At 65.8% G+C, this 55,583-nt stretch carries 55 protein-coding genes (2 of these 55 only partly in view); 30 read left to right on the top strand and 25 right to left on the bottom strand.

The genetic code is table 11. The annotated features are described in order from the left end of the window. Positions 1-768: the 5' portion of an AraC family transcriptional regulator gene (locus tag ASC68_RS03175; protein WP_248310482.1), read on the bottom strand. It extends 87 nt beyond the left edge of the window; 768 of the gene's 855 nt are visible here — the first part of the coding sequence; it begins with the start codon at positions 766-768; its stop codon lies off the left edge, out of view. Positions 769-796: 28 nt separating this feature from the next. Here ASC68_RS03175 and ASC68_RS03180 point away from each other — a divergent pair, with 28 nt between their 5' ends. Then, entirely contained in the window at positions 797-1,204 is a 408-nt protein-coding gene (locus ASC68_RS03180; protein ID WP_055874618.1) for a DUF2000 family protein, read from the top strand. Between the two features lie 60 nt (positions 1,205-1,264). Here ASC68_RS03180 and ASC68_RS03185 read toward each other — a convergent pair whose 3' ends face one another. The 5 genes from ASC68_RS03185 to ASC68_RS03205 form a co-directional block, all read right to left on the bottom strand. Then, positions 1,265-4,375: a TIM-barrel domain-containing protein gene (locus tag ASC68_RS03185; protein ID WP_055874622.1), complete on the bottom strand. Its 3,111-nt coding sequence runs from the start codon at positions 4,373-4,375 to the stop codon at positions 1,265-1,267. 229 nt (positions 4,376-4,604) lie between these two features. Further along, positions 4,605-5,837, bottom strand: coding sequence for a sugar ABC transporter substrate-binding protein (locus ASC68_RS03190; protein WP_055874627.1), 1,233 nt, complete (start codon positions 5,835-5,837; stop codon positions 4,605-4,607). 44 nt (positions 5,838-5,881) lie between these two features. Beyond that, positions 5,882-6,694, bottom strand: a complete 813-nt coding sequence (locus ASC68_RS03195) for a carbohydrate ABC transporter permease (RefSeq protein WP_197421027.1) — start codon at positions 6,692-6,694, stop codon at positions 5,882-5,884. A gap of 157 nt (positions 6,695-6,851) precedes the next feature. Continuing rightward, positions 6,852-7,736 carry a sugar ABC transporter permease gene (locus tag ASC68_RS03200; RefSeq protein WP_055874634.1) on the bottom strand — a complete coding sequence of 295 codons (885 nt, stop codon included), beginning with the start codon at positions 7,734-7,736 and terminating at the stop codon, positions 6,852-6,854. Then, complete coding sequence (locus ASC68_RS03205; RefSeq protein WP_055874637.1) at positions 7,733-8,755, bottom strand: LacI family DNA-binding transcriptional regulator; 1,023 nt, start codon at positions 8,753-8,755, stop codon at positions 7,733-7,735. The genes ASC68_RS03200 and ASC68_RS03205 overlap by 4 nt, the downstream gene beginning before the upstream one ends. Positions 8,756-9,187: 432 nt before the next feature. Here ASC68_RS03205 and ASC68_RS03210 point away from each other — a divergent pair, with 432 nt between their 5' ends. Both ASC68_RS03210 and ASC68_RS03215 read left to right on the top strand, forming a co-directional pair. Further along, entirely contained in the window at positions 9,188-9,871 is a 684-nt protein-coding gene (locus ASC68_RS03210) for a response regulator transcription factor (protein ID WP_055047030.1), read from the top strand. Positions 9,872-10,034: 163 nt separating this feature from the next. Next, a complete protein-coding gene (locus tag ASC68_RS03215) occupies positions 10,035-10,490 on the top strand; it encodes a cyclic nucleotide-binding domain-containing protein (RefSeq protein WP_055874641.1) in 456 nt (151 codons plus the stop codon). Positions 10,491-10,652: 162 nt separating this feature from the next. Here ASC68_RS03215 and ASC68_RS03220 read toward each other — a convergent pair whose 3' ends face one another. From ASC68_RS03220 to ASC68_RS03245, 6 genes are all read right to left on the bottom strand, one after another. Then, on the bottom strand, positions 10,653-11,042 hold the full coding sequence (locus tag ASC68_RS03220) for a RidA family protein (protein WP_055874644.1): 390 nt from the start codon (positions 11,040-11,042) through the stop codon (positions 10,653-10,655). Between the two features lie 23 nt (positions 11,043-11,065). Then, positions 11,066-11,884 carry an exodeoxyribonuclease III gene (xth, locus tag ASC68_RS03225; RefSeq protein ID WP_055874647.1) on the bottom strand — a complete coding sequence of 273 codons (819 nt, stop codon included), beginning with the start codon at positions 11,882-11,884 and terminating at the stop codon, positions 11,066-11,068. 82 nt (positions 11,885-11,966) lie between these two features. Further along, positions 11,967-12,596: an outer-membrane lipoprotein carrier protein LolA gene (locus ASC68_RS03230; RefSeq protein ID WP_055874649.1), complete on the bottom strand. Its 630-nt coding sequence runs from the start codon at positions 12,594-12,596 to the stop codon at positions 11,967-11,969. 128 nt (positions 12,597-12,724) lie between these two features. After that, on the bottom strand, positions 12,725-13,069 hold the full coding sequence (locus tag ASC68_RS03235; protein WP_055874653.1) for a metalloregulator ArsR/SmtB family transcription factor: 345 nt from the start codon (positions 13,067-13,069) through the stop codon (positions 12,725-12,727). Beyond that, a complete protein-coding gene (locus ASC68_RS03240) occupies positions 13,069-13,716 on the bottom strand; it encodes an SRPBCC family protein (RefSeq protein WP_055874656.1) in 648 nt (215 codons plus the stop codon). The genes ASC68_RS03235 and ASC68_RS03240 overlap by 1 nt, the downstream gene beginning before the upstream one ends. A gap of 243 nt (positions 13,717-13,959) precedes the next feature. Then, positions 13,960-16,548 carry a DNA translocase FtsK gene (locus ASC68_RS03245; protein ID WP_055875956.1) on the bottom strand — a complete coding sequence of 863 codons (2,589 nt, stop codon included), beginning with the start codon at positions 16,546-16,548 and terminating at the stop codon, positions 13,960-13,962. A 610-nt stretch (positions 16,549-17,158) separates the two neighbouring features. Between ASC68_RS03245 and ASC68_RS03250 the strand changes: the two genes are divergently transcribed. From ASC68_RS03250 to ASC68_RS03275, 6 genes are read left to right on the top strand one after another with little or no spacing between them, the layout of a single operon-like run. After that, complete coding sequence (locus tag ASC68_RS03250) at positions 17,159-17,824, top strand: TetR/AcrR family transcriptional regulator (protein ID WP_055874658.1); 666 nt, start codon at positions 17,159-17,161, stop codon at positions 17,822-17,824. Next, positions 17,809-18,294 (top strand): hypothetical protein, encoded by a 486-nt coding sequence (locus ASC68_RS03255; RefSeq protein ID WP_055874661.1) that lies wholly within the window; start codon positions 17,809-17,811, stop codon positions 18,292-18,294. The genes ASC68_RS03250 and ASC68_RS03255 overlap by 16 nt, the downstream gene beginning before the upstream one ends. Next, the gene (locus ASC68_RS03260; RefSeq protein ID WP_055874664.1) at positions 18,294-19,241 is read left to right on the top strand and encodes an HlyD family efflux transporter periplasmic adaptor subunit; all 948 of its coding nucleotides are present in this window, start codon (positions 18,294-18,296) and stop codon (positions 19,239-19,241) included. Before ASC68_RS03255 ends, ASC68_RS03260 begins: the two co-directional genes overlap by 1 nt. After that, entirely contained in the window at positions 19,238-20,206 is a 969-nt protein-coding gene (locus tag ASC68_RS03265) for an ABC transporter ATP-binding protein (RefSeq protein ID WP_055874667.1), read from the top strand. Before ASC68_RS03260 ends, ASC68_RS03265 begins: the two co-directional genes overlap by 4 nt. Further along, entirely contained in the window at positions 20,203-21,336 is a 1,134-nt protein-coding gene (locus tag ASC68_RS03270) for an ABC transporter permease (RefSeq protein ID WP_055874670.1), read from the top strand. The genes ASC68_RS03265 and ASC68_RS03270 overlap by 4 nt, the downstream gene beginning before the upstream one ends. Positions 21,337-21,387: 51 nt before the next feature. Next, positions 21,388-22,365, top strand: coding sequence for a zinc-binding dehydrogenase (locus tag ASC68_RS03275; RefSeq protein ID WP_055874672.1), 978 nt, complete (start codon positions 21,388-21,390; stop codon positions 22,363-22,365). Between the two features lie 9 nt (positions 22,366-22,374). Here ASC68_RS03275 and ASC68_RS29100 read toward each other — a convergent pair whose 3' ends face one another. Both ASC68_RS29100 and ASC68_RS03290 read right to left on the bottom strand, forming a co-directional pair. Beyond that, entirely contained in the window at positions 22,375-23,337 is a 963-nt protein-coding gene (locus ASC68_RS29100; protein ID WP_248310483.1) for a cupin domain-containing protein, read from the bottom strand. A gap of 63 nt (positions 23,338-23,400) precedes the next feature. After that, on the bottom strand, positions 23,401-24,744 hold the full coding sequence (locus ASC68_RS03290) for an NAD(P)H-dependent oxidoreductase (protein ID WP_055874675.1): 1,344 nt from the start codon (positions 24,742-24,744) through the stop codon (positions 23,401-23,403). Positions 24,745-24,788: 44 nt separating this feature from the next. Here ASC68_RS03290 and ASC68_RS03295 point away from each other — a divergent pair, with 44 nt between their 5' ends. The 5 genes from ASC68_RS03295 (at position 24,789) to ASC68_RS03315 (ending at position 29,428) form a co-directional block, all read left to right on the top strand. Further along, positions 24,789-25,805: a 3-hydroxyisobutyryl-CoA hydrolase gene (locus ASC68_RS03295; protein WP_055874678.1), complete on the top strand. Its 1,017-nt coding sequence runs from the start codon at positions 24,789-24,791 to the stop codon at positions 25,803-25,805. Between the two features lie 88 nt (positions 25,806-25,893). After that, on the top strand, positions 25,894-26,184 hold the full coding sequence (locus ASC68_RS03300) for an STAS domain-containing protein (protein ID WP_055874681.1): 291 nt from the start codon (positions 25,894-25,896) through the stop codon (positions 26,182-26,184). Between the two features lie 3 nt (positions 26,185-26,187). Then, positions 26,188-26,547 (top strand): response regulator, encoded by a 360-nt coding sequence (locus ASC68_RS03305; RefSeq protein ID WP_055874686.1) that lies wholly within the window; start codon positions 26,188-26,190, stop codon positions 26,545-26,547. Positions 26,548-26,603: 56 nt separating this feature from the next. Beyond that, positions 26,604-28,880, top strand: coding sequence for a chemotaxis protein CheA (locus tag ASC68_RS03310; RefSeq protein ID WP_055874689.1), 2,277 nt, complete (start codon positions 26,604-26,606; stop codon positions 28,878-28,880). Positions 28,881-28,942: 62 nt separating this feature from the next. Then, the gene (locus ASC68_RS03315; RefSeq protein ID WP_055874692.1) at positions 28,943-29,428 is read left to right on the top strand and encodes a chemotaxis protein CheW; all 486 of its coding nucleotides are present in this window, start codon (positions 28,943-28,945) and stop codon (positions 29,426-29,428) included. 154 nt (positions 29,429-29,582) lie between these two features. Here the strand turns inward: ASC68_RS03315 and ASC68_RS03320 are convergent, their stop codons facing one another. From ASC68_RS03320 to ASC68_RS03330, 3 genes are read right to left on the bottom strand one after another with little or no spacing between them, the layout of a single operon-like run. Next, positions 29,583-32,921 carry an error-prone DNA polymerase gene (locus tag ASC68_RS03320; RefSeq protein WP_055874695.1) on the bottom strand — a complete coding sequence of 1,113 codons (3,339 nt, stop codon included), beginning with the start codon at positions 32,919-32,921 and terminating at the stop codon, positions 29,583-29,585. After that, the gene (locus ASC68_RS03325) at positions 32,918-34,633 is read right to left on the bottom strand and encodes a DNA polymerase Y family protein (RefSeq protein ID WP_156387222.1); all 1,716 of its coding nucleotides are present in this window, start codon (positions 34,631-34,633) and stop codon (positions 32,918-32,920) included. Before ASC68_RS03325 ends, ASC68_RS03320 begins: the two co-directional genes overlap by 4 nt. Next, the gene (locus ASC68_RS03330; RefSeq protein ID WP_055874700.1) at positions 34,518-35,375 is read right to left on the bottom strand and encodes a hypothetical protein; all 858 of its coding nucleotides are present in this window, start codon (positions 35,373-35,375) and stop codon (positions 34,518-34,520) included. Before ASC68_RS03330 ends, ASC68_RS03325 begins: the two co-directional genes overlap by 116 nt. Positions 35,376-35,651: 276 nt before the next feature. On the opposite strand from ASC68_RS03330, the gene ASC68_RS03335 reads away from it, so the two are divergent. Together ASC68_RS03335 and ASC68_RS03340 are read left to right on the top strand one after the other, a co-directional pair. Beyond that, a complete protein-coding gene (locus ASC68_RS03335) occupies positions 35,652-36,083 on the top strand; it encodes a TerB family tellurite resistance protein (RefSeq protein ID WP_055874702.1) in 432 nt (143 codons plus the stop codon). Between the two features lie 7 nt (positions 36,084-36,090). Next, positions 36,091-36,408 (top strand): heavy metal-binding domain-containing protein, encoded by a 318-nt coding sequence (locus tag ASC68_RS03340; RefSeq protein WP_055875960.1) that lies wholly within the window; start codon positions 36,091-36,093, stop codon positions 36,406-36,408. Between the two features lie 266 nt (positions 36,409-36,674). Here ASC68_RS03340 and ASC68_RS03345 read toward each other — a convergent pair whose 3' ends face one another. After that, a complete protein-coding gene (locus ASC68_RS03345; protein ID WP_055874705.1) occupies positions 36,675-37,244 on the bottom strand; it encodes a hypothetical protein in 570 nt (189 codons plus the stop codon). Positions 37,245-37,451: 207 nt separating this feature from the next. On the opposite strand from ASC68_RS03345, the gene ppa reads away from it, so the two are divergent. From ppa to ASC68_RS03360, 3 genes are all read left to right on the top strand, one after another. After that, complete coding sequence (ppa, locus tag ASC68_RS03350; RefSeq protein WP_055874708.1) at positions 37,452-37,985, top strand: inorganic diphosphatase; 534 nt, start codon at positions 37,452-37,454, stop codon at positions 37,983-37,985. A 79-nt stretch (positions 37,986-38,064) separates the two neighbouring features. Then, positions 38,065-39,441: a serine hydrolase gene (locus ASC68_RS03355; RefSeq protein WP_055874712.1), complete on the top strand. Its 1,377-nt coding sequence runs from the start codon at positions 38,065-38,067 to the stop codon at positions 39,439-39,441. A gap of 153 nt (positions 39,442-39,594) precedes the next feature. Next, the gene (locus tag ASC68_RS03360; RefSeq protein ID WP_055874715.1) at positions 39,595-40,215 is read left to right on the top strand and encodes a chloramphenicol phosphotransferase; all 621 of its coding nucleotides are present in this window, start codon (positions 39,595-39,597) and stop codon (positions 40,213-40,215) included. Positions 40,216-40,348: 133 nt separating this feature from the next. Here the strand turns inward: ASC68_RS03360 and ASC68_RS03365 are convergent, their stop codons facing one another. After that, complete coding sequence (locus tag ASC68_RS03365) at positions 40,349-41,182, bottom strand: SMP-30/gluconolactonase/LRE family protein (protein ID WP_055874718.1); 834 nt, start codon at positions 41,180-41,182, stop codon at positions 40,349-40,351. Positions 41,183-41,318: 136 nt separating this feature from the next. Continuing rightward, a complete protein-coding gene (locus ASC68_RS03370) occupies positions 41,319-42,803 on the bottom strand; it encodes an MDR family MFS transporter (RefSeq protein ID WP_055874721.1) in 1,485 nt (494 codons plus the stop codon). Positions 42,804-43,310: 507 nt separating this feature from the next. Between ASC68_RS03370 and ASC68_RS03375 the strand changes: the two genes are divergently transcribed. The 4 genes from ASC68_RS03375 (at position 43,311) to ASC68_RS03390 (ending at position 45,426) form a co-directional block, all read left to right on the top strand. After that, positions 43,311-43,733, top strand: a complete 423-nt coding sequence (locus tag ASC68_RS03375) for a DUF5602 domain-containing protein (RefSeq protein ID WP_055875962.1) — start codon at positions 43,311-43,313, stop codon at positions 43,731-43,733. Further along, on the top strand, positions 43,730-44,260 hold the full coding sequence (locus ASC68_RS03380) for a plastocyanin/azurin family copper-binding protein (protein ID WP_055874724.1): 531 nt from the start codon (positions 43,730-43,732) through the stop codon (positions 44,258-44,260). The genes ASC68_RS03375 and ASC68_RS03380 overlap by 4 nt, the downstream gene beginning before the upstream one ends. Before the next feature lie 13 nt (positions 44,261-44,273). After that, positions 44,274-44,969, top strand: a complete 696-nt coding sequence (locus ASC68_RS03385) for an RNA polymerase sigma factor (RefSeq protein ID WP_055874728.1) — start codon at positions 44,274-44,276, stop codon at positions 44,967-44,969. Between the two features lie 157 nt (positions 44,970-45,126). Further along, positions 45,127-45,426, top strand: coding sequence for a GIY-YIG nuclease family protein (locus ASC68_RS03390; protein ID WP_055874730.1), 300 nt, complete (start codon positions 45,127-45,129; stop codon positions 45,424-45,426). A gap of 100 nt (positions 45,427-45,526) precedes the next feature. On the opposite strand, the gene ASC68_RS03395 is transcribed toward ASC68_RS03390, so the two are convergent. Next, positions 45,527-46,678 (bottom strand): serine hydrolase, encoded by a 1,152-nt coding sequence (locus tag ASC68_RS03395; protein WP_055874732.1) that lies wholly within the window; start codon positions 46,676-46,678, stop codon positions 45,527-45,529. Positions 46,679-46,819: 141 nt separating this feature from the next. Between ASC68_RS03395 and ASC68_RS03400 the strand changes: the two genes are divergently transcribed. After that, complete coding sequence (locus ASC68_RS03400; RefSeq protein ID WP_055874735.1) at positions 46,820-47,401, top strand: dihydrofolate reductase family protein; 582 nt, start codon at positions 46,820-46,822, stop codon at positions 47,399-47,401. Between the two features lie 143 nt (positions 47,402-47,544). On the opposite strand, the gene dinB is transcribed toward ASC68_RS03400, so the two are convergent. Beyond that, positions 47,545-48,792 carry a DNA polymerase IV gene (dinB, locus tag ASC68_RS03405; RefSeq protein ID WP_055874738.1) on the bottom strand — a complete coding sequence of 416 codons (1,248 nt, stop codon included), beginning with the start codon at positions 48,790-48,792 and terminating at the stop codon, positions 47,545-47,547. A 105-nt stretch (positions 48,793-48,897) separates the two neighbouring features. Here dinB and ASC68_RS03410 point away from each other — a divergent pair, with 105 nt between their 5' ends. Next, positions 48,898-49,863: an NAD(P)-dependent alcohol dehydrogenase gene (locus tag ASC68_RS03410; protein ID WP_055874741.1), complete on the top strand. Its 966-nt coding sequence runs from the start codon at positions 48,898-48,900 to the stop codon at positions 49,861-49,863. 75 nt (positions 49,864-49,938) lie between these two features. Here the strand turns inward: ASC68_RS03410 and ASC68_RS03415 are convergent, their stop codons facing one another. Together ASC68_RS03415 and ASC68_RS03420 are read right to left on the bottom strand one after the other, a co-directional pair. Further along, a complete protein-coding gene (locus tag ASC68_RS03415; RefSeq protein ID WP_055874744.1) occupies positions 49,939-50,679 on the bottom strand; it encodes an aminoglycoside phosphotransferase family protein in 741 nt (246 codons plus the stop codon). Then, a complete protein-coding gene (locus tag ASC68_RS03420) occupies positions 50,679-51,329 on the bottom strand; it encodes an NAD(P)-binding oxidoreductase (RefSeq protein WP_055874747.1) in 651 nt (216 codons plus the stop codon). Before ASC68_RS03420 ends, ASC68_RS03415 begins: the two co-directional genes overlap by 1 nt. Before the next feature lie 79 nt (positions 51,330-51,408). Here ASC68_RS03420 and ASC68_RS03425 point away from each other — a divergent pair, with 79 nt between their 5' ends. The 3 genes from ASC68_RS03425 to ASC68_RS03435 all read left to right on the top strand — a co-directional run bounded on the left by ASC68_RS03425 (position 51,409) and on the right by ASC68_RS03435 (position 53,836). Beyond that, entirely contained in the window at positions 51,409-52,302 is an 894-nt protein-coding gene (locus ASC68_RS03425; protein WP_082527855.1) for a DUF3445 domain-containing protein, read from the top strand. 71 nt (positions 52,303-52,373) lie between these two features. Further along, positions 52,374-53,198, top strand: a complete 825-nt coding sequence (locus ASC68_RS03430) for a polysaccharide deacetylase family protein (RefSeq protein WP_055874752.1) — start codon at positions 52,374-52,376, stop codon at positions 53,196-53,198. Positions 53,199-53,449: 251 nt separating this feature from the next. Then, a complete protein-coding gene (locus tag ASC68_RS03435) occupies positions 53,450-53,836 on the top strand; it encodes a YciI family protein (protein WP_055874755.1) in 387 nt (128 codons plus the stop codon). 14 nt (positions 53,837-53,850) lie between these two features. Here the strand turns inward: ASC68_RS03435 and ASC68_RS03440 are convergent, their stop codons facing one another. Then, positions 53,851-54,834, bottom strand: coding sequence for an acyl-CoA desaturase (locus ASC68_RS03440; protein WP_248310484.1), 984 nt, complete (start codon positions 54,832-54,834; stop codon positions 53,851-53,853). 122 nt (positions 54,835-54,956) lie between these two features. Here ASC68_RS03440 and ASC68_RS03445 point away from each other — a divergent pair, with 122 nt between their 5' ends. Both ASC68_RS03445 and ASC68_RS03450 read left to right on the top strand, forming a co-directional pair. Beyond that, on the top strand, positions 54,957-55,349 hold the full coding sequence (locus ASC68_RS03445; RefSeq protein WP_055875967.1) for a metalloregulator ArsR/SmtB family transcription factor: 393 nt from the start codon (positions 54,957-54,959) through the stop codon (positions 55,347-55,349). 33 nt (positions 55,350-55,382) lie between these two features. Continuing rightward, positions 55,383-55,583: the 5' end (the start) of a DUF3445 domain-containing protein gene (locus ASC68_RS03450; protein WP_349236235.1), read on the top strand. Its footprint extends 474 nt past the window's final position; 201 of the gene's 675 nt are visible here — the first part of the coding sequence; it begins with the start codon at positions 55,383-55,385; the stop codon falls past the right edge of the window.

Raw genomic sequence — 55,583 nt, forward strand, 5'->3', positions numbered from 1 at the left:
GAAGCCAGTCTCGGCGGCGACAGCGGCTATGGACTGGCCTGCCGCAAGCAGGCGTCGGCCCTCGGTGACCCGACGCATGGTCAGGTAGCGGTGCGGACTGGTGCCGAAGCGCGCCCGGAATTGGCGCGAGAGCGTGAAGCGATCGAGGCCGGAGACCGCTTCAAGCTCGTCGGAGCGGATCGGCTGCAGTCCGGCGTGGTTGAGGACCTCCGCCACCCGCGCCAGAGCCACCAGGTCGAGCAGTGATGCTCGCTTCGGCGGCGTATCGGAACGACGCAAGAGGCCCTCGGCGAGCTCGACCACCACCTGGTCGGCCAGCAGTGGCTCGAGGGTGTTGTCCATGTCGCCAAAAGCTTCGAGCAGCGCCGACCGGAGCGCCATGTCGTCGACCACAGGGGCGGCAACGAAGGGCAGGCCGGCGTTCTGCAGTCCGGCCTGCACCAGCGCCGGGTCGAGGTAGAGCATGCGGTAGGTGAGGCCTTGCTCGGTGCCGGCGCCGCCGTCATGGATCTCGTCGGGGTGGAGGATGATGACCTGGCCGGGCAGCGAGGCCCGGACCTCGCCGCGATACCAGAAGCTCTGTACGCCGCGCAGGGTCACGCCGAGCGCATAGGTATCGTGCCGGTGCCGGGCATAGGCATTGCCGAGGAACCGCGCCTCGATCCGCTCCATGCCCGGATAGCCGGGTGCGGCGCGCACGACGTCGGCGGCCGCGCTGCACAAACGTTCAAGACCGATGCCGGTCTCTGCGCCTAGGACCGGCGGCACCTCAGCACCTCTATTCCGGGTTTCCATCATGTTCGACACCAAGATCGCCATCGTATTGCGCGAGGATCTCGCGCCGTGGCAAGCGCTCAACGTTACCGCATTTCTTGCCGCCGGAATTACGGCTCAGCACCCCGAAATCATCGGCGAGCCCTATATCGATGGCGCCGGCAACCGCTTCAGTTCGCTGTCGGTGCAGCCGGTGATCGTTCTCGCGGCGGATGCCGAAGCGATGCGAAGCATCCATCGGCGCGCCCTGGAGCGCGGCATCGTGACCTCGGCCTATATCGAGGAAATGTTCTCGACCGGCCATGATGCGGCCAACCGCGACGTGTTCGCGCGGTTCGCACCGGAGGATGCAAGGGTCGTCGGCATCGGGCTGCGGGCCGACCGCAAGATCGTCGACAAGGTGGCCAAGGGAGCCCGGATGCACCCCTGACGCGGCCCGGCCGCACTCCTATGGCGTCATAAGACCCTCAGGTTGCGGCTGCTGTGTCGATCAAACGGCCTGCAGCTCGAACATCGTCAGCTCAGCACCGGACAACGCGAGGGTCGCCGCGGGCTGGGCGATGCCGTTCAGTTCGAGCCGGGCCGGCGGGTCGGTGAAGGCCAGCTTGATCGGGCGAGAGCCCTTGGAGGTGACGCGCACGACGTCATCGGATACTGCGATTTGGAAGCCGTGGTGCTGGAGCGTGGTTCTGTGCTCGAGGCCGGCGACGAGGAGGACCGAGGTCGCGGCGACATCGATCTCGGAGGGCATCCTGGCGCCGAGGCGGGCTTCGTGCTGGAAGGCCAGGGGCAGGGCGGCGCCTTGGCGGAGGAAGACCGGGATCTCTTCGAGCGGAGCCGCGACCTGGTGGGTTTGCCCGCCGTCATACCAGCGGTTCTGGAACAGGTGCCACCAGCGGCCCTCGGGCAGGTAGACCTCGCGGGCGGTATCGCCCTCCCGAATGATCGGGGCGACCAGCAGGTCGCGGCCAAACATGTATTGATCCCACAGCCCGGCCGCACGGCGATCGGCTTGAAAATCCAGCAGCATGGCCCGCAGCAGCGGCTGCTTTTCGGCGACGCACCAGGCGGCCTCGCGCTGGAGATAAGGCAGCAGCGACATGCGGAGGTTGGCGAAAAAGCGGTAGCCGCTGAGAGCCCGCGCGTCGCCGGAGCGGTCGGCGATGTTCCAGGGGGTGCGGTCCTGGTTGAATTCGGCCTTGCTCTCGGCGTGGTACTGCATGATGGGGGAGAAACACGCCATGGCGGCCGAGCGCACATAAAGCTCGGCGCTCGGTACTTCGCCGGAGAAGCCGCCAAGGTCCCAGCCCCAGAAGATCACCCCCGACATGCCGGCCGAGAGTCCGGCGAGAATCGAACGCTTGAACGCATCCCAGGTCGAGCGTTCATCGCCGGCCCAATGGGCCGGGAAGGTCTGCGCTCCCGTATAGCCGGCGCGCGAAAAGCAGATCCCGCCATTCTGCTGGGCGAACCGGTAATAGGCCGAGATGTAGTCGCGCGGGTAAGCGTTGCGGTGCTCGAGCCCGGTACGGCCGTCGGCGAAGACGAGGTCCTTGCCCCAGACCATCTCGCCACCGTCGGTCTTGAAGCCATCGACGCCGAGCTCGTCGATCAGGTACTGGCGCTTCGAAAACCACCAATCGCGGCCGGCAGGGTTGGTGAAATCCATCAGCAGGCTGTCCTTGAACCAGCCTTCGGGCAGCCGCAGCGACGTGGCGTCGGGATGTTTCACGCCAAACCCTTCGGCGAAGAAATGGCTTTCGTCATTGCGCTTCTGCAGGTGCTTCAGCGCCGGCGACTGCTTGATGATCGGGATTTGCCACAGGATCAGCCGCAGGGCGTTGTCGTGGAGATGCGCCGCGAGGCCCTTGGGGTCGGGCCAGCGGCCCCATGCGGGGAAGCTGAAATCACCATAGGTGAAGGCCTCGGCGCCTGGCTTTTCGGTGTATTGGGCGTCGTTGAAGATGTAGAAGGTCGCTTCGTCCGACCAGGCTTCGATGACGAGGACCGTGGCCGGGATCTCGTGCTCGAGGGTGAGCGCCACCTGCTTTCGCACCTCGGCCTCGCTGTCCCAGTTGTTCGAGGACATCCAAGGGCCGAGCGCCCAGGCGGGAACGGGTTCGGGATCGCCGGTGAGCGCCATGAACTGACTGACCTGCGCGGTGACGGAGCCGGTCAAGAGGTCGATGGCGAGGTGGGCGCCTTCGACCCCGAGCCGGGTTTCCCCTGCTATGCCGAGGTCGAACCAGGAATAGGAATCGGTTGCGAGGTGGAGGCCAAAGCCGGCGTCGGTATAGCCGACCGGCATGGGCATATAGGTCCGTAAGCCCTGTTCCTTGTACTGGTTGTAGACGAACTGATCGACGCGGTTGCCCGCCTGGTTCAGCGCGTTGTAGCGCTCACCGAAACCGTACCAGCCGCAGGGCGGGTGGGTGAGGGTGGCGGAAATCTCACGGATGGTGCCGTCGCGGGCCTCGAGCCAGGAGATATCGGTGAGGGTGACGGCGCCCAGTTGCAGCGGGAGCGCCGTGTCGCCGGCACTTGGGGTGATGTCGATGCGGCCGTCAATGACGGTGACGCGCACCGGGGCGCTGCCCTGCTGCCGGCGCCGAAGCGTCTCGTAGACGAACGGTCCCTGGATGACCTCCGGATGCTCGGTGAAGCGGATACGGTATTCGACCAGCGATCCCTGAGGTGTGCGAGGGAGGATGAACTCCCAGCAATCGCCCTTGAAGCTGCCGGCAATAGCAGTTGCGCCGACAACGAGCTCGAGCGGCTCGTCCGCCGATAGCGGCGAGGCCTGGGCGCGGACGATCACCTCGTCGGTATCGGTGATCAGTTTGGGAAAGCGCTCCTCGAGCAGCGGCTCGTAGCGGTTGCCATTGCCGTCCGGGGCGTGGCGGATGAAGCGGGCCTCGAGCTGGCCGAGGGTCTTGAGGCGCTGGGCGACGATGGGCGCCGGCGTCGCGGCGAGCAGTTTTCGGCTTTTGGCGTAGCTGCCCTGCTCGGCATAGTACCAGGCGAGGAGCTGGCGGTCGGCCGGTGTGGCGCTCGCCAGGCGATCGGGTGCCGTGAGGGCGCGGACCGCGTCGACCAGCACCAGGTCCTCGCAGTCGAACAGGCCGAAGGGCACGGCGGCGAGGAGGACGTCGAACTCGAGCGTTGCCTTGTCGGAGGACGACATCAGCGCGCCGAGGCGCACATGGTTGGCATAGACGTGGTTCTTCACCCGGCCGACGAGGCGCGTGGTGCTCTCGTCGCGCGACAGGTGGTTGGTCTCGCGCAGGGCGGCGGCCCACAGCGCCACGACCCAGGTGTCGGTGAAATGGTTCTGGTTGGGCGAGAGTTCGCGCTCGAGGCGCGCAGTGATGGAGGTGCGCAGTGCCGTGGCCTTGGCGGAGCGCAGCAGCGTCAGGTTGCCGGTGAGGGCGGCGAGGTAGAGGGCGAGCGCGGCTTCGACCGGATCGGTGGGATCGGCGTCGGCGAGGCGCGCGGCGATCTGCGGGGCGACCGGGGCCGGGTCACGCAGCAGCTCGGCATAGAGCTCGAAGAACCAGGGGTGGCGGGTGGCGAGGGCGGGTTCGCGAGCGTCGGTGGTCATGGCTGGTTCCGGTGTGAGTGGCCGAGAGCCCGGGGACTCCCGGCCTTGCCCTTTGGGAGGCAACTGGGTGAAGGAAGGCGTGCCGACTGAGAGAGACGGCCCCCTCCCGGCCTCCCCATGAAGGGGGAGGTGAAGTGGAGTTTGGGGCTCGATCGAGCCACCACACCGGCAGGGCACCTCCCCCTTCATGGGGGAGGATGGGAGGGGGCCGTCTGCCGGCAGTCGGCGCTTACAGCAGCCCCTCGATCGCCGTCTTGGCGTCCTTCAGCGCCTGCTCCGGCGTCTTCTGGCCGAGTTTGGCGGCTTCGAGTTCCTTGCCCACCGCGTCGGTCAGCTGGTTCCAGTTGCCGATCACCGGCGGCACCACCGCGGTGTCGAGCGCCTCAAACACCACTTCGCGGCTTTCGGGGACCGGCTGGTCGAGATAGCCCTGCACCGCCGCGGCGTCGGAGACGGCAGGGAGTTCCCAGCCGGCGGCGATGCGGAGGTCGACGGCGGCCTTACTCGAGGTGAGGAACTTGATCCACTGGTAGGCTTCGGCCGGGTGGGCGCTGTTCGCCGAAACCGCGACGCCATTGGCGAAGAAGTGGTGCGCCTTGCTGGTCTTGCCCGGCTCGAGCGCGATATCCCAGTTGAACTTGGCATTCTCGGTGAAATCGCCGAGCAGCCAGATGCCGGTGCGGAGCATGGCGATCTTGCCGGCCTTGAACAGATCCTCCGAGGACTGGCCGGCCATTTCGACATCGGACGGGGTGACCTTGTAGGTCGACACCTTGTCGATCATCCAGGTGAGCGTCTCGATATTCTCAGGCGAGTCGATAGTGACGGTCTTCTTGTCGGGCGAGAGGATCGAGCCACCATTCTGGGCGATGGTCTTGTAGAATTCCCAGAACTGGATCGGGGCGAAATCGCCCCAGACGCCGGCGCCGGCATTGGTCAGCTTCTGCGCCGCGGCGAGCTCTTCGGTCCAAGTCCAGTCGGCAGTCGGGTAGGCAACGCCAGCGGCGTCGAACAGGTCCTTGTTGTAGAACAGGACGACGTTGGAGAAGCTTTCGACCAGGCCATATTGCTTGCCATCCTGGGCGAAGGCGGCGAGCGCGGTCGGGTTGTAGACCGAGGTCGAAAAGCCGGTATCAGCTGCAATCAGCGGGGTGAGGTCGGCGAGCGCGCCCTTTTCCGCGTAGGTGACGAAATTCTCGAAGTTGAGTTCGAAGGCGTCGGGCGCTTGCTTTGCAGCAACGACGGTCTGCAGCTTGGTGAAATAGGCGTCCCAGGCGGCGGTCTCATAGGTGACCTTGATGCCCGGATGCTCGGCCTCGAACGCGGCGATGGTGGCGTCGAGTTCCTTCAGATAATTCGGCGCCGCCGAGAAGGTCATGTATTTGATGGTCACGTCCTCGGCGAGAGCCGGGGTGATGAGGGCGCTGGCGAGCAGCAGCCCGGTGAACGTTCTACGCAGCATGGTCTTTTCTCCTCCTTGAGACCTTGGTCGTTTCTTTGGGTTCGTTACTTGAGCCCGGTGTGGGACAGGCCCTTGATGATGAAGCGCTGGGCGAAGACGTAGACGGCGATGATCGGCAGCGTGGCGATTACTGCGCCGGCCATCAGCACGTTCCAGTCGGTGGTCCAGCGGCCCTGCAGGGCGCTGAGGCCCAGCGGCAGGGTCATCATGGATTGGTCGGTGGTGATGATCAGCGGCCACAAAAAGCTGTTCCAGCTGGCCATGAAGGCGAACACCGCGAGGGTGGCGAGCGCCGGGCGCGCCAGGTGGATGGCGATGGTGAAGAAGATCCGGATATAGCCGGCGCCATCGATGAAAGCGGCTTCCTCGATCTCCTTGGGCAGCCGCAGGAAGAACTGCCGGAGCAGGAACGTGCCGAAGGCGCCGAAGCTCGAGGGCAGGATCAGCGCCTGGTAGGAATTGGTCCAGCCGAGCCAGTTCATGATGATGAAGAGCGGGGTGAGGGTCACCTGCTGCGGGATCATCAGCGTCGCGAGATAGGCGTAGAACAGCACGGTGCGGCCGCGGAATTCGATGCGCGCGAAGGCGTAGCCCGACATGGCGCAGAACAGCACCATCAGCACGGTCGAGGTGACCGAGACGAAGATCGAGTTGAAGAGGAACTGGCCGACCGGGGCGCTGTCGAACACTTTTGCGTAGTTGTCTGATGTCGCCGGGTCGGGCAGCCAGTTAGGCGGGGTGACGAAGGTGGCGCCGGCGGTCTTCAGCGAGGTGGAGACCATCCAGGCGAAGGGCAGCAGCATGATCACCGCGCCGGCGATGAGGATGGCGTAGGTGGCGACGTCGGGGAGGGTCACGCCTCGGCGCTTCCTCTCGAGCACGGAGTCATTCCCGCGAAAGCGGGAACCTCCGTTTGCGGTGTCTGCCGCACGCTCAGCCAACAGAGGTTCCCGCTTCCGCGGGAATGACCCGGTGGGTGTGGTGAGATCAGTCGTCACCGTGGGGTTCGCCGGCTCAGCCATCGGACCGATCCAGCTTCTTCTGCAACAGGTTCTGCGCGATGGTCACCGCGAAGATCAGGGCGAACAGCACCCAGGAGATGGCGGAGGCGTAGCCCATCTTGTAGTAGCTGAAGGCGTTCTTGTAGATCAGCTCGACCATCACCGAGGTGGCGCCGGCCGGGCCGCCCTGGGTCATGATCCAGACCTGGTCGAACACCTGGAACGACGAGATCAGCGAGATGGTGGTGACGAAGAACGTGGTCGGCGCCAGCATCGGGAAGGTGATCGACCAGAACCGCTGCCAGGGCGTCGCGCCATCGAGCGCGGCGGCTTCGTAGAGCGGCTCGGGAATATCCTGCAGGCCGGCCAGATAGATCACCGTGACGAAGCCGATATCCTTCCACACCGAGGTGAGGATGACGCCGGTCATTGCCCAGGCCGGGTCGAACAGCCAGCCCGGCCCTTTGATGCCGACGGCGCCGAGCGCGAAATTGACCAGCCCGTATTGCGGGTTGAGCAGCCACTTCCAGATCAGCGACACGGCAACCCAGGAGGTCACCACCGGCACGAAGTAAATGGCGCGGAAGACGACGCGGCCACGGATGCGGCGGTTGAGCAGCAAGGCGAGCCCGAGCGCGATGATCACCACCGAGGGCAGGTAGCCGAGGATGAAGGTGAGGGTGTTGCGCAGCGCCCCGAGCACGGCCGGGTCGGCGAGCGCGGTGACGTAGTTGTCGATGCCGACCCAGCTGATCTCGCCGATCAGGTCCCATTCGGAAAAGCTGAGCACCAGCGAGGACAGTACCGGCGCCATCAGGAACACCACCATGCCGGCAAGGCTGGGTAGCAGCAGCACGGCCAGCGCGAGATACTTCGAGCGATCGGCGGCAGGGCTCATCTCGCCCCTCGCTGGCTGACGCTGTCACGCTCGACGATGACGACATCGACAAAACTGTCGCGCGGGGCGTCGGTCTTGTTGAGGATGGCGCTGATCAGCCGGCCGGCGAGTTGGCCCTTGCCGAGGATCGATTGATCGACGGTGGTGAGCGCCGGGTAGACCATGCGCGAGATCGAGAGGTTATCGAAACCCATCACCGAATAGTCCTCGGGGATGCGCTTGCCGAGCCGATGCAGGCCGGCGAGGAGGCCGGCCGCGATCAGGTCGGCGGTGCAGAAGGCGGCGGTGGTGTCGCGGAGCGCCACCAGCCCTGCAGCGGCCTCGGCGCCCCAGTCGAAGGTGACTGAGCCGGAGAGGATGCGGGCCGGATCAAAGCCGATGCCGGCTTCGGCCAATGCCCGCTTGTAGCCGTCGACGCGGTGCTCGATGACGCCGTCGGTGCGGATCACACCGGTCACCAGCGCCACCCCCGAGTGGCCCTTGCCGATCAGGTACTTGGTGGCGCGGTAGGCAGCGGCCTCGTCGTCGACGCCGAGGCGGTAGAAGCTGGGGTCGTCGATATAGCTGTCGATCAACAGGGTCGGCAGGGCGAGTTCGCGCAGCCGCTCGTAGAGCGCTTCACGATAGACGCCGAGCACGATCAGCGCGTCCATGTTCCAGTGCGAGAGGGTGTCGAGCTGGGCGTTGCTCTCGCCCACTCCCGACAGCATCATGTAATAGCCGTTGGCGCGCAGAGCGCTTTCGATGCCGGAGATCATCTCGGCATAAAACGGGTTGTCGAGCAGCAGCTGGTTCTGGTTTTCGGTGAACGGGATGATCACCCCAACCATGCGCGAGGCGTTGGAGACGAGGCTGCGGGCGCTCATGTTGGGGCGGTAGCCCAGCGTCTTCACCGCCGCCATGATGCGCTCGATGGTCTCCTCCGAGGCCTTAGCGCGGCGGCCGTTGATGACGTTGGAAACGGTCATCGGCGAGACGTTCGCGGCGAGCGCAATGTCCTTGATCGTGGCCCGTGCCAAGTCGCAGATCCTCCTCTGAGAGCCGGGTGCAGCTCATCGGTTTTGCGTTAAACCGGCCGGCCCGTGGTTCCGCGCGACGATTCTTGCTTCGATCGATCTGCGTGGGAGCGGCGTAGTTTTACGTTAAACCGACGTAGTGATATGCCCCGATCGTTTGCCTGTCAACCGCACGCCGGTGGTCACGACCGCAGAGCGGGGCGATCACGCTCGCCGGGCCAGCATGTCAGGGGGTTCGGCGCCGACTTGTTGGCTGTCAGCCAATTGTCAGCTTCCCGTCAGCATCGCGTGGCTAAGACTGGCGATCGAGGGTGAAACCAATCTGTGTCAAATCACGTTTCTCATCTCGCGGCGGTCTCACGCCATTTTGATTGGCGGGCCGCAAGGTCCGGCAATAACTCAGCAATTCGAAGCCAATGGCTTGGGGTACCTCACATGAACAGACGGCGCATCCTGATTGTCGACGACGATGCCGACCTGCGTAAGACTTTGATCGATCAGCTGACGCATTATCGCGAGTTCGATCTGGTGGAGGCGGAATCGGCGTCGGATGCGCTGGGCAAGGTCCGCGGCGCCCATGTCGACCTGATGCTGCTCGATGTCGGGCTGCCCGATATGGACGGCCGCGAGGCGGTGAAGATCCTCAGGCGCGAGGGTTTTAAGAGCCCGATCATCATGCTGACCGCGCAGGACAGCGATTCCGACGAGATCCTCGGGCTCGAGTCGGGCGCCAATGACTATGTGACCAAGCCGTTCCGCTTCTCGGTGCTCCTGGCGCGCATCCGCGCCTCGCTGCGCCAGCACGACCAGAGCGAGGACGTGGTGTTCACCATCGGGCCCTACAGCTTCCAGCCGGCGGCCAAGCTGCTCGAGGCGCCTGACGGGGCCAAGGTGCGGCTGACCGACAAGGAAACCTCGATCCTCAAGTATCTCTACCGGCAGGGTCCCAAGACCATCACCCGCGAGATCCTGCTCAAGGAAGTGTGGGGCTACAATAACCGGGTCACCACGCATACGCTGGAAACGCACATCTATCGGCTGCGCCAGAAGATCGAGCGGGACCCATCCAATGCGCGCCTCCTGGTAACGGAAGACGGCGGCTATCGGCTGGTGCCGTAAGGCGTCGAGGCTGCGCGCCAGCCAGTGCATAACTTTTGCCGCGTGGGCCGACGCGGCAAAAGGGATTCCTGACAGCGGCAAGAAATGCTCTATATCGAGGGCCGCGGCACAACCGGGCGCTGAAGCGCCGGGTATGTTGCCGGCGGTCCGGGAATAGGGCGGGATGCAACTCGACGACGCGGCGACGATACTGGGACGTGCGGATTTCTTCGAAATCTGCGACGCCGAGCAGCGGCGATTGCTCGCGTTCGCCTCGGAACGGAAGAAGTTCCGCCCCGGCAGCGTCATCTATGCCTCCGGCGACCAGCCGGAAGGCGCGCATGTGCTGGTCTCGGGCACGGTGTCGAGCACGCAGGATGGCGCCGAGAACAACCCCTACCTGATCCATGATGTCGGTGCGGTACTCGGCGCCATGGCGCTGGTGATCCCCAAGCCGCGGCCGGTGACGATCAAGGCGGTGGATGCGGTGGAGACGCTGTTCGTGCCGCGCACGGCGTTCATGAAGCTGGCGAACCAGTATCCGGACCTGGCCGGCCGGGCCGCCGACCGGATCCGGCGGGAACTGACCAGCTATCTCGGCGCGATCGAAGGCTCCCGCGAGCGCTTCGGCAAGGGGTAGGTGGACAGGCTTGGGCCACCTGCCTCACCCACGGTGTCACCCGGCGAGGCCCATGGGCGCTATGTTCGTGCCCACCCACCACCGAGTTTAGGGGCGCTGCCTCGTGGCAAACTCGCCATGGTCGGTGCCCCGAGCACACAACCGGTGGCTGTTCCACGTGAATCAGTCGGGAATCACCGCGTCGACTTCGATTTCGACCACCCAGTCGGGATCGACGAAGGCGGTGACCTGCATCAGCGTGGTCACCGGACGGATGGTGGCAAAGGCCTCGGCGTGGGCGCGGGCAGCGTCTTTCCACAGCGCGATATCGGTGAGGATGATGCGGGTCCTGGTGACATGCTCTAGGCTGGAGCCGGCATCGGTCAGTGCCTTGGCGATGATCTCGAGGCAGCGCCTGGTCTGGCCGTAGACGTCGCCGATGGCGGCGGTGCCGCCTTCGGGCTTGATCGGAGCGGTGCCGCCGACGGCCACAATGTTGCCGACGCGCACAGCGCGGGAAAAGCCGATCACCGGTTCGAGGTAGGAGCCGGAGCTGACGAGTTTTCGCGACATGGTGGGTTTCCTCTGCTCAGGCTTCACGCGAAGCGGGCGATCACCGGGACGTGGTCGGAGGGTTTGTCGCTCCAGCCGCGCGCCGGCTTGATGATCTCGGCGCCGGCCGTGTGGGCGGCGACGTCGGCGGTGGTCCAGATGTGGTCGAGGCGGCGGCCCTTGTTGGCGGCCTGCCAATCCTTGGCGCGGTAGCTCCACCAGGAATAGAGCTTCTCCTCGGCCGGGAAGTACTTGCGCACCACGTCGACCCAGCCGTGACCGCCGCTCAGCAGTGCGTTGAGCGCTTCGGTCTCGATCGGCGTGTGGCTGACGACGTCGAGCAGTTGCTTGTGGCTCCACACGTCGTGTTCCAGCGGGGCGATGTTGAAGTCGCCGCAGATCAGCTGGCGCTGCTTGAAGTGGTCCTCGCCGAACCAGCTCTTGAGCTCCGAGAGGAAGCCGAGCTTGTGCTTGAACTTGGGGTTGAGTTCGGGATCGGCGAGATCGCCGCCGGCTGGGATGTAGAAATTGTGGACGGTGAGCGGGCCGAACTCAGAGCCCTGGCCGAAATCGACCAGCGCCGAGACGTGACGGCTTTCCTCGATCTCGCAGAAGACGCGCGAGGAAATGTCGGTCAGCGGGTGCTTCGAGACGATGGCGACACCGTGATAGCCCTTCTGGCCATGTACGGCATGGTGCGGGTAGCCGGCTGTGGTGAACTCGTTGCGCGGGAACTGGTCGTTGAGGCATTTGATCTCCTGCAGGCACAGCACGTCGGGGTCGTACTGGCGCAGGAAATCGAGGACGATCGGCAGCCGCAGGCGGACCGAATTGATGTTCCAGGTGGCAAAGCTCGTCGGCATGAAAAAGGCGCCTCAGGAATGGGAGGCGCCTCTTATGCAGAGCGGGGCAGGGGGCGTAAAGCCGGAAACGCCGCGTGATTGCTCAGGCGTCGGGAGGGGCCGCCTTCGAGCGGAAGGTCGGGTCGATATAGAAGTAGGATTTCGGAATGGCGACGTCCTTTTCGACATCATAAAGCGAAAAGGTCAGCTCGGCGCCCGACGGTTCGGTGAGCGTCCACTGCTTCATGTCGAGGCTCTCGGTGTCGAACACCAGTGCGACCCGCACGACGCCTTTGGGGGTATCGTCCTGCAGGGTGATCGAGAAATAGTCGTCGGATTGGGCGACGGCGACGATGTTGGCCTTGAACAGGTCGATCTGCGAATCAAGGAACTGGCGCAGCGGCACCTTGTCCTGCGGATAGGCGTACTGGGTCTTCTCCTTGCGATCGACGACGTAGAAGCCGCGGCCGACCGACACGATCTGCTCGTAGGAGGGGGGATTGTAGCGGAACAGGATCTTGCCCGGCCGCTCGAGGAAGAAGGTGCCCTCGATGCGCTGCCCGCGGGTATCGATCTGCAGAAAGCGGCCGACCATGGTCTTGATCAGCGAGTTGTGCTCGTTGATCCGGGTGATCAGGTCGCGTTCAGCGTCGGTCAGCGTCCGAGCTTCCTGCGCCAGGGCGGGGAAGGCGGCGAGCAGGGCGGCGAAGGCGAGAAAGCTGCGGCGGATCATCTTGATGACGTTCCCTTTGTGGTCTGGAGCCGATCACCGTTTCGTCGAAACGCTGACCGCCTCCAAGTCTTTGATTTGTGGAGCATGCCTCTAGACAGCAATTGCGGCAACAGCGGGAAGGTTCCGGATCACGGCTCCTTGTTGCCCCCTTGGCGATCCTTTTTGCCGCGGGCGATCTCGGTGGCGAGCGAGGCGAGCTTGTGAGTCCAGAAGCCACGGAAGCGGTCGAGCCAGTCGTCGATGTCGCGCAGCGGCGCGGCATCGAGGCTGTAGACGCGGCGGGTGCCTTCGGGACGTACGGTGGCGAAGCCGGATTCGCGCAGCACTTTCAAATGCTGGCTGACCCCAGCCTGGCTGATGCCGAACTCGGCGCCAATGACCTCGACCACCTCGCCCGAGGCATGCTCGCGTTCGGCGAGCAGCTCGAGGATGCGGCGGCGGACCGGGTCGCCGAGAACGTCGAACGCGTGCATCACATCTCCGGGGGCGGGGCCTCGCCGGTGTAGAACTGCCGCGTCGCCTCGGCTGCCGTCAATGCCTGCTCGCGGTTCTCACCGGCGGTGATCGCCGCGGTGCCCCAGCCGTCGCTGGCGCTGCGTATGAACGCCTTGGCTTCGGGCAGGAGGTGCCAGCCTTCCACCGCTTCCTGCGGCAGGTTGGCGGTGGGCTCGGCCAGGTGACGGGCGAGGCCCATGAAGCCGAGGTCCCAGCCGACCCCGACGGCGCCGGGCCCGAACCTGTCCCAGTGCGGATCGATGAAGGCGACGTGCTCGAGTTCGAGCCGGGCGCCGTCGGCGGCGGGCGCGAGCGTGATGGTGATCCAGCTGATGGCGCCGGCGAATTCCCAGGTGGCGGCGATCCGGCGCTGCGGTTCGCATTCGGTGATGGTGCCGCCGGCATTGTTCTCGACCTGGAAGCGGCCGCCGAGCTTCAGCTCGCCGCTGACCGGCGAGAACCAGCGGCGCAGCCGGTCGGGGTTGCTGACGGCATCCCAGAGGTCGGCGACGTCGGTGTCGTAGACGCAGGTGGCGACCACCGCCTTGGCGGGTTTGCCGTCGCGCTCGAGGTTGCGCACCGAGCGGGACATGGCGTTGACGTGGGCGGTAAGATCGAAAGGCATCGTCGCGTCCTCCAGTATCAGGTGACGCTTATATAAGGTGCAACTAATATTATGTCTAGGGGGGCGAGGCGGCCGACCCGCGCGCAGCGATCGTGCCCCACCCACCGGGTGTCATCCCTGCGAAAGCAGGGACCCATCTATCCACCTTCGCGGGCTGTGAGTTGGGTCCCTGCTTTCGCAGGGATGACACCGAGCTTAGGGCGTTGCCTGGCGGCGGAGAGGGGCCTCGAACAGAGGCCCCGCTCAATACCCGTCGGAATTGTTGCCGACGAGGATTTCGCGTTTGCCGGCGTGGTTGGGGGCGGAGATGACGCCTTCCTTTTCCATGCGTTCGATCAGGGTGGCGGCCTTGTTGTAGCCCACCGCCAGGCGGCGCTGGATGTAGGAGGTCGAGACCTTCTTGTCGGTCAGCACGACGTTGACGGCCTTGTCGTAGAGCTCGTCACCCGAGCCGCCATACTCGTCACCGTCACCACCCGACGCGCCGCCTTCATCCATCTCGTCCTCATCGGCGACGATGGCATCGAGATAATCCGGGGCGCCCTGCGACTTCAAGTGGTTGACCACTGCCTCGACTTCGCTGTCGGCGACGAACGGGCCATGCAGGCGCCGGATGCGGCCGCCGCCGGCCATGTAGAGCATGTCGCCGTTGCCGAGCAGCTGCTCGGCGCCCTGCTCGCCCAGGATGGTGCGGCTGTCGATCTTCGAGGTCACCATGAACGAGATACGGGTGGGGAAGTTGGCCTTGATGGTGCCGGTGATGACGTCGACCGACGGGCGCTGCGTGGCAGTGATGACATGGATGCCGGCGGCGCGGGCCATCTGTGCGAGGCGCTGCACCGAGCCTTCGATTTCCTTGCCGGCGACCATCATCAGGTCGGCCATTTCGTCGATGATGATGACGATGAACGGCAGCGGCTCGAGGTTGAACTCTTCGCTCTCGAAGATCGCCTCGCCGGTTTCACGGTCAAAGCCGGTCTGCACGGTGCGGGTGATCACCTCGCCCTTGGCCTTCGATTCGCCAACCCGCTGGTTGAAGCCATCGATGTTGCGCACACCGATCTTGCTCATCTTGCGGTAGCGGTCTTCCATTTCGCGCACCGCCCACTTGAGGGCGACCACGGCCTTGGAGGGATCCGTCACCACCGGGGTGAGGAGGTGCGGGATACCGTCATAGATACTGAGTTCCAGCATCTTGGGGTCGATCATGATCAGGCGGCACTGCTCCGGGGTCATCTGGTAGAGCAGGCTGAGAATGAAGGTGTTGATCCCCACCGACTTGCCCGAGCCGGTGGTGCCGGCGATCAGCAGATGCGGCATGCGGGCGAGGTCGGCGATGATCGGCTCGCCGCCGATGGTCTTGCCCAGGCAGATCGGCAGCTTGCCCTTCATCTTCTCGAAATCGGACGAAGCCAGCATTTCGCGCAGGTAGACGGTCTCGCGCACCTCGTTGGGCAGCTCGATACCGATGGCGTTGCGGCCGGGGACCACGGCGACGCGCACCGAGATGGCGCTCATCGAGCGGGCGATATCGTCGGCCAGCGAGATGACGCGCGACGACTTGATGCCGGGAGCGGGCTCGAGCTCATAGAGGGTGACGACCGGGCCGGGGCGGACATTGATGATGTCGCCTTTGACGCCGAAATCGGCGAGCACGGATTCAAGCTTCCTCGCCATCGCCTCGAGCCGCTCGGGCGCATGCTCGGGGCTGGCGCCCTTATGCTTGGGCGGCGTGAGGAGGTTCAGCTCGGGCAGCTCGAAGCCATGCGGCTCGTCGAGGAACGAGCCCTGGGCTTCGCGGGCGGCGCGCATGCCGGGCTGCGGCCGGGGGGCCGGCGCGGCGACGCGTGGTGACACCACCGGCGCTGCCTGGTGGGCAGCCGGGACGTGCGGCATGGGAGCCGGGCTGCGCGAGGCGGCCATCGGGCCGCGCAGCGGGGTCTGCATCTCCCAGCGCGGCATGTCGGCTTCTTCATCCGGCTCGGGCGGATAGTCGTCGAACGGCGGCTCGTCATGCGCGGCAACGATCGAGCGGCGCTCGACGGTGAGGGCAGGCTCGGCGCGACCGGCAGGGGCCGACGGCGCATGGCCATGGAGGCTCGGCTCGACGGCCTCGCCGCGCCAGGCTTCGGCTTCCGCCTCGGCGGCGCGGCGCTGGGCGATGCCAGCGCGGGCCCGGCGGACGGCGGTGCGGGCCGAGAAGCCCAGATGCACGGCGTAGCCGAGGATCACGTCAAAGATCGAATCGCGCTCGGGCTCGTCGTCATCGACAGGCGCAGCGGCGGCAGCGCCCCTCGTGCCGGCCGGCTTGGCCTTGCCTTTGCCCTTGGGCAGCTCGGGCAGGGTGACCCTACCGAGGCCCATGCCGATCCAGAACAGCGCCAGGGTCGGGGCCGCGATGATGATGGCGAAGAGGATCGCGGTCACCGGCTGCGGCGTGGCGCCGGTGGCGAGAACGGCGAGGTTGGTAAAACTCTGGCCGACGAGGCCGCCGAGCCCGGTGGGCAGCGGCCAGCTCTCCGGCGCGGCAATAAAGGCAAACAGACCGCAGCTCAGGACGCTCGCGGCGACCCAGGCGAGGAGGCGCAGGCCCATGCGCGAGGGGACGCGGTGGCGAATCAAGCCCCAACCCCAGAGCGCAGGCGGCACCAGCAGGGTGAGAATGCCGAGGCCGAAGACCTGGAACGCCATGTCGGCAATGACGGCGCCCGGGAAGCCGAGCCAGTTCCTCGCGGGTTCACCCGAGGCGTAGGAAAGGCTCGGATCATCCACCTGCCAGGTGGCGAGGGACAGCAGCACGATCGCCACCAGCCCCAGGATGATGGCCCCCATCAGGCGGACGGGGATGCGGATCGCTATGGCGGGGGCGGTCTCTCGACGGGCGTCTTCGAGCAGGTGCTGTGCCGGCATCGTCTGGTACACTCTACAAACGGAACGCTGAACCGGCGGCAGACGGCGCGCCGATCGAAGGCTGATCCTAGGCGGTTAGGGTTAACCCGGAACTAACTGGATGGGGGTGGTGCGAGGGCTGACGGCGCGCGGTTTGGCGCTGAGGCTCCGGTCGCCATTCGCCCTCTCGGGTTAGTGGCCGGATCTAACCTCAAGCGGTGGGGGACGCATCTATCAAAGACAGAAAAGGTCCGAAGGGGCCCTCCCCGTTTTCGGGGGCGTTCGGAGAGGGCCGTCGGTTTGGCGGACCAGCCGCGGCCGGTGGCTGAGGAGGTTTCAGCTACCGGCCGCGCTTGGGGGGTCCGCCGCACGGGGACAGATACACCTTAGGGCAGGCGTCGTTTGGCCTGCGTGATGTCAACGTGAGCATCACCGGTTAGTCGAAAGTTGCATCGATCCAACGTCGCCGGAAGGGTCGATCAAGTCTCTTGCAAATGACTGACCAGTCAGTTAGTAGTGTACTGACCGGACAGTCAGTAAGGCTACACGACCGATGAACACCAGTGATCAAGAGCGCGGACCGAAGTTCCGCCGGCGTGCCGAGGCGCGGCCGGACGAGGTGCTGGATGCGGCGCTGGAGCTGTTCATCGAGAAGGGCTTCGCCTCGACCCGGGTCGAGGACATCGCCAAGCGCGCCGGGCTGAGCAAGGGCACGGTTTATCTCTACTTTCCATCCAAGGAAGCGCTGCTCGAAGGGCTGGTGCGGCGGGCCATCCTGCCGATCGCCGATTCGGCGCTGATGACGCTGCATGATTACGAGGGCGATCCGCGCGTCGTGCTCAGCATGGTGCTGACCATGCTGGCCGGACGGTTCGGCGACCCCAAGGTGATGGCGATGCCCAAGCTGATCTTCCGCGAGGCGATGGGCTTTCCGGGCCTTGCCGAAATGTACCGGCGCGAGGTGCTGGACCGGGTGCTGCCGGCGGTCGAAGGGCTGCTGCGGCGCGGCATCGAGCAGGGCTACCTGCGGCAGGTCGACCCCAGCCTCACCATCCGCTCGATCATCGGACCGCTGATGCTGCACGTGGCGATGGCCGAGATCTTCGGCATCACGCCGGAAGGCGGGCTGCACATGGAGAAGCTGGTCGAGAACCACCTCACCATCCTGTTCGACGGGCTGAGCGCTCCGCCGAGCGCCAAGCAATGGTCAACGAGCTGAGCGAGGAAGCGATGAACGCGGTGTGGACGACCTATATCGAAGCCTATCCGGTGCCGGCCCGTCGGCATTGGGCCCAGGTGCTGCTGCTCGGCGACGGCCTGGTGCTCGGGGCGACCGGGCTGGTGCAGGCAGGGTTCGATCTTGCCGGATACTTCTTCAATCTGGGCCCCCTGGCGGCAGCGCTCCACGGCAACCCCGACGCCCTCGCCTATTTCGAGGCGCACGCGCTGGCAGTGCTGGCGGCGGTGCTGCTGATCGCCAACCACCGGACCGCTGGGGCGGGTTGGAACTGGGCGGCCGCGGCCATTCACCTGCTGCTGGGCGGCGCCAACCTGCTGTTCTGGCCAACCTTCGTTGCCTACGACCTGGTGCCGATGGGGATCGTCGCAACATCAGGACATGCGCTGCTTCTTGGGCTCGAACTGGTAGCAGCCGGGGCCCGCTCGGCGCCGGACAAGCGGAGACGATGATGGACGGTTTTCTGGCCTGGTTGTTCGGCCTCATTGCACTGGTGATCCCCGGGTTCGGCGCAACCGAAGCGCCGGGCTATAACGGCTACGTCGAAGCGCGCTACGTCTATGCCTCGTCGAGCACCGCCGGACCGATCGAGACGATTTCGGTGCGCGAGGGCGATGTGGTGCTGGAAGGCGACCTGCTGTTCCGGCTGCGCTCGGAGCAGCAGATCGCGCTGCTCTCGGCCGCCGAGGCGCGGGTCGCAGCGGCCGACGCCGGGCTGAAAAACCTCACCACCGGCAGCCGCGCCGACGAGCTCGATGTCATCCAGGCGAGCCTGCAAAAGGCGCAAGCCGACATGAATCTCGCCAAGGACAGCGCCACGCGCAGCGAAAAGCTGTTCAAGGAAGGCCTGGTGCCGCAATCGAAGCTCGACCAGGACCGGGCGAGCCTCGCCAGCGCCGAAGCGGCGGTGCGCCAGCTCGAGGCGCAGCTGAAGGTGGCCGAGCTGCCGGCGCGCAGCGAGCAGCAGGTGCAGGCGGAAGCCAACCTGGCGGCAGCGCATGCCGATGCCGAAAAGGCCAATGCCGATCTCGCCGACCGCACCATCACCGCGCCGGCAGCGGGGCGGATCGAGCGGGTGTTCTTCGATGCCGGTGAGATCGTCGCGGCGGGGACACCGGTGATCTCGATCCTGCCGGAGGGGGCGCTGAAGGTGAAGTTCTACGTGCCGGAGAAGGCGCGGGCCGGGTTGGCGCTGGGCGACCAGCTGGCGGTGAGTTGCGACGGCTGCCCTGATGGGCTGACCGCGAAGGTCAGCTACTTTGCCTCGGACCCGCAATTCACCCCGCCGGTGATCTATTCGCGCGATGAGCGGCAGCGGCTGAGCTACCTGGTCGAAGCAACGCTGGAGGGCGCGAGCCTCCATCCGGGGCAGCCGGTGACGGTGGAGCGGCGGCCATGAGCGAGCCGCTGGTCATCGATGTGCATGGGCTGACCAAGAATTTCGGGCCGAAGCGGGTGGTCGACCATTTCGACATCCAGGTGCCGAAGGGCGCGATCTACGGCTTTCTCGGACCCAACGGCTCAGGCAAGACCACCACCATTCGCATGCTCTGCGGGCTGCTGACGCCGGATGAGGGTGAGGGGACCTGCCTCGGTTTCGATGTGCGGAAACAAGCCGAGCAGATCAAGGAGCAGGTCGGCTACATGACGCAGAAGTTCTCGTACTACGAGGACCTCTCGATCCGCGAGAACCTCGACTTCGTGGCGCGCATGTACCGGCTCGACCGACGGAAACAACGGGTCGACCAGGCGCTGGCCGATCTCGGGCTCGCCGACCGGCAGAAGCAATTGGCCGGCTCACTGTCGGGCGGCTGGAAGCAGCGGCTGGCGCTGGCGGCGTGCCTGCTGCATGAGCCCAAACTGCTGCTGCTCGATGAACCCACCGCCGGCGTCGACCCCAAGGCACGGCGCGACTTCTGGGACGAGATCCGCCGGCTTTCCGCCATGGGCGTCACCGTGCTGGTCTCGACCCACTACATGGACGAGGCGGTGCAGTGCGATTTCATCACCTATATCGCCTACGGCAAGAAGCTGATCGACGGGCCCTCGGGCAAGATTCCCGAAATGGTGGGGCTCGAGACGTGGCGGGTGGAAGGGCCCGACCTGGCCAAACTCGAGGACCGGCTGCTCAAGGAGCCCGGCGTGGTGCAGGTGGCGCGGTTCGGCACGGTGCTGCATGTCTCGGGGACCGACAAGGCGGCGCTGGAGGCGACGGTCGAGCGCTTGAAGGCCGAGGGTACGCATCGCTGGAGCCTGCAGGTGGCGGGTCTCGAGGAGGCGTTCATCCACCTGATGACCGGGGCGCGGGACAATTTCGCCGGCGACAGCGGCGATGCCGGCAAGCCGGGACAGGTCGCGGCATGAACCTCGGCTTCTCGCTCAAGCGCTTCGGCGCCGTGCTCTACAAGGAATTCATCCAGATGCGGCGCGACCGCATCACCTTCGGCATGATGATCGGGTTGCCGATCATCCAGCTGTTCCTGTTCGGCTTTGCCATCAACGCCGACCCGCGCAACCTGCCGACGCTGGTGGAGATGGGCGATAATGGGCCGTTGAGCCGGGCGGTGATCGCGGGGATGCAGAATTCGTCCTACTTCGCCTTCAAAGGCGCGGTCTCCGGGATCGGCGAGGGCGAAGAGGCGCTGCGCCGGGGTGAAGCCAACTTCGTCGTGGTGATCCCCGAGGATTTTGAGCGCGACGTGGTGCGCGGCAACAAGCCGGAGATTCTGGTGGCAGCCGACGCGTCGGACCCCTCGGCGACCGGCGGGGCAGTGGCGGCGCTGTCGGGGATCGTCAACGTGGCGATCGGCGAGACGCTGACCGGACCCCTGGCGCAGCAGGCGGGGTCGGCGCCGTTCTCGATGGTGGTGCACCGGGAGTATAACCCGGAAGGCAAGACCTCGACCAATATCGTGCCGGGGCTGCTGGCCATCATCCTGTCGATGACCATGGTGATGATCACCGCGGTGGCGATCGTCAAGGAGACCGAGCGCGGCACCATGGAGATGCTGATCGCGACGCCGGTGAAGCCGCTCGAGGTGATGCTGGGCAAGATCCTGCCCTATGTGTTCGTCGGTTATGTGCAGACCGCGGTGTTCCTTGCCGCGGCCAGCCTCGTCTTCGGGGTGCCGTTCGAGGGCAGCGTCTGGGCGTTCTTCCTCGGCTTCAACCTGTTCATCGTGGTGAACCTGGCGCTGGGCTTTTTGATCTCGACGGCGGCCAAGAGCCAGATGCAGGCGATGCAGCTGAGCTTTTTCACCATCCTGCCCTCGATCCTCCTCTCCGGTTTCATGTTCCCGTTCGCCGGCATGCCGGGCTGGGCGCAGTTCATCGGCCAGGCCGTGCCGGCGACGCATTTCCTGCGGGTGGTGCGCAAGGTCATGCTGAAGGGCGGCGAGGTGGCGGATGTGACCGGCGAGCTCTGGGCGCTGGTGGCGATCCTGGTGGTGATCTCGGGGATCGCCATGCTGAGATATCGCCAGACGCTGGACTAGCCGCCCGGCGCCAGGTTGCTTATCTCCGTGGCAGTCAGATGGAGTGATGCGATGAAAGCCGTGGTGTTCGAGGAATTCGGCAGCCCCCGTAAAGTGCTGAAGCTCGAGGAGCGGCCGCTGCCGGAACCCGGGCCGGGGCAGGTGCGGGTAAAGCTCATCCTGTCGCCGATCCACAACCACGACCTGATGATCGTCACCGGGCACTATGGCTACAAGCCGCCGCTGCCGCATGTGCCGGGCACCGAGGCGCTGGGGGTGGTCGACAAGCTGGGCGAAGGCGTAACCAACCTCAAGCTGGGGCAACGGGTCACCGGCGGCGCTAGCGCGGCCTGGGCGGAATACTATCTCGCCGGCGCGCAATCGCTGGTGCCGCTGCCGGACGGGATCGACGATGCGACGGCGTGCCAGCTGGTGTCGATGCCGCTGAGCGCCTGGCGGCTGCTGGGCGAGCTGCAGGTCGAGGCGGGCGAGTGGATCGTGCAGAACGCGGCCAACGGCGCGGTGGGCAAGATCATCGCCAAGCTGGCAGCAGAACGCGGCGTCAAGGTGCTCAATATCGTGCGGCGCGAGGCAGCGGTAGCTGAACTGGCCGCCGAGGGGATCGGCGATGCGGTCTCGAGCGAGCATGAGGACTGGCAGGATCGGGCCAGGGCGATCACCGGCGGCGCGCCGATCCGGCGGGCGCTGGATTCGGTAGCGGGCCGGGCTTCGGACGAGCTGCTGGATCTCGTCGCCGAAGAAGGCTGGCTGATCTCGTTCGGGGCGCTGAGCGGCCGGCCGATGCAGATCAATGCCGATAACCTCTTGTTCAAGCGGGCGGTGGTGAAGGGGTTCTGGGCCGCCAAGCCCTCGAGCTTCCATACGCCCGAGCAGATCCGCGGCGCTATCGTCGAGTTCGTCGGCAAGGCAGCGCGCGGTGAGCTAAAGCTGCCGATCGCCGAGGTGTTTCCGCTCGAGCAGGCAGCGGAAGCCGCCCAGGCCAGCAACGAGAAGGGCCGGCAGGGAAAGATCGCCATTCGCGGCAGCTGAAGCGCCCAGCTAGCCGGTCGGGTCAGACGGAGCGCCTGCCGGCGATGGGCTGTCGGTGACGCCGAGGCCGCTTTCGATGGCGAGGACATCCGCGTCGGAGACCTCGCCGATGGTGCGGAAGTCGATGAACATCTGCTCAAAACCGCCCGGCGTCACCATGGCGAACAGCTCGCCCGGTTCGGTGCCGATATTGACCCATTGATGCGGGATATGCGGTGGCAGGACGATGACCGAGCCAGGCCCGGCGGTCCAGCTGTCGGTGCCGCACCAGAAGCGGAAGCTGCCTGAGATGACGAAGAACAGTTCGGTCTCACGGCTATGGGTGTGCCAGCTCGGACCGGTTCCCGGCGCGATCACCGCGGTCCATGCGCCCATCCGGCCGGCCGTCTCGGCGGAGCGGACCTGCACCCGCACGTCGTCGCCGCGGGCCGTCTTGCCGTTCGGTGGGGTGGTCGGGAACGAGACGATGGCGCGCGGGAACGGCGCCATAGAAGGCTCGCTGCCCAGCGTGAAGCCGAGCGCTGCCGTGTCTTCGTTGGCGATGCCGAGGCGGTGTTCGATGCGGGCGATGTCGGACTGCGTGCCCGGCTTTTCTGCTGCGATCGCAAGAAACAGTTGTTCGCAGCCGCCGGGCGTGACGATCCCGAGCATGCGGCCGGTTTGCTCGCCGATGTTCCACCATTTGTGCGGGACATGCGGCGGCAAGGCGACGACGGTGCCGGTGGGGGCATCGAATTCGTCGCTGCCGCAGATGAAGTGGTAGCTGCTCTCCAGGACCAGGAAGAGCTCGACTTCGCGGGTGTGCATGTGGCCGGCGGGCCCGCGACCCGGCGGGGTAATGGTGTCCCAGACGCCGAGGCTGCCGTCGGTGTCACCCGCTGAAGCATGTATCACCACCGGCGCGCCGAACGGCGTCTGCCCGTAACGCTGGCTGCCGGGAATCGAAACGACTGCACGATCGAATACCGGCATGATGCGCCCTCCTGCCGGACCGGGACGCTAGCACGGAGGTAGAAGTCCGAGAAGCGACGGAGGCTAGGCGGTGAGCCCGAGCATCTGGTCCTGGCGCTGGCGCAGGGCGTAGAGCCGGGTGGTCTGGTCGGGCAGCGCGTTGGCGGTGGTGAGGAGCTGGCCCTTCTTCACCGGGGCAGTGACCTTGCCGCCTTCGAGCAGGCCGACCGGCACGGCATGCTGGCGGCGGGCGTCTTCGACGGTCAGAATGAAGCTGCGGTAGCAGGTTTCGCCGATGGCATCGAAGCTCTCGCCCACCGCCAGATCGCGCTTGGCGACGGCGCACACTTCGGCGACCGGATTGGGCATCGGCACCATGTCGGGCTTGCCGTAGAGCATGATGCGGGCCGCGGTCAGCGGCACTTCCAGCGAGGTCAGGTGGTAGGGGCGGAAGAAGGCATAGTAGGGGCCCTTCCCGACATGCAGATCGTCCATGCGCTCGATGATGCGCGGGTGCTCAGCCTCGACGATGACGAACACGCCCGGCGCCACGCCCTTGCCGATGGTGAAATCGACGACGCCCTTCTTGTCGAGAATGCCGCCATCCGCCTTGGGGATCAGCACCTTGACCATCTCGTCGCGGTCGGCCTTCGGCCCATGCATGCCCGGCACATCGGGGACCAGCCCGGTGGCATTGGCGATGCAGGCCATCTCGACCATGGTCTTACTGCCATCGACGAACTCGACCAGCATGCGCGGGTTCATGTTCCGGCGGAGCGCTTCCTCGCGATAGTCGTCGGGAACCGCGTCGTGATTGAGCGGGTTGTTCTTGCCCTTGCCGGCCGAGACGATCCGATAGCCGAGCGCCGAGGCGAACTCGATCAGCTCCATGCAGCTAGAGGGCTCGTCGCCCGCGCCGACTGAATAGATGACGCCGAGGCGATCGGCCTCGTGCTTCAGGTAGGGGCCGATGGTGACGTCGGCTTCGACGTTCATCATCACGAGGTGCTTGCCGTGCTCCATCGCGGTCAGACAATAGTCCGCCGCGACGCCGGGTTTGCCGGTGGCATCGATCACCACGTCGATCAGCGGGTTTTTGACCAGCGTTTCGGCCGAGGTGACGGCCATCTTGCCGGCCTCGATGGCGGCGGTGACCTTGCTCTCGGTATCGGCTTCCACGGCATGCGTGTCGTCGCCATAGGCAATGGCCATGGCGGCGCGGGCAGTGTGCGGGCGGCGGGTGGCGATGGCCGCCACTTCGATGCCGCGCATCAGCCCGCCCTGGGTCACCAGGTCCGTGCCCATCTCGCCCGAACCGATGACGCCGATACGGATCGGCCTGCCGGAATCGGCCCGCGCCTTGAGGTCGCGCGCGATGCCGGTCAGATGCACATTGGTGAGCGGGGTCGGGGGGTTGATGGCCTTCATGCGCGGTGCTCTACCACTGGCGTCGCCACATGGGAACCTGAGAGATGACCGGCCAGCTCGATGTGATTCGCGAGGCAAACCTGGGGATCATTGCCCTCAACCGGCCCGAGGCGATCAACGCGCTGAACCTCGAGATGATCGACGGCATCACCCGGGCGCTCGAGCAATGGGCCGATGACGACGAGATCCGGCTGGTGCTGTTCGAGGGCCGCGGCCCGCGCGGTTTCTGCTCGGGCGGCGACGTCAGGGCGGTGCGCCAGGCCGTGCTCGAGGGTAAGGCCGAGGAAGCCGACGCCTTCTTTGCCGCCGAGTACCGGATGAACGGCATCATCGCGCGTTATCCCAAGCCTTTGGTGGCGCTGACCCATGGCATCGTGATGGGCGGCGGCATCGGCATTGCCGGGCACTGCGCCTTCCGCTTCACCACCAGCGAGGCGCGTTTCGCCATGCCGGAGGCGGCGATCGGCTTTACCTGCGACGTGGGGGTGAACTTCATCCTCAGTAAGGCGCCGGTGCACCGGGCGCTGACTTTCGCGATGACCGGGGTGCCGGTGGGCGCCGCCGATGCGCTGGCGCTGGGGCTGACCGATTGCGCCATCGACCCGGCGCGGCGCGATGCGGTGCGCGCCGGAATTGCGGCGGCGGCGAGTGCGACGCGGATCGACGCAGCGCTCGGCGCGCTGATGCAGGCCGAGATGGCGCCGGTGGGCGAAGCGGTGTTGTGCGACGCGGCCGACCGGCACGCGGGCCTGGACTGGACGGATGAAGCGGTGATCGTCGGCACTGCCGGGCTCGAGCCGCAACTGGCGCAACTGGCGCTGCGCTCGCCGACCAGCCTCGTCGCCATAGCCGAAAGCCACCACGCGGCGCGGCGGTTCAGCCATATCGGCGCGGTACTGGCCGCAGACCTGCGGCTGGCACGCCTGCTGTGCCGGCTGCCGGATTTCGCCGAGGGGGTGCGGGCAGTGCTGGTCGACAAGGACCAGAAGCCCCTCTGGCGGCCCAACTCGCTGGCAGGCGTCGACCGGTCATCGATCCGGGCAGTGGTGGGCGCTGCCTGACGCGCCGAAAGCGCCTGAATTTAGCACTTCCTAAACCGTTCCATCGGATGCTGGCGCCGGGCAGAAGTCCACGGGGGCAGCCAAGTAGATGGCTCAGGCACGCAGCAAAACTATCGCCTTGCCGGCGATCGTCGATCTCGACGCGCTCGATCCTATTCGTGACGAGCTGGTCGACGCTATCGAATCCGGACCGGTTACGGTCTCGGGGGCAGCGATCGAACGGGTGGCGACCAACGCGCTGTTCATGCTGCTGAGTGCCGCCGAGACCGCCCGTCGCAACAATTTCGCATTTTCGGTCAGCGCGCCCAGCGAGGCGTTCCGGCTGGCTGTTTCGCGGCTGGGGCTTCAGGCCCCGTTCGCCGCGATCATGGAAGGGTAATTCATGCGTGTACTGACGGTTGACGATTCCCGAACCATTCTCGCCATGCTGCACCATACGCTCAGCAATGCGGGCTTCGAGGTGCTGCAGGCCGAAGACGGCCAGAAGGGCCTCGACGTGCTCAAGAACGAGAGCGTCGATGTGGTGATCACCGACATCAACATGCCGGTGATGGACGGGATCGAGTTCATCAAGAACGTCCGCGCCTCGGGCATGCACAACTCGCTGCCGATCCTGATCCTCACCACCGAAACCAGCCAGGACAAGCGCGACCAGGGCCGCGCTGCCGGCGGCACCGGCTGGATCGTCAAGCCGTTCGACCCGGAGAAACTGATCTCGGTGATCCACCGCGTGGTGCACTGAGTTCTTCCGCGCCTCTCTCGCCTTCCCGGCAACCCAGAAGGGTTCGTGACTAGTCCATGAGCGACCTCGACGACTTCAAGGCCACCTATTTCGACGAGTGCTCGGAGCTGCTGCTCGAACTTGAAGAGCAGTTCGCCGCCATCGAAGAGGGCGACCGCTCGAGCGACCGGCTGAACGCGGTGTTCCGCGCCATCCACTCGATCAAGGGTGGCGGTGGAGCGTTTGGTTTCCAGGGGCTGGTGGGGTTCGCGCATGCCTATGAGACGCTGCTCGACCATGTCCGTGACGGACGGGTGGAGCTCAGCGAACCGGTGGCGGCGCTCTGCATCCGCGCCAACGACATCGTCGCCGATTTCGTCGCGGCGGCCAAGGATGGCACCGAGCTCGAAGCCGGCTACGGCGCCGAGGAAAAGCACCAGTTCGACGCGCTGACCTCGGGCGACCCGGATATGGCCGGCGAGCCGATGGAAGAGTTCGACATCGACTTCGTGCCGGTCATGGTGACCATCGCCGGCGCCGAGGACGACGATGTCGTGGCCGAGGGGCCGCTGAGTCTTGCCGTGCTCGACGATGCCTTCGAGGCGCCGCCGCTGGCGCTGGAAGCCGGGCACTGGATCATCCGTTTCACCCCGCATTCCGATCTTTACGCCCGGGCCAACGACCCGCTGCTGTTGCTGCGCGAGCTCGGAACGCTGGGTGATATCAAGGTGCGGGCGGTGCTCGACGAGATTCCGGCGCTGGCCGATTTCGAGCCGTTCGGGGTCTATTGCAGCTGGGAGATCACGCTCAGCTCCGACACCGTGACCGAGGCGGCGATCGCCGAGGTGTTCGAGTTCGTCGAGGGCAATTGCGATCTCGAGATCACCCGCGGCGAAGCGCCGGTGGCGGAAGCAGCGCTTGATGCGCAGATCGAGGCGATGCCGTCGTTTGCCGAGCTGATGGCCGATGTGACGGAGCCCGTGGCTGCCATTGCCGAGGTCGAGGCCACCCCGACGGCCGAGCTGTTGAGCTTTGCCGATCTCGCCGAAAGCCTGAAGCCGGCGCTGAAGGCGGCGCCGCCGCTGATGCCGCCGCCGCTGAAGCAGGCGGCTCCCGCCGAGGAATTCGAAGGCGAGAACGACCGCCGTTCGGGCGCCGAGGATCGGCGCAATGGCGTGCAGTCGATCCGCGTCGATCTCGACAAGATCGACCGCGTGGTCAACATGGTGGGCGAACTGGTGATCACCCAGTCAATGCTCACCCAGCAGATGGATGAGACGCTGCGCGCCCGCTACCAGGAACTGGTGCGCGGCCTCGAAGTGTTGGCGCAGACGACGCGCGGCCTGCAGGATTCGGTGATGGCGATCCGCGCCCAGCCGGTGAAGACGGTGTTCTCGCGCATGCCACGGCTGGTGCGCGAACTGGCGACGAAGACCGGCAAGAAGATCCGGCTCGAAACCATTGGCGAGAATACCGAGATCGACAAGACGATCATCGAGCAGCTTTCCGACCCACTGACCCACATGATCCGCAACTCGGCCGACCACGGCATCGAGAGTCCGGAAAAGCGGTTGGCCGCGGGCAAGAACGAGTCCGGGGCGATTCGGCTGTCGGCCGAGCAGGCGGGCGGCAACATCCTGATCGCGGTGGAAGACGATGGCGGCGGCATCAACCGCGAGCGCGTGCTGCAGGTGGCGCGCGACCGCGGCGTGGTGGGGCCGGAGCAGGCGCTGAGCGACGAGCAGATCGACCAGTTAATCTTCGCGCCGGGCTTTTCGACTGCCTCTGAAGTCTCCGACATTTCGGGCCGCGGCGTCGGCATGGACGTGGTGCTCAGTAACATCAAGAAGATCGGCGGCTCGGTGCACGTGAAGAGCTGGACCGGCAAGGGCACGCGGATGACGCTGCGCCTGCCGCTGACCCTCGCGGTGCTTGACGTGATGCTGGTGAAGGTGGCGGGTTCGCCCTACGTGATCCCGCTCTCGTCGATCGTCGAGACCATCCAGTGCGCCCGGGCCAATTTCTCGCGCATGCCCACGGGTGGGCAGGTGCTGCAGGTACGCGGCGAATATGTGCAGGTGGTGGACCTGGCGTCGCGCTTCGAGATGACCACCGAGGTCGAGCGCGACAACCGCTTCGTGGTGCTGTGCGAGGCCGAAGGCGGGGTGAAGGTGGCGGTGATCGTCGACGACATCATCGGCCAGCAGCAGGTGGTGATCAAATCGCTGGAGGAGAACTTCCAGTCGATCGAAGGCATCGCCGGTGGCACCATTCTCGGCGACGGCAACGTAGCGCTGATCGTCGACGTGCAGGGTTTGAAATCCGCCACCGCGGCTCACAAGAGCGCTGCCTGAGGCAGCGCTGAACCACAGATCTGACGCCGGCCAGGAGGCCGGCAGGAAAGGCAGAAGACCAAATGGAATCCCTCGCATTCAAGGACGACATCTCCGGCAGCGTCGCGGCTGCCGCCAACTCGCTGCAGCTGATCGCGTTCTCGATCGGCGAGCAGACCTACGGCGTGGAAATCACCACGGTGCGCGAGATCCGCGCCTGGAACGGCGCGACGCCACTGCCCAACACCCGCGAGTTCGTGCGCGGGGTGATTAACCTGCGCGGTACGATCGTGCCGATCTTCGACCTGCGCGCCCGCTTCGGCGAAGGCCAGACCTCGCCGACCAAGAACCACGTCGTGGTGGTGATGAGCGTCGGCGAAAAGTGGGTGGGGATCCTGGTGGACGCGGTGTCCGACATCCTGACCGTCGCCAAGACCGACATCCACAACGTGCCCGAGGGCAACTCGATCGACACCGAACTGTTGAACGGCATCGTGACGCACGAAAGCCGCATGGTCGGGCTGATCGACCTGCACGCGGTGGTGTCTGGGGCGAAGATGGACAGCTGAGGCGGAGCCATCGCTGAAAGCTGCAAGGGCCGTCCGCGAGGGCGGCCCTTTTGTTTTCGGATGTGTGAGACACCGGCGGTGGAGCGAGCGCCTTCTCCCACAAGGGGAGAAGGCCACCCAGCCACCGCCGGTGTCTCACGCCAAGACTGAGCGCCTAATGAAAATTCCGGCCGGACGGCAGCGCGGCGTAGGCTTCGCGGTCGAGCTGTTCGCGGCGGCGGCGCTCGCCCTCGTCGCGGCCGGGGTGCGGGCCGGTCCGCCCCTCGTCGCCGTGCGCCAAAATCCCGTTGCCGATATCGAGGCCCTGCGCCAGGTCGAGCAGGCTGGGGGTGAAATCGGTGAAGCTGCGGGAGACGAGATGGGTGACGAGGCCTTCGCGCTGCAGCTGACCCCGCACCGCCAGCAGGCGTGAACCGAGCACGACGCGGCGATTTTTGTCGAAGGTCTTGTTCCACACGATGATATTGGCGATGCCGGTTTCATCCTCCAGCGTCATGAAGATCACCCCGCTCGCCGTCCCCGGCTGCTGGCGCACCAGCACCAGGCCGGCGGTCTCGACGATGGCGCCGTTCGGTCTGTCGATCAGGTCGGAACAGCGCAGGATGCCGCGCCGATCGAGTTCGGGTCGGAGGAACCCCACCGGGTGCCCCTTCAGCGACAGCGACAGCGTCCGGTAGTCGTGCACCACCGATTCTCCCTGGGCCATCACCGGCAGGTCGCTCTCGGCATCATCGGGTTTCGACACTTTCTTCGAGATCGCGAATAGCGGCAGCTGCTCAGCTCCAGCCACGCCGTTGAGCCCGCGGACCACCCAGAGCGCCTCGCGCCGGTTGAGCCCCATCGAGCCGAAGGCATCGGCCTCGGCCAGCTTTTCCAGCGTCGCCACCGGAATGCCCGTCCGCACCCAGAGGTCGCGGATCGAGGCGTAGCCATCACCGCGGCGGGCGACGATCAGGTTGGCATGATCCTGCTTCAGCCCGATGACCTGCCTGAGGCCGAGCCGGATCGCCTTGTTCGACAGGATATCGTCCCGCATTTCGGCATGTTGTTTGGCGAGCCGTTGGCGCGCCGGAACGCCAGCTTCCAGCACATGCAGCCAGTCCGAGCGGTTGACATCGGCGACCCGCATCTCGACCCCGTGCTCGACGGCGTCACGGACGATCTGCGCCGGCGAGTAAAACCCCATCGGCTGGCTGTTGAGCAGCGCGCAGGCGAACACATCGGGGTAGTGGCACTTCATCCAGCACGAGGCATAGACCAGCAGCGCAAACGAGGCGGCATGGCTTTCCGGAAAACCGTAATCGCCAAAACCCTCGATCTGGGCGAAGCAGCGCTGGGCGAAGTCGTCAGGATAGCCATTCTTCTTCATGCCGCTCAGGAAGCGGTCCTTGAGGGTATGGATGGTACCGTTGCGCCGGAACGTCGCCATGGCGCGGCGCAGCTTGTCGGCTTCGCCGGGGGTGAAGCCGGCGGCGACAATGGCGATCTGCATCGCCTGTTCCTGGAACAGTGGGATGCCCTTGGTGCGATGGAGCACGGCATCCAGCTCTGGCGATAGAGACTCAACCGGCTCCAGCTCCTGCCGGCGCTTCAGATAGGGATGCACCATGCCGCCCTGGATCGGGCCGGGGCGGACGATCGCCACCTCGATAACGAGGTCGTAAAACTCCACCGGCTTCAGCCGCGGCAGCATCGACATCTGCGCCCGGCTCTCGATCTGGAACACCCCAATAGTGTCGGCGCGATGCGTCATCCGGTAGACCGGGGCCTTCACCTCAGGCTGGGTTTCCTCGGCCATCAGCTGCGGCAGCGTGACATCGCGATCATAGTGCTGGTGCAGCAGCTCGAACGAACGGCGGAGGCAGGTGAGCATGCCGAGCGCCAGGATATCGACCTTGAGGATGCCGAGCGCGTCGATATCGTCCTTGTCCCACTCGACGATGGTGCGGCTCTCCATCGCCGTCTTCGAAATCGGCACCAGGCTCTCGAGCGAATCGCGGGTGATGACGAAGCCACCGACATGCTGGCTGAGGTGGCGGGGGAAGGATTTCAACACCGGCACCACGTTGAACATCTGCGTCAAGGTCGGATCGTCCGGATCGAGCCCCAGCATCCTGATGCCCTTGAGGTCGGCGGCATTGCCCCAACCCCAATGCAGCTGGTTGAGCGCCCCGATGGTGTCGTCGGAAATCCCGAACACCTTGGCGGTTTCACGGATGGCGCTCTTCGAGCGATAGGAGATGACCGTCGCGGTCAGCCCGGTCCGCTCACCACCATATTTGTGGTAGACATACTGCATCACCTCTTCGCGCCGCTCATGCTCGAAATCGACGTCGATATCGGGCGGCTCGTCGCGCTCGGTGCTGAGGAAGCGGCCGAACACCAGGGTGACCTTGGTGGGGTCGACCTCGGTCACGCCGAGGCAATAGCAGACCGCCGAATTGGCGGCCGAGCCGCGCCCCTGGCAGAGGATTTTGAGCTTATGGCGGGCGTAGCGCACCACATCCTCGACGGTGAGGAAGTAGGAAGCGTAGCCCTTGTAGGCGATGAGGCAGAGTTCGCTCCACAGGCTCTGTTTGATGCTGTCGGGGATGCCATCGGGATAGCGCCAATGCGCCCCTTCCCAGGTCAGCCGCTCCAGCGTCTCCTGCGCCGTCTCGCCATTGCCGATGGTTTCGGTCGGATAATTGTATTTCAACTGGTCAAGGCTGAAGCCGATACGACCCAGCAGCACCTGCGTCTCAGCGATGGCGTCGGGATGCTCGGCGAACAGCCGGGTCATCTCGCTCGCCGGTTTCAGGTAGCGCTCGGCGTTCTGCTGCAAGCGCCGGCCGGCGGTTTCCAGCGTCAGGTGCTCGCGGATGCAGGTCACCACGTCCTGGACGATCTTACGGTTGGGCTCATGGTAGAGCACGTCATTGACCGCCAGCAGCGGCACCTTGGCTGCCGCCGCCATCGCGGCCAGCCGGTTGAGCCTGCCACGGTCGGTGCCCTTGAAGGTCACGGCTGCGGCCAGCCAGACATTGCCCGGGCTGAGCTTGGCGAGGCGTTCGAGCACCGCGCCGGAATGCTCCCAGCGCGTCTCGTCGCAGTGGAGGATCAGCAGCTGGCCTTCGATGAAATCCTCGAGGTCGGCGAAGCTCAGCACGCACTTGCCCTTCTCGCTCTCCTCGCGAAGGTTGCCGCGGCTCAGCATGCGGCAGAGCCGGCCATAGGCCTCACGGTCCGATGGGTAGGCGATGATGTCGGGGGTATCGTCGGCAAAGCAGAGCCGGACCCCGACGACGTAGCGGAAATCCGGCGCCTTATGCTTAAGGTCGCGATGCGCCACGTAACCGCGCACCACGCCGGCAAAGCTGTTGCGATCGCAGATGCCGACGCCGCTCATCCCCAGTTCGATCGCTGCCGAGACCAGTTCCTCGGGATGTGAACCGCTTCTCAAAAACGAGAAGTTCGACGTCACCATCAGTTCGGCATAGCTGGGCCGGCTCATGCGAAGAACCCGTGCAGGAACCAGCGCGGCGCTTCGGCAGCGCCATAGAGCCCGATGCGGAAAATCCAGAGCCGCCGGCCGCCATCGTCCTCGATGATGTAATAGTCGCGCACGGTGGTCAGCGGATCGAACGCCGCGAGTGCGGAAACATGCTCCGGCTCCCTGGGTTTCTGAGTTTCAGTTTTGGGGTCGTCGCGCGGGTCGCGCCGCTTGCTGCCACGCTCTGGCCGTTCCAGCACCTCGAGGTTTTTGCCCGAGCGCCACCACTCGGCTTCGATCCGCTCCGGCCCCGAGGCCTTGAGGATACGGTAAGCGATGCGCCGCCAGATGATCCGCATCGGCGGGCCATGCGGCACCTCCGCCATCACGTTGATCGGTTCCGGATTGGGCAATAAGCGGAGCGGCCGCCGAAGTTCCGGATCGGGCAGCGCTTCCGGATCATCCTCGGTCTGGGCGATCACCGGCTCGAACTTCGTGGCCCGCTCGGGGATGTGAGTGTTGACGAATTTCGAGCGGGTCAGCGCCAGCGGGCCGAGCCGGCTGGTCATCCGATCGTAGAGCCGGTCGAGATCCTGTGCCCCGTCCTCTACCTCGAACGCCCCAAGCTGCGTGCTCTGCACTTCGGACAGCGAGCTTGCGGCGAGCCGGATCATGTCGATACCGAACCCGGCATCATATTCGCCTTCGAGCCGTTCGGAGCGGTGCACGAACAGCTGGGCGATATGGTTGGGGTCGCGGGTTGCCCGGCCGGCATTGATGGTGAGGTTCATCACCTTGTGGTCGACCCGATAGAGCAAGAGGTGGAAGGTCTGGGCCCCAAGGCCCTCGGCTTCGAGCCGCAGGCCGAGCTGGATGGCGAGATCGCGCGCCGTCATCAGCACGTCGTCCATGTAGCCGATGGGTTCGGCGAAACGGCGCTCGGCATAATATTCGGCGATCGGCAGGCGTGGGGTGATCCGCTCTTCGATCCGGCCCAGCGCCTGGTCGAGCCTTAGAATCAGCGTTTCGCCGAAGCGGGCCTGCAGCGCCCGCCGATCCCGGCCATAGAGCTGGCCGATGCTCTTGAGCCCCATCTGGTTGAGCCCGGCAACCTGCGCCTCTTCGAGCCGCAAGCCGACGATCGGCAGGCTGGCGAGCGCCGCTTCGGTCTCGCCTTTGGGGACGATGCTGCCGGCGGAGAAATGCGCCAGGGCCCAGGCCGCCCCAACCGTATCGGCGATAGCGCCGGAGACGGTAAAACCCAGAATGCGCAGCCGGCTGACCAGCACCTCGAGCATTTTCTGTTCGCCGCCGAACAGGTGGGCCACCCCGGTGATGTCGAGCACCAGGTCGCCATAGGGCGCCGCTGCCGTGTGCACGGCGACGATCGGGCTGGCGTTGGAATGCCAATCGGCAAAATCGGCGAACACCTGCTCAAGGTAAGCCCGGTCGATCTCGCGCACTTCGAGTTCCGGCACCAGCGCCCGTGCATCCGAAAGGTTCTGCCCGGAGATCAGGTTGGCCTTGGTCGCTGCCGCATCCACCGCGGCGAGCCGCATGGCGCCCTTCTGCTTTTCCCACAGGGCCAGCGGGCGCGACGAGCCGGCGAGCGCCGGGTCAGCCCGCTTGAGACAGTCGGTGGCCCAGCGGGGCAGCGACAGGGCGAGATGTCGGCGCCGTTCGGTGAACAGCAGTTCCGGTGCGGCGTTTGGGTTCGACTGAAACGAAGCCATTTTCTGTCCAGTCCACAAGCATGGTCTTGCCTTCGGCGCGCTGCGTCTTGTCGCCGAGCCGGCCTTTTTCGATCTCGACCTGGAAGCGGGGAATTCCGGGAGCGCGCGGGTCGAACGGCAACTCCCCGCTCATTGCCGGCGAGATCCGCCAACGCAGTTTGGCGGCGCTCGCCTCGCGGCCCCGGCCATAGCGCACGAGGAAAGCCGAGGTCCCGGCGGCGGCGGCGCGGAGGCTCAGCCGGCGCGATACGGTGAAATCCAGCGCCTTGGGGTGGCTGGCGAGATCGGCGATAACCCCGGCCACCGCCCGGCAGGCAATGGCTTCCTCCATGGCCCAGAGCAGCTCGGTCATGCTGTCGATCCGGCCGATCACCAGCTGCGCCGGATCGATGCCGAACTGCGTGAGCCCGGCGCCGTAGGGCAGCCCCAGCTCCTGGCCTTCCCCCACCAGCTGCAGATAGAGCACCGCCTGCCGCTGCGAGGTCAGCAGCTGCCGGGCGAGCCCGAAGGTGAAGCCGAGCGCCGCGCCGCTCTGGCGCTGCTCATCGGCAAACACCTCGTGCAGCAGGCCACTTGGGGCAGCGAGCAACTCGAGCGGATCGGCATTCTCGCCTCTATCATTGGCAGCCCGCCCCAGCCGTTCAGCCAGCATTGCCGCGCCTTCGGCCAGCAGCGGGCGCTTTTCCAGGGCGGCAATTTTCAGTCGTAAGGCATCGAGATCGTGGCGTGCGAGGCCCGGCATCTGAGCCTCCCTGTTGTCAGTAATTAGAACAAACAGGGAACACCAGAGTCCGGTGAGGAGTCAAGCAGAAGAGTCCGGCACACGCTGCGGTCACATCCTTGCGCTGCGGCAAGCGGGCACTTTCGCGATCGGGCGGGACTGCCTATGTTCCTCCCGAGCGCTTTCAGGAAAAGTTGCAGACTTTTCCGGTTCGAAAGCGCGACAAAATAAGAGCTGGAGCGTTTCGGCGTTTCCTTGAAACGGTGAAACACTCGAGTATCCGAAGGACTCCTCCCCATGTTCGATGCGTTGCGCTCCATCTTCCAGAGACCCGATGCCACTGTGCTCAGCATGGAGCCCAAACTGGCGGTCGCCGCCTTGCTGGTGCACCTCGCCGCCATCGACGGGCAGATCAGCGATCCCGAGCGCCAGGCGCTCGAGGGGACGCTGATGGATTATTACGGGCTCAACGAGACCGAGGTCAGCAAGTTGATCGTCGAGGCGACCAAGCGCGACCAGGAGTCGGTGGATTTCTACCGTTTCACCTCGGCGCTGAGCTCGCTCGACGAGGGCGAGAAGGTCGAGATCATCCGGATGATGTGGCAGGTGGTGTTCGCCGATAAGCGCAACCACGAGCTCGAGGACAATATGGTGTGGCGTATCGCCGAGCTGATCGGGGTATCGTCGCGCGATCGCACGGTGCTGCGCAACCAGATGGCGCGGGCCTGATGCGATGATCATCATCTCGACCACGCCGACGCTCGAGGGCCGGCCGATACGCGATTACCTCGGCATCGTCACCGGCGAGGTGATCGTCGGCGCCAATATCTTCAAGGATCTGTTTGCCGGCATTCGCGACATCGTCGGTGGCCGGGCCGGGGCCTATGAAGGGGCGCTGCGCGACGCCCGCAACACCGCGTTCAACGAACTCAGGGCCGAGGCGCAACGGCTCGGGGCCGACGCGGTGGTGGGGGTCGATATCGATTACGAAGTGGTCGGGCAGGCCGGCTCGATGCTGATGGTCTCGGTGTCCGGCACGGCGGTGCGGCTGTAGGGGCGCGCACCTAATCCTCATCCGCGGTGGTCATCCCCGCGAAAGCGCATATGCGCCAAGTCACGGTCGTGCCCCACCCACCGGCTGTCATCCCAGCGAAAGCTGGGACCCACCTATCCACTTGCGCTGCGGCGAGTTGGGTCCCTGCTTTCGCAGGGATGACACCGAGCTTGGGGCGCCGTCTGGTGCTGTCGCCTTAGCGCTGGATCGGAACATCTCAGGATGCGCCCCGGCCTTCGCCGGGGTGACACCGTGGTGTGGAACGCTCAGCGCGTCCAGGCCTCGAACTTGCCGACATATTCCGGCTCATCCGTCTCGCAGTCGAAATCCTTCGCCTTGCTATCGGCGGCCTGGCGCGCCAAGGCTTCGGCGTCTGAGTTGGCCAGCGCATCGACATAGGCGATGTGGCAGGTGGCGCCGGGGCTGATCCTGGTCACCACCAGCACCTCGCCGTCGGGCTTGCCCTCCTCGCCCTTGGTGAAGAAGCGGAGGATCGAGGCAAACGGCTTCCAGTAACCGTCGGCGTTGGAAACGCGCCACTCGATCTTGTCGCCCAGCCGGTTGGGCGGCTGCAGCCGCTGCTTGGCCGCTTTCTCGGTGGTCGAGTTGAGGCCGTAGGAGACGGCCATCCGGAGGTCACTCTCGGAAACCATCACCGGCATGCCCTTGAGCCCGGTGCAGGCCCAGGTGGAACCGAAATCGTCAGACTGCATCACCGTGCAATCGATGTTGAGGTCGAGGTTGGTCTCGCTCGATTCGATCTGCTGTGCGACGGCGGGTGCGGCGAGCAAAAGCCCGACGGCGACATAAAGCGCACTGGCGAAAAACCGTCCCATCACGGCAAATCCTCCTTAAGGCTGCATGCCACCCGCGCATTCGTATGCCTTGCAATCATGGCCCCGGATAGGCCACAACCCGGCGAAATCGAAACGGTCACCGCTTCATGAAGCGTCGACCGTCTCTTAGTTTTCGTTTGTCGCGCTTCCGAACCGGAAAAGTCTGCAACTTTTCCTGGAAACGCTCAGGACCCTAAGGCAGCCCCAATGAATATCGACGCGATCCCGATCGGCAAGAATCCCCCCGACGACCTCAACGTCATCATCGAGGTGCCGCTGGGCGGCGAGCCGATCAAGTACGAGATCGACAAGGCCTCGGGCGCCCTGTTCGTCGACCGTTTCCTCTATACGCCGATGCGCTATCCGGGGAATTACGGCTTCGTGCCGCACACCCTGTGCGGTGACGGCGACCCGCTCGATGTGATCGTGATGAACTCGCGGCCGCTGGTGCCGGGCGCGGTGGTGCGCTGCCGGCCGTTCGGCGTGCTGTTCATGGAAGACGATGGCGGCAAGGACGAGAAGATCCTCGCCGTGCCGGTATCCAAGCTCACCAAGATGTATGACGGGATCAACGACATCACCGACATGCAGCCGATCCAGCTCGAGCGGGTGAAGCACTTTTTCACCCACTATAAGGATCTCGAGCCGGGCAAGTGGGCCAAGATCGAAAAGCTCGGCGGTGTCGACGACGCCCGCCAGGTGATCCTCGAATCGATCGAGCGCGCCAAGGCCGAGAAGTAAGCTCAGTCGGGTAATCCTGGCGCAATGCTTGTCTCTCCAATTGTGAGTCCCATATCGGGGGCTCACCTTGGAGGACCGGATGAAAGCCGTACTGACCGCACTCGCCGCCGCCCTGTTGTCGACTGCCGGTGCGCTGGCGCAAAGCCCGACCGGCGCGGCGATCGAACAGATTCTGGTCGAGCGGATCGATACGGCCGAGCAGAATGTCGGCATCGCCGTCGCGGTGATCGAGAATGGCGCGCCGCGCTTTGTCGCCCACGGTCATCCGGCGCTTGGTGATGCCGAAGGGATCGACGAACACACGGTGTTCGAGATCGGTTCGGTGACGAAACTGTTCACCAATGTGCTGCTCGCCGAGCAGGTGCTGGCCGGCAAGATCGACCTCGATGCGCCGATCGTGAATTACCTGCCTGCTGGCATCGTGCTGCCTGAACGCGGCGGCAAGCAGATCACCACGTTCGACCTGGTAACGCATTCATCGGGTCTGCCCTCGGTGCCGCCGGGGCTCGGCGCGGCCAATCCGGCCAACCCCTATGCCGGCTATGGGGCTGCCCCGCTCTATCAGTTCCTTCAGAGCTACCAGCTGCCGCGCGATATCGGGGCGGAGTTCGAGTACTCCAATATCGGCCTGGCGCTGGTGGCGCAGGCCGTCGAGCAGGTCACCGGCAAAAGCTATGCGAGCCTCCTCGACGAGCGTATCTTTACCCCGCTCGGGATGACCGAGACGGCGCTGACCACCACACCCGAGCTCGAGCAACGGCTGGCGCATGGCCACGACGCGGCGCGCAACCCGGTGAGCAACTGGGACCTCGAGGTGTTTGCCGGCGCCGGGGCGCTGCGTTCAACTGTTGCCGATGTCAGCAAGTTCATTGCCGCGGCAAGCGGGGCGGTGCCGTCGCCGCTCGATCCGGCCTTCGCCATCATGCTGGAGCGGACCCGGCCGTCCGACCCGAGCGGCGGCAGGGTCGGGCTCGGCTGGTTCACGCTCACTCACCCCGAGGGCGAGATTGCCTGGCACAACGGCATGACCGGCGGCTACAACGCCTTTGCCGGCTATGATCGGCAGAGCCGCAAGGGCGTGGTGGTGCTCTCCAACATGGCGAGCACGGTGGGGATCGAGGATATCGGCTTCCACCTCCTCGCCGAAAACCTGCCACTGGCGCCGATGCCGAAGCTGCGCCAGGCGGCCGAGATCGATCCGGCGCTGCTCGACCGCTATGTCGGCAAATATGCCCTGACCCCGGCCTTCGTGCTCGAGGTGACGCGCGAGGGCGACGGGCTGTTCGTCCAGGCGACGGGGCAGGAAAAGCTCCCGGTATTCGCCGAGAACGAGACGACGTTCTTCTACAAAGTGGTCGATGCGCAGCTGAGCTTTGAGCTCGGGCCAGACGGCAAGGCGGCGAGGGTGACGCTGCACCAGGGCGGTTACAATCAGGCCGGTCAGCGGATTGAATAGTGACCCCTTGAAACTGTGAAACCGGGTTCACATATATCGGTCAACGGTTGGATCGGGGCGCTGTCCCTCCCGGCGACGCGATCCCAGCCAATGAAAGGCGCTCCCCTAACGGGTTGAGCGCCTTTCTCTTTTTCAGCGCATAGGAGGGCAGCAATGGGCGGACGGATCGTCATCCTCAACGGTACGCCGCGGGCCGGGAAATCTTCGATCGCGCGGGCGCTCGTGGCTCAGCTGCCGGGGCGCTGGGTGAACCTCGGCGTCGACCGAATGAACGCGGCGCTGCCCAAGGACATGCTGCCGGGGATCGGGCTTCGGCCCGGCGGTGAGCGGCCGGACCTCGAGCCGACCGTGGTGCGGCTTTATGCCGAGCTTTACGACGAGATCGCCGAACGGGCAGGCGCCGGCGAGGACCTGGTGGTCGATGTCGGCCACCATGACAGCTACTCGCGGCCACTCGGCATTCTCCCGGCGTCGGCGCGGCGGCTCAGCGGCTTGCCGGTGCTGTTCGTCGGGGTGTGCTGCCCGATCGAAACCATCATGGCGCGCCGCAATGCCGACCCACAGGGCGGCTTCTATGTGGCGGGCGACGGGGTTCCGGAGCCGGTACGGCGCTGGCAGGAGGCGGTACACCAGCCGGGGATCTACGATCTCGAAGTGGACAGCTCAGTGATGACGCCGGAGCAGTGCGTTGCGGTGATTGCTGCCGCGCTTACCGCGCCGGTGAGGCCGAGTGCGTTCGAGCGGCTGGCGGCAACTAGCGCCGGCGCGGGCTGACCCCCACCCCTGTCTCCTCCCCGCAAGGGGAGGGAGACCCCCACACCAGCATCTCAGTTTGCGTCTCCCTCCCCCTTGCGGGGAGGGATCAAGGGTGGGGTCCACGGCCACCGGCGTTCGCGGCTTACAGCCCCTAAGGATACCCAGCATGAGGCACGGCAACCCTGGTGCTGAACACCCGGCCGGTGGGCTTGCTGACATCGACGCTGCCGGTCCACTCGTTGGCGATCATGTAGAGCGTCTTGCCATCGGCGCCGCCGAGCATCACCGCGAAGCACATGCGATCGAGCTCGAACTTTTCGACGATCTCGCCGCTATCGCGGATGCGCAGCACGGTCGGGCCGGTGGAGGTCCAGATGGCGCCTTCGGCATCGGCGCAGATGCCGTCATTGCCGTACTGCCCGACATTGCCCCAGAGCCGGCGATTGGAAAGGCTCCCGTCCTCGCCGATGTCGAAGGCGGTGAGGTTGCCGTTGAACGATTCGGCGCAGACCAGCGTCTTACCGTCGGCGAGGATCGCCATGCCGTTGGGGAAGGCGAGGCCTTCGGCGACCTTGCGGCTGGTGCCGTCGGGTTCGACCAGCGCGATGAAGCCGGGGCGGAACTCGCCGCCGGGGAAATCGAAATCGACATTGTTGACGTAGATGTGGCCGGCCGGGTGCACGGTGATCTCGTTGCAGCCGCGCTCCGACAGGCTCGAGAGATCGGCAAAGCGGGCAAAGCTGCCATCGGGCTGGCGCAGCTGCAGCTCGTTGTCGGCGGCGTGCACCAAGAGCATGCGGCCATCGGGCAGCCAGTCGAACGAGAAGGGGAGCGAGGCCACCTCCGCCTCGACCGTCGAGCGGCCGTCGGTGTCGATGGTGTAGAGCTTCTGGCCGACCCAGTCGGCGAACCAGAGCTTGTTATCATGCCAGCGCGGGCATTCCCCGAGCAGGATTCCATCCATCAGCTGGGTGATCTCGGTCATCGCTAAACTCCCTGATTGCTCTCAAAACAATGTCGGGCGAGGCGCGGCCATTTCGACAGGTCCGCAAAAGAAATCGGGCGCCGGAGGGGGATCCGGCGCCCGATTGGTTCAATGATTCACGTGAAGCAGTCGGGGGTTAGTGCCCGCCCATGCCGGCCATTTCGGGGTTCGCCGGCGGCTTCTTGACGAAGAAGGCCGCGACAATGGCGAACAGCGAGATGATGGCGCCGGTCATGAAGCCGGTGCGGATACCGGCGGCGAGCGCCGTCACCGGCTCGGTGCCGGCCGCCGTCAGCGCCGCCGACTGGATGGTCATCAGCGCGATGAACAGCGCCACGCCGGCCGCACCCGCCACCTGCTGGACCGAGCCGAGGATGGCCGAACCATGCGAATAGAGCTGCATGGGAAGCGAACTCAGCGACGCGGTGAACAGCGGCGTGAACATGATGGCGAGGCCGATGCAGAGCGCGATATGGCCGGCGAGGATCACCCAGATCGATGTCGACTGATCGACCAGGGTCAGGCCCCAGAGCACGGCGCTGACGATGATCGAGCCGGGCACCAGCAGGCGAGTGGCGCCCCACTTGTCGTAGAGCCGGCCGACGATCGGGCCGAGCAGACCCATCATCAGGCTGCCCGGGAGCAGCATCATGCCGATCTGCAGCGGATCGAGCTTGATGACGTTCTGCAGGAACAGCGGCAAGAGGATGATGACGCCGAACAGCGACATCATGGCGATCGCCATCATCACCACCGACAGGGTGTAGTTGGTGATGGCGAAGGCGCGGAGGTCGAGCAGCGCCTTATCCTTGAGGCTGAGCTGGCGGAACACGAACAGCACCATGGCAACGAGCCCGACGCCGAGCGGTATCCACGGCGACATGCCGTGCTCGCCGGCGGCAGCGGCTTCGCCGAAGCCGGAGAGGCCGTAGACGATGCCGCCGAAGGCGAAGACCGACAGCACGACCGAGATCAGGTCGAGCGGGGTGGAGCGCGGGGTCGAGACGTTCTTCATCCGCCAGGCGCCCAGCGCCAGCGCCGCCAGCGCAATCGGCAGCACCAGGATGAACATGAAGCGCCACTCGAAGTGAGTGAGGATGAAGCCGCCGATAGTCGGGCCGATGGCGGGCGCCACCGACATGACGATCGAGATGTTGCCCATGGTCTTGCCGCGCGATTCGGGCGGCACCAGCGTCATCACCGTGGTCATCAGCAGCGGCATCATGATCGCCGTGCCGACGGCCTGGATGACGCGGCCGAACACCAGGAGCTCAAGGCCCGGCGAGACGGCGCAGATCAGCGTTCCCACAGAGAAGATCGCCATGGCGAGCATGTAGATCGGCCGGGTGTTGATGCGCTGCAAGAGGAACCCGGTGATCGGAATGACCACCGCCATGGTGAGCAGGAACGCCGTGGTCAGCCACTGCGCCGCGCTGGCAGTGACGCCCAGATCGGTCATCAGCGGCTGGATCGCCACGCTCATGATGGTTTCGTTGAGAAACACCACGAAGGTGGAGACAAGCAGCAGCGCGATCACCAGCCGGTTGCGGGCGGCGGTGGACGAATCGACCGGCGCAGCGGCGGCAGTCGACGGAATATCGGTCATCGTTTCGGAGGTCATTTGTGGCCTGCCTTGCGGTGAGAGGAAACAAAATCGGGGAGGCTGAATGGCACGGATGGGGTGGCGGCGGCCAGCCCGCAGGGCGCATAGCGCCCGTGCAGGGGCGCGGCAATTACCGACGGGGTCATAGGGAAATCTCCTTGGCTTTCACCAGTACGACGAGCGACCGGTGGCGAAATCGACAGCGTGCGCCGCAAAAATAGTTAAGCGGCGGATTAAGCGTTGATGAGGCAAGAGTCAATGTCGGGGCGCGACGAGGGACCAGGTCGTCAGCACGCGTGGCGGTGGTGGTAGCGCAAGGTGGGGGGCTTGAAGCAAGCCCCTTGTGACCCATATGTAGAAACTGAGGCGTTGCCCTACCTATGTGCCGCCGGACAATTTCGAAGGGCTGGAGCATTGCTCCGGCCCTTTGCTTTTCCCTCGGCTCGAGCCGCGCGGGAACCTTTTCCTGCCGCTCCACTCCAATGTTCGACGCGCCACCGAGGCGCGCCGATGATGGAGTTCACCATGAAGATCCTGCCGCTCGTTCTCGCCCTGACGCTCGCCGGCACGCTGCCGGTGCTGGCGCATGATGTGCCCACCGAGATCGCCAAGTCGCCGCCATCAGGCGCCTTCAAGGCCGTCAGCTCGCTGGTCAAGCTGCCCGACTTCCTGCCCGGCATGGGGCAGCTCTATGTCGATCCGGCGTCGCTGCCGGCCGGCCCGTTCCTCGCCTACGACCATGATGGCAAGCTGGTCAGCACCATCTACATGCTGCCGATCAAGGACCTCAATCCGGACAAGCGCTTCGACGACCTGGCAGCGCCAGGCGGCAATGTCGATCACGTCGATGTCTATTTCAATGCCGGGCATCCCGGCGTCGAGGAGCCGCATGTGCACGTCGTGCTGTGGCATGTGCCGGTGGCCGACGAGGCGCGGGTGGCGCAATGATCGCGACGCGCAGACAGGCGCTGCAGGCCGGCGGGGGTCTCCTCGCCGCCGTGCTGCTGCGACCATCGCCGGTGCTGGCGGCAGGGACGGTGGAGATCGTCATGCAGGGGACGCCGGACGGCTCGCAGGTGTGGTTCGATCCGGTCGGGATCCTGGTGCTGCCAGGCCAGACGATTCGCTGGACCAACCGTGACCTCGGCAATTCGCACACGGTGACGAGCTATCACCCGAGCCTGTTCGATCGGCCGCGGCGCATCCCCGAGGCGGCGACGCCCTGGGACTCGGACTACCTGCTGCCGGACGAATCGTTCTCGCTGACGCTGAGCGTCCCCGGGGTCTATGATTACTACTGCGTGCCGCACGAGCATGCCGGGATGGTCGGCCGCGTCGTCGTCGGCACGCCGAGCGCTAGCGCCGCCGACTATGCCAATGCCGGGGCCGCGCTGACCGAGTTGCCACAGGTCGCGCTGGCCGGGTTCCCGGACGTCGCGGCGATCATCGCCGCTGCCGTGGTGCACCGCGAATAGGGGAGAAGCGCACATGCTGACGGTGCTGAAACAACGGAGCGAAGTGCGGGCGCTGAGCGAGTCCGAGTTGGTGGAGTTGGCGCGGCAGGGTGGCGAGAACGCCATACGCCTCTTGATCGAGCGCAACAACCAGCGGCTGTTCCGCGCGGCGCGGAGCGTTTTGCGCAATGACGGCGAAGCCGAAGACGTGGTGCAGGAGACCTATGTGAAGGCCTTCACGGCGCTCGCGAGCTTTCGCGGCGAGGCCAGCTTTTCCACATGGCTGACCCGCATCGCGCTCAACGAAGCAGTATCGCGGCTGCGGCGCCGCAAGCCCAGCAGCGCGCTCGAAGCGCTCGACCAGGCGGTGAGCGCCGATGCCGGCCTGGTGTCGCTGTTCCCGCTGTCGCTCGCCCCACTCCCCGCCGACATGGAGGCTGCCCGATCCGAGATGCGCCAGTTGCTCGAGACCGCCATCGACGGCCTGCCCGAGGGATTTCGCACGGTGTTCGTCCTGCGCGACGTCGAGGGGCTCAGCACCGAGGAAACGGCGGCGCACTTGCAGCTCAAGCCCGAGACCGTGAAGACCCGGCTGCACCGGGCGCGGCGCATGCTGCGCGTGGTGCTGGAAGAGCAACTGCGCGGCTCGTTCGCCGAGCTCTATCCGTTCGACGGGGCACGTTGCGTCAACATGGCAGAGCGGGTGATCGCGGTGCTGCGCGGGGCTTGATCGCTTTATTTCTACTACGCACCCTACCGGACACTGACCGTCCCACATCCACGGTGTCACCCCGGCGAAGGCCGGGGCCCATCCTGAGATACCGAGATGATCCTCGGAGCCGCAAAGTCCGCTGACGAGCTTGCCCCAAGCATGCTTGAGTACCGCGATGAGCAAGGTCTTCATCGTCTACATCATGGCGAGCCGTAAGAACGGAACACTCTACGTTGGCGTCAGCGGCGATCCCGAAGTGCGCATCTGGCAGCATAAGAACGATTGGTTCGAGGGGTTCACCAAACGCTACGGCGTCAAGCGACTCGTCTGGTACGAAGTGCACGAGGACGCCGAGGCTGCCATCCAGCGTGAAAAGCGGCTGAAGGAATGGCACAGGGCGTGGAAGATTCGACTGATCGAAGCGCGCAACCCGGATTGGCGCGATCTGTATCCAGAGGTGACGGGCGAGCGGTGAATTACTGCAGCATCTCAGGATGGGCCCCGGCCTTCGCCGGGGTGACACCGTGGGTGGGGTAACCTCAGGTGCCAAACAAGCGTCGTCATCCACACCAACCCTATTCCGAAATGCTGTTCCAGGCGCCGTACAGCGTCGAGTGCAGCAGCTGCACGGTTTCGCCGGCGCGATAGACCACCAGTTGCTGTTCGGGGAGCAGGTAGAGCACCTGGCCGCGCTGGCCCATCAGGTAGGTGAACGGGCCCTGCAGCGCCTGGCCGGCGCGATCGAGGACGTTCTGGCGCAGGTGCTGGCCATAATGGTCTTTGAGCCGCTCGGCAGTGCCGACATCGAGCCCGAGGAACTCGCGCCACAGCGGGGCGGGGAGGAAGGGCGCTGCCGGCGTGCCGTTCTCGACCAGGTACTGGCCGATGCGGATCCAGTCGCGCGCCGCGGCGTAGATGCAGCAATAGGCGGAAACCGGGGCGCCCGCAGCCGGCTGGCGCCAGGCGGCGGACGCCGCGCCGGCCGGGCGCCAGAGCTTTTCGGCCAGCAGGTGTTCGAGGCCCTGTCCATAGACAGTTTCGAGCACCTCGCCGAGCAGCGCGGTGTTGACGTTCTGGTAGTTGAACTCGGACGCCGTCCTGGCGTCGGTGACGAGGCCGCCCTCGATGGCGCCGAGCCCGAGGAAATGCAGCCGCGCCAGCGGGCCGAACGGGTTGGCTGAGGTATCGACGGTTTTGTCGCCACTGACGGCGCCGGCTTTGCCCTCGCCATGGTCGAAGGCAATGCCGCTGCGCATCGCCAGCAGGGCGCGTAGCGTGACGCCGGCAAGGCCACGATCATCGGGCAGGAGCTCGCCCAAGGTCTGGTCGAGGCTCTGCAGCCGACCTTCGGCCAGCGCCTTGTAGATCAGCGCACCGACGAGGCTTTTGGCCATCGAGAACGAGTTGAAGCGGGTTTCGGCAGTGAGACCTGGCGCGTAGTGCTCGAGTTCGAGCCGTCCGGCGCGGGCGACGAGCAAGGCCTTGCCGCGCTTCTCGGTGAAGGCGGCCTCGAGGTCGGGTTGCAATGGACGGGTGCTGGCTGCTTCGGCGACGTGCAGATTACGCGGCGTTGCGGCGCCCTCGATGCTGGCGAAATGCCCGGGCGCCGGCCAGATGAGCGGCGGCACGCCCTCGGCGACCAGCTGCGGCAGGTAGGGGGCATAGGCCAAGGTGGCCGTCACCGCACCACCTAGCACCAGCACCAGCGCGATCAGCAGTTTGCGCAACGAAATCCCCCAAAACCCCTGGCGCAAATGGCTCGCAGGCATGGATGGCGGAAATGCGGCTGCCTCGCTTGACAGGGCCGGCCTCACGGCGTAATCAACAATTATGTTGATTAACAATCTTGTTGATTACGGAGAAGGTGAATGAACAAGCTCATCAGCACACACTGGATCAGCCTCGACGGTTTCATCGCCGGCCCGATGGGCGAGATGGACTGGATCCGCGGCGACGACCAGCTGTCGAGTTACGAGATCGGGCTGGTCAACGGCGCCAGCAGCCTGCTGCTCGGCAAGGGCACCTATCAGGATTTCGCGCAGTACTGGCCGGCTGTTCCCGCTAACCCCAATGCCGCGACGTGGGAGAAGACCTATGCCGAGCGGATCAATGCGCTGCACAAGGTGGTGATCTCGCACAACCTGCAGGCGGCGAAGTGGCCGACCTCGGAGCTGTGGCGGGAGCTCGATGCGGCCAAGGTCAATGCGTTCAAGGCGCGGGCGGGCGGTGATATCCTCACCTATGGCAGCGCCACCATCGTGCAGCAGCTGACCAATCTCGGCCTCGTCGATGAGTATCACTGGCTGATTCACCCGATCGTCCTCGGCAAGGGCCGGCGGTTGCTCGACAACCTGGAGCGGCGCTTCGATATCGAGCTGATCGACAGCGAACGCTTCGACAGCGGGGTGATGAAGCTGATCTATCGCCGGGCTCAGCCTGTTCACGAATGAACCAATCACCTGCGGTGTCATCCCTGCGAAAGCAGGGAGCCATCTATCGGCTGGCGCGGGCTGTGAGTTGGGTCCCTGCTTTCGCAGGGATGACACCCGGTGGGTAGGCCAGGCCGAGCTCAATCACAAAGTGCTGATGCGCTCTACAGCGGCTTTTCCGCCAAGCCGCGGAAGGCGTCGGGGACTGAGCGATCGAGCTCGAGCGTCGCCGAGGCATAGCCGATGGCTTCGCGGCCGAAGCGGATGCGGACGGCGTCCATGGCCCGATCGGCGCTAAGGCGCGAGGCGCCGCGCCGGGTGCCGGGGCGGCGGGCGTCGTCGGCGAGGTCGAGCGGCAGTTCGAGCTGCACCAGCGGATCGCGCTCGAGCTGGGCCACCGAGATGGCGAGCAGGGTGATGGTGCGCTCGTCGGGGTGATCGGCCTGGACGACCCGCACCAGGTCCTCGGCGATCTCGGCGAGGCTCACAGTGGCCGAAATCGGCTGGTCGATGGTGATCGAGCGGGTGACGGCGCGCAGGTCGCGGAAGCGGACACGCGCCGTGATGGTGTGGCCGTGCCAGGATTTCACCCTGAGCCGCGAGGCGATGCGATCGGCGAGGTGATGCAGGGTCGGCCGGTAGATCCGTTCGATGAACGGCTTTTTGCCGAGCGCCGACTGGGCCCCGGCGGAGCGGGCGCGCTGGTTGGTGACGATGCCGCGCGGGTCGCGGTTCCAAGCCAGCGCGCTGAGCTTTTCGCCGGCGGCATGGCCGAGGATATGCTGCACCCACTCGGTGCGCTGTTCGGCCAGCTGGCCGATGGTGAGGATGCCCTCGTCCTCGAGCTTGCCCTCGGTGACCGGGCCGACGCCCCACATCAGGCTCACCGGCAGCGGGTGCAGGAACTCGAGCTCGCGCACCGGATCGACCACCACGAGACCATCGGGCTTGGCCACCTGCGAGGCGATCTTGGCCAGATGCTTGGTGCGCGCCACGCCGACCGAGATGGGGAGGCCGAGCTCGGCCCGGACGCGGGCGCGAACCGTGCGGGCAATGGTTTCGGGGCTGCCGAACAGGTGCTCGCAGCCGGCGACATCGGCAAAGGCTTCGTCGATCGAGATGCGCTCGACCAGTGGGGTGTAGTCGTCGAGGATGCCGATCGCCGCGTCGCCCAGCCGCTGGTACTCCTCGAAATGGCCGCCGGTGAAGATCAGCTCGGGGCAGAGTTCCTTGGCCGCCCAGCCGGACATGCCGCCGTGCACGCCGAAGGCCTTGGCCTCGTAGGAGGCGGCCAGCACCACGCCGCCGCCGACGGCAATCGGCTTGCCGCGCAACTCCGGGTTCAGCAGCTGCTCGACCGAAGCGTAGAAGGCATCGAGATCGGCGTGGAGGATCGTGGCGGCGGGCTCCATCCGGGATTCTCCGTGGCGCAATGAGAACATAAAGCGAACGAAGCGTTGGGCTTGTCAAGCGGCTCGCCGGCGGCGGATGGTGCTGCGGGGGATCGGGAGGGCGCGATGCGGGCAATGGTCTATTCGGCATATGGCGGGGTGGAGCAGCTGCGGCTCGCCGAGGTGGCGCAGCCGGTTCCGAGGCCGGGCGAGGTGCTGATCCGGGTCAAGGCGGCGTCACTCAATTCATGGGATTGGGACCTCTTACGCGGCCAGCCGTTCCTCGCGCGGTTGGGCGGGTTGTGGCGGCCGCAGCACGCGATCCTCGGCGCCGACGTTGCCGGCATCGTCGAGGCGCTGGGCGAAGGGGTGAGTCGCCTCGCCGTTGGCGACAGGGTGTTCGGCGATCTCAGCGGGGCGAACTGGGGCGGGTTTGCCGAGTATGTCGCGGCGCCGGAAGCGGTGCTGGCCAGGATCCCCGACCCGGTGAGCTTCGAAGCCGCCGCAGCGACGCCGCAGGCGGGCCTGCTGGCGTGGCAAGGCGTGCGTTGGAAGGGCGAGGTGCGGGCCGGCGACCAGGTGCTGGTCAATGGCGGGGGTGGCGGCGCCGGAACGTTTGCGATCCAGCTGGCAAAGCGCGCCGGTGCTGACGTGACCGGCGTCGACCGGGCAGCGAAGCTCGAGCTGATGCGCAGGATGGGGGCGGAGCGGGTGATCGACTATCGCGCCGAGGACTTTGCGGCGGGCACAGAGCGGTATGACCTGATCATCGACATGGTGGCGTCGCGGCCGCTGGCGCAGTTCCGCCGCACGCTCACGCCTACCGGGCGGCTGGCGGTGGTGGGTGGCACGACACCGACCATCCTTGCCGTGGCAACGCTCGGGGCGATGAGCTCGAAGCCTGGCGGGCAGCAGCTCGGGCTGGTGCTGCACCAGCCGGATGCGGGGCAGCTGACGGAGCTCGGGGCGCTGATCGCGGCCGGCGCGGTGACGCCGGCGATCGACCGGGTCTATCCGCTGGCGGAGACGGCGGCGGCGTTTCAACGGATCGGCGCCGGGCAGGCGCTGGGGAAGCTGGTGGTGGTGCCGTGAGGGCGTGTGGGCCGTTGCGGAGCCTCTTGAGGCTCGAACCCAGCTAAGAACACCGGTGGGTGAGTTCGAGGCCAGCTACCCCCGCGCCAGCGCCAGCAGCCGTTCGTTCTCCTCCGGCACGTTCTCGGCCAACCGCGCCGCGGCGATGATCGGCAGCCAGGCGCGGACCTCGGTTTCGGTCAGCGCACCGGTAGCAAGGTAGCGTTCGAGGTAAGCGTCGGCCAACTCGTGGCCGGCGCCGTGGCGCATCAGGAGGTAGGAGCGGGCGACGTCGGCGGCGGGTGGGCCGGAGGTGGCGTCGGGCCAATCGACGATCATCGCGGCGCCGGGCGGCCCGATGATGTTGAAGGGGTGGAAATCGCCATGGCAGAGGCGGTTGCCCTCTGGCAGTTCCGCCAGCCGCTCCAGCAGGCTGGCGCGCAGTGCGGCCTCGAGGTCGACGCGGCCGAGGCGGTCGGCGAGGCGCGGCTTCAGCGGCGAAAGGCGAACTTCGGTGCGGGCATGGATAGCGAGGTGGAGCTGCACCATGGCCTCGAGCGCCGCGGGCAGCAGCGCCGGGTCGGCGGCGGCGAGGCTGGCCAGCGGCTGGCCCGGGGCGCGGTCCATGACGAGGCCCCAGCGGCCGGCATAGGGACCGGCTGCGTGTACCGCCGGGGTCGGCAGGCCATGATCGCCGACGATGGCGAGGATGGCGGCTTCGCCGAAGGCCACCGAGCGATTGGTAGGGTCGCGATAGAGCTTCACCACGTGGTCGCCGTAATGGAAGGCTTCCGCCATCTTGCCGGAGCCGAGCAGTGGGCCGATCTTCTGATCCATCAGCTGAGCGCCGCTTTGAGGGCGGTGGCGATGGTTTGCGTGCCGCGGGTAAGTTGCAGCACCTTGCCGGCCGACTTGGGCTCTTCGAGCAGCGCCACGGTGACGGCGGCGACATCCTCGCGCGGCACCGACTCCTCGTTGATCGCCTGCTGGCTCAGCAGCACCTTGCCGGTGCCGCCGCCATCGGTGAGTTCGCCCGGCTCGAGGATGGTCCAATCGAGGCTGGAGCTGGTGATGAACTTCGCCGCGGCGCGCTTCTGCTTGTAATAGTCCTTCATCTCGTCATCCATCGAGCGGATCGAAAGCCCGGTGCTGGCGCCGATGGCGGAGATCGACAGGTAGCGCTTCACCCCGGCATTCTCGGCGGCATGCACGGTGCGGCGGGTGCCGATGCGATCGAGTGCGCTGCTTTCGCCGGCGGCCGAGCCCGCGGCGAACACCACGGCGTCGGCGCCTTTCATGGTGGTGGTGAAATCGCTCAGCGGCGATTTGTCGAGATCGAGCACGATGGTCTCGGCGCCACGCTTCACCGTCTCGGCCATGTGCCTGGGGTTGCGGATGGTGGCGACCACCGAGTGGCCGGCTGCGACCAGCTTTTCGACAATCAGGATACCGGTGCGGCCACTGCCGCCAATGACGATGATGCGCATCTGGTTTCTCTTTGTCTTTCCGTGAGCGTGCAACAAAGCCCGGCTTGCGACAATGGCGCCCGGTCGCCAAAGTCAGGCCATGACGCTCCACACTCCATATGATGGCTCGGCGAAACTATTCCAGATCGGCATCCGCCCGCTCGAGCTGGGTGACTGGATCGAAGTGGACGAGCGGCTCGCGGCCGATCTCGCCGAAAAGGAGCGCGTGGCGGCAACCCACCCGGCGGCGGTGTTCCTGGCTGAGGCGGGGACTGAAGCGGCGCAGGCGGAGGTCCTGCAGCTGCTTGCAGACCATCTCGTCGAACGACATCCAAGCCTATACCGCCGGTCGGCCAGGGGGATCGAGGTCGTGCCGGCCAACCGGTGCGTCTCGCTCGATTCCGAAGTCGAGCCGCTGCGGCTGGCAGCCCAGCTGGTGCAGGAGGACCTGGTGCTGATGCGGCGGGACGCCGCCGGGTGGCGGCTGGTCGCCGCCTCGCTGTCGTTTCCCTCGTCGTGGTCGCTTCGGGATAAGTTCGGGCAACAGTTGCATGATGTGCATGGGCCGGTGCCAGGCTTCGGTCCCACTACGAGAAATGCCCAGCTGATGACCCGCATGTTCGATCACGCGCGGCCCGAAACGCCAATGGTCCGCTGGAACTGGTCGCTCTATGGCGACGACCGGCTGTACCACCCGGAAACCGCCGATCCTGGTGCGCTGCGCTTCGGGCCGGGGGAGCGGGCGCAGAGCGTGTTCCTCAGGGTCGAGCGGCAGACGCTGCGACGGTTGCCGCTCAGTGGCGACATGCTGTTCACCATCCGGATCCATGTCGATCCTCTCGCGGCGCTGGAAAAGCATCCGGACGCCGCGTCGATCGCCGCACCACTGATCGATCAACTGGAAGCGCTGACGCCCGAGCAGCTCGACTACAAGGGGCTGACGCTGGAGCGCGGGCGGCTGATCCGGCGGCTGCGGGAAATGCTCGGCCCGTAGCGTTCGGCCCGGCGGAACTCTACGGTAGCAGACGGTGCCGACAGCTGTCGGAGAACCAGGGAGACGATTCGATGACTGGGCGGCAGGTGGTGGTGCACCACGACGATCTGGGGGCGAGCTGGAGCGCCAACATGGCGTTCCTCGAGCTCTGCGAGCAGGGCGTGGTGACCTGCGGCTCGGTGATGGTGCCGTGTCCGTGGTTCCCGCATATGGCGCAGCTGGCGCGCGACAACCCCGAGCTCGATATCGGCGTGCACCTGACGCTGACATCAGAGTTCGACCGCTTCCGCTGGCGGCCGATGACCGGCACCGCCGATAACGGCATGTGCGACGCCGAAGGCTTCATGCCGCGCCGGGTGGCGGATACGCAGGGTGCCGACCTCGCGGCGGTGGAGGCCGAGCTCAGGGCGCAGATCGATGCGGCGCTCGCGGCCGGCATCGATGTCACGCATCTCGATGCGCATATGGGAACGGTCTGGCTGCCCGAGTTCGTCGAGCTCTACGAGCAGCTCGGCGCCTACTACTCGCTGCCGATCTTCCTGCCGGGGCCGCAGGATGCCTGGGTCGAACCGTCAGTGGCGCTCGACCGCGCCTGGGCGCAGGCGGCGGCGCGCGGCAATCCGTTGTTCGACGGCGTGGTGTCGACGCCGTTCGGCAATCTCAGCCCGACGGCGGCGGACTATCGCGGTATCCTCGACAGCGCCAAACCGGGGCTGAACTGGGGGGCCTTCCACTTCACCAAGCCGGGCGACATCGCAATGATCTCGGACGACGCACCGCTGCGGCTCGCCGAGTACGAGCTGTTCCGCTCGGGTGCGGTTGAGCGGATCTACGCCGAACTCGGGCTGGAACTGGTGGGGATGCGGGGGTTCCGCGAGCAGCTGCGGAGCCGGTAATCCGGCAGGGACCTCGCAAATGGTGGTGCACCGGGCTCGCAGTGGCCCTCCACCGCGTAGCGGGGGAGGGGGACCAGCGAAGCTGGTGGAGGGGGCGGCCACAAACACCGGCGCATCCTGCCGCCCCCTCCACCGCCTTCGGCGGTCCCCCTCCCCGTTTCACGGTGGAGGAGCACCGAGAGGCCGGTGATTCCGGAATGTCGAATCCTCCCACCGCGCTTCGACTAGCCTCGCAACAGGAGGTGCCTCAAATGAAGTTCGTGTGTCTCGTCTATATCGACAGCGTCGCTATCGGCGCACTGACCGAAGCCGAAGGCCGCCAGCTGGCCGACGATTCGATCGCCTTCGACTGGCGGCTGCGCGATAGCGGCAAGCTGATCCTGGCGCAGCCGCTCGAAGCGCCGCAGGCGGCGGTGACGGTGCGGCAGCGGGCGGAAAAATTCTCCAGCACCGACGGGCCGTTCGTCGAGGCCAAGGAGCACCTGGGCGGTTTCTTCCTGATCGAGGCCAAAGATATCGACGAGGCGATTGCCCTGGCCAAGACCAGCCCGATCATGCGGGTCGCAAGCATCGAAGTGCGGCCGGCGCTGGAGCAGTTGGATAGCGTGACCGGGCGCGGGCGTCCGGAGGTGGCGTAGGGGAGAGCCCGGCGCTACCGGCTCGGCGCCACGCTTGCCGCGCCGAACGGGCAGCCGGCGCATCGCCGGCCGCAATCGGCTCCGGCTAGACGCCGCAACCCGTCGCGCGGGGTGAGGTTCTCCGGCAGGCGTATCTCGCTTGCCAGTCGCAACGCCATCAGCGTCCGAATGAGCCACCAGCCGAGATCGATCTGCCCACGTTCGAGTCCGAGCCGTGCCGATTCCGGAAAGGCATGATGGTTGCCGTGGAAGGCCTCGCCGAAGGTGATGAGACCGACAGCCGGCAGGTTGTAGCCCTGCACTGCGACGCCATCGACCGCCCAGCCCTGGTGGCCGCGCCGATGCGCGAAATGGCCGACCAGCCAGTGGCCCGTGAGCGAAACCGCGACCCGCGCCGCGATCCCCCACACCACCCAACCCCAGCCGCCGAGGGCGAGGAACAGCAGCGCCCAGGGCAGTTGCTGCAGCATCCAGGTCCGCTCGAGAAACCGGTAGAAGCGGTCATTGGCCGTGCGCGGCTCGATGGTGAAGCGGGGCGGGTGGTCCAGCGCCACGACGCAGTGCATCTGCCACCAGGCATCGATGAGGAACCAGCGGCGATGGGCATAGAGCGGGTGGCAGTCGGTCTGCCGCTGCGCCCAGTCGCGAATGTCATGGGCGTAGATCATCCCGAACGGGCCGGCCATGCCGACCAGCGTCCCGAGATAGACCAGCACGTGTTCGATGACGATGTGGGTCTTGAACGAGCGGTGGATCAGCAGCCGGTGCATGCCCACAGAGTGGCCGGCGCAGATGGTGATTGCGGTGGTGACGAGGAACAGCAGCAGCGCGTCGAGGCTGAAGGTCAGCGGCGCGAACACCAGCGCGATGCCGGTCAGCGACAGGGTCCAGAGGGATTTTCCGGGAGCCCAGCGTACGGTTCCCGCCACAGGGTCGCTCAATGGCTCGGCATACATCCGGCGGGTCGACAGGGCATGCGTCGAATTGGTCATCGTCATGGCGCTTCAGCCTTGCGCGGTTGAGGTATTTAGGCGATGAACTAATTGCCGAAATGCTTAGCAGTGCCTATTTGATTAGGCAATAGGCTAATTACCTAAATGATGGACGGATGGACGAGACGATGCCAGATAAGGTCGACGCGGAGCTGTCCAGCGCCGTCGAGGAAGTGGTCAGTCCCGATGGCGCGTTTCAGCGCGTGTTCGAGGCCCTGGCTTCGGCGCCACGCCGGCGGATCCTCGCCTATCTGGCGCATACCTCGCTGACGGCGGGCGAGATCGCGGCGCGCTTCAACATGTCAAAACCCTCGATTTCGCAGCACCTCAGCGTGCTGGAGGTCGCCGGGCTGATCGCCAAAGAGCGCCGCGGCCAGTTCATCCATTACTCGCTGATCCCCAACAACCTGACCAACACGCTGACCGGCTTCGCTCAGGAAGTGTGCCCGGTGGGCCGGCCGCTGAAGCGCGAAAGCAAGGCGCTGGCAGAGCGCAAAGTTGCCGACGGGACCGACCGCTAAAGGGGAGGCCGGGTCCAGGCCAATGTCGCGGACATGACGGTATCTCTCCACACGCCCTATGACGGATCCTCAAAACTCTTCCAGATCGGCGTGAAGCCGCTTCCGCTTGCCGATTGGATCGAGGTCGACGACCGTCTGGCGGCAGATCTCGCCGAGAAGGAGCGGGTGAGCGCGGCGCACCCGGGGTCGGTGTTTGTTGCCGAGCCAGGAACGGAGCAAGCGCAGGCCGAGGTG

It is taken from the genome of Devosia sp. Root105 (assembly GCF_001424865.1).
In the GTDB taxonomy this organism is placed as follows: domain Bacteria; phylum Pseudomonadota; class Alphaproteobacteria; order Rhizobiales; family Devosiaceae; genus Devosia_A.

Coding starts and splice junctions, on each gene's coding strand:
- ASC68_RS03180 (WP_055874618.1), top strand. CDS start 797: ATGTTCGACACCAAGATCGCCATCGTATTGCGCGAGGATCTCGCGCCG.
- ASC68_RS03185 (WP_055874622.1), bottom strand. CDS start 4,375: ATGACCACCGACGCTCGCGAACCCGCCCTCGCCACCCGCCACCCCTGG.
- ASC68_RS03190 (WP_055874627.1), bottom strand. CDS start 5,837: ATGCTGCGTAGAACGTTCACCGGGCTGCTGCTCGCCAGCGCCCTCATC.
- ASC68_RS03200 (WP_055874634.1), bottom strand. CDS start 7,736: ATGAGCCCTGCCGCCGATCGCTCGAAGTATCTCGCGCTGGCCGTGCTG.
- ASC68_RS03210 (WP_055047030.1), top strand. CDS start 9,188: ATGAACAGACGGCGCATCCTGATTGTCGACGACGATGCCGACCTGCGT.
- ASC68_RS03215 (WP_055874641.1), top strand. CDS start 10,035: ATGCAACTCGACGACGCGGCGACGATACTGGGACGTGCGGATTTCTTC.
- ASC68_RS03220 (WP_055874644.1), bottom strand. CDS start 11,042: ATGTCGCGAAAACTCGTCAGCTCCGGCTCCTACCTCGAACCGGTGATC.
- xth (WP_055874647.1), bottom strand. CDS start 11,884: ATGCCGACGAGCTTTGCCACCTGGAACATCAATTCGGTCCGCCTGCGG.
- ASC68_RS03230 (WP_055874649.1), bottom strand. CDS start 12,596: ATGATCCGCCGCAGCTTTCTCGCCTTCGCCGCCCTGCTCGCCGCCTTC.
- ASC68_RS03235 (WP_055874653.1), bottom strand. CDS start 13,069: ATGCACGCGTTCGACGTTCTCGGCGACCCGGTCCGCCGCCGCATCCTC.
- ASC68_RS03240 (WP_055874656.1), bottom strand. CDS start 13,716: ATGCCTTTCGATCTTACCGCCCACGTCAACGCCATGTCCCGCTCGGTG.
- ASC68_RS03245 (WP_055875956.1), bottom strand. CDS start 16,548: ATGGGGGCCATCATCCTGGGGCTGGTGGCGATCGTGCTGCTGTCCCTC.
- ASC68_RS03250 (WP_055874658.1), top strand. CDS start 17,159: ATGAACACCAGTGATCAAGAGCGCGGACCGAAGTTCCGCCGGCGTGCC.
- ASC68_RS03255 (WP_055874661.1), top strand. CDS start 17,809: ATGGTCAACGAGCTGAGCGAGGAAGCGATGAACGCGGTGTGGACGACC.
- ASC68_RS03260 (WP_055874664.1), top strand. CDS start 18,294: ATGGACGGTTTTCTGGCCTGGTTGTTCGGCCTCATTGCACTGGTGATC.
- ASC68_RS03265 (WP_055874667.1), top strand. CDS start 19,238: ATGAGCGAGCCGCTGGTCATCGATGTGCATGGGCTGACCAAGAATTTC.
- ASC68_RS03270 (WP_055874670.1), top strand. CDS start 20,203: ATGAACCTCGGCTTCTCGCTCAAGCGCTTCGGCGCCGTGCTCTACAAG.
- ASC68_RS03275 (WP_055874672.1), top strand. CDS start 21,388: ATGAAAGCCGTGGTGTTCGAGGAATTCGGCAGCCCCCGTAAAGTGCTG.
- ASC68_RS29100 (WP_248310483.1), bottom strand. CDS start 23,337: ATGCCGGTATTCGATCGTGCAGTCGTTTCGATTCCCGGCAGCCAGCGT.
- ASC68_RS03290 (WP_055874675.1), bottom strand. CDS start 24,744: ATGAAGGCCATCAACCCCCCGACCCCGCTCACCAATGTGCATCTGACC.
- ASC68_RS03295 (WP_055874678.1), top strand. CDS start 24,789: ATGACCGGCCAGCTCGATGTGATTCGCGAGGCAAACCTGGGGATCATT.
- ASC68_RS03300 (WP_055874681.1), top strand. CDS start 25,894: ATGGCTCAGGCACGCAGCAAAACTATCGCCTTGCCGGCGATCGTCGAT.
- ASC68_RS03305 (WP_055874686.1), top strand. CDS start 26,188: ATGCGTGTACTGACGGTTGACGATTCCCGAACCATTCTCGCCATGCTG.
- ASC68_RS03310 (WP_055874689.1), top strand. CDS start 26,604: ATGAGCGACCTCGACGACTTCAAGGCCACCTATTTCGACGAGTGCTCG.
- ASC68_RS03315 (WP_055874692.1), top strand. CDS start 28,943: ATGGAATCCCTCGCATTCAAGGACGACATCTCCGGCAGCGTCGCGGCT.
- ASC68_RS03320 (WP_055874695.1), bottom strand. CDS start 32,921: ATGAGCCGGCCCAGCTATGCCGAACTGATGGTGACGTCGAACTTCTCG.
- ASC68_RS03325 (WP_156387222.1), bottom strand. CDS start 34,633: ATGGCTTCGTTTCAGTCGAACCCAAACGCCGCACCGGAACTGCTGTTC.
- ASC68_RS03330 (WP_055874700.1), bottom strand. CDS start 35,375: ATGCCGGGCCTCGCACGCCACGATCTCGATGCCTTACGACTGAAAATT.
- ASC68_RS03335 (WP_055874702.1), top strand. CDS start 35,652: ATGTTCGATGCGTTGCGCTCCATCTTCCAGAGACCCGATGCCACTGTG.
- ASC68_RS03345 (WP_055874705.1), bottom strand. CDS start 37,244: ATGGGACGGTTTTTCGCCAGTGCGCTTTATGTCGCCGTCGGGCTTTTG.
- ppa (WP_055874708.1), top strand. CDS start 37,452: ATGAATATCGACGCGATCCCGATCGGCAAGAATCCCCCCGACGACCTC.
- ASC68_RS03355 (WP_055874712.1), top strand. CDS start 38,065: ATGAAAGCCGTACTGACCGCACTCGCCGCCGCCCTGTTGTCGACTGCC.
- ASC68_RS03360 (WP_055874715.1), top strand. CDS start 39,595: ATGGGCGGACGGATCGTCATCCTCAACGGTACGCCGCGGGCCGGGAAA.
- ASC68_RS03365 (WP_055874718.1), bottom strand. CDS start 41,182: ATGACCGAGATCACCCAGCTGATGGATGGAATCCTGCTCGGGGAATGC.
- ASC68_RS03370 (WP_055874721.1), bottom strand. CDS start 42,803: ATGACCTCCGAAACGATGACCGATATTCCGTCGACTGCCGCCGCTGCG.
- ASC68_RS03375 (WP_055875962.1), top strand. CDS start 43,311: ATGAAGATCCTGCCGCTCGTTCTCGCCCTGACGCTCGCCGGCACGCTG.
- ASC68_RS03380 (WP_055874724.1), top strand. CDS start 43,730: ATGATCGCGACGCGCAGACAGGCGCTGCAGGCCGGCGGGGGTCTCCTC.
- ASC68_RS03385 (WP_055874728.1), top strand. CDS start 44,274: ATGCTGACGGTGCTGAAACAACGGAGCGAAGTGCGGGCGCTGAGCGAG.
- ASC68_RS03390 (WP_055874730.1), top strand. CDS start 45,127: ATGAGCAAGGTCTTCATCGTCTACATCATGGCGAGCCGTAAGAACGGA.
- ASC68_RS03400 (WP_055874735.1), top strand. CDS start 46,820: ATGAACAAGCTCATCAGCACACACTGGATCAGCCTCGACGGTTTCATC.
- dinB (WP_055874738.1), bottom strand. CDS start 48,792: ATGGAGCCCGCCGCCACGATCCTCCACGCCGATCTCGATGCCTTCTAC.
- ASC68_RS03410 (WP_055874741.1), top strand. CDS start 48,898: ATGCGGGCAATGGTCTATTCGGCATATGGCGGGGTGGAGCAGCTGCGG.
- ASC68_RS03415 (WP_055874744.1), bottom strand. CDS start 50,679: ATGGATCAGAAGATCGGCCCACTGCTCGGCTCCGGCAAGATGGCGGAA.
- ASC68_RS03420 (WP_055874747.1), bottom strand. CDS start 51,329: ATGCGCATCATCGTCATTGGCGGCAGTGGCCGCACCGGTATCCTGATT.
- ASC68_RS03425 (WP_082527855.1), top strand. CDS start 51,409: ATGACGCTCCACACTCCATATGATGGCTCGGCGAAACTATTCCAGATC.
- ASC68_RS03430 (WP_055874752.1), top strand. CDS start 52,374: ATGACTGGGCGGCAGGTGGTGGTGCACCACGACGATCTGGGGGCGAGC.
- ASC68_RS03435 (WP_055874755.1), top strand. CDS start 53,450: ATGAAGTTCGTGTGTCTCGTCTATATCGACAGCGTCGCTATCGGCGCA.
- ASC68_RS03440 (WP_248310484.1), bottom strand. CDS start 54,834: ATGACGATGACCAATTCGACGCATGCCCTGTCGACCCGCCGGATGTAT.
- ASC68_RS03445 (WP_055875967.1), top strand. CDS start 54,957: ATGCCAGATAAGGTCGACGCGGAGCTGTCCAGCGCCGTCGAGGAAGTG.